Below are 42404 nucleotides of genomic sequence, written 5' to 3'. Positions count from 1 at the left end.
GCTGGGTAGCTACGTGCGGACGGGATAAGTGCTGAAAGCATCTAAGCATGAAGCCCCCCTCAAGATGAGATTTCCCATGGCGCAAGCTAGTAAGATCCCTGAAAGATGATCAGGTTGATAGGTCAGAGGTGGAAGCATGGTGACATGTGGAGCTGACTGATACTAATAGATCGAGGACTTAACCAACGCTTTTTAAAAAATGAAATACCTTCTTATTATCTAGTTTTGAAGGAATGAAAATTTCTTCTTGCATTTTCTCAAAAAGATGTTATAATAATATAGGTCTTGAAAAAATGTTAAAATTGTTTGGTGACGATAGCGAAGAGGTCACACCCGTTCCCATTCCGAACACGGCAGTTAAGCTCTTCAGCGCCGATGGTAGTTGGGGGTTTCCCCCTGTGAGAGTAGGACGTCGCCAAGCTTATATTGTTCCGCAGTAGCTCAGTGGTAGAGCATTCGGCTGTTAACCGAACGGTCGTAGGTTCGAGTCCTACCTGCGGAGCCATTATTGGAGAGCTGTCCGAGTGGCCGAAGGAGCACGATTGGAAATCGTGTAGACGGGTAACCCTGTCTCAAGGGTTCAAATCCCTTGCTCTCCGCCATTTATACCTGGCCCGTTGGTCAAGCGGTTAAGACACCGCCCTTTCACGGCGGTAACACGGGTTCGAATCCCGTACGGGTCACCATTTAGACAACATATTGGAGGATTAGCTCAGCTGGGAGAGCATCTGCCTTACAAGCAGAGGGTCGGCGGTTCGATCCCGTCATCCTCCACCATTTTCAATAAGATCAGGTTGTTTCTGCATAAAGGATTGATTACTCAGCCCATTGAAACGCTTAACACGAAAACTTGATTTATAATAGCAACATTATTACCGTCGCGGGGTGGAGCAGTCCGGTAGCTCGTCGGGCTCATAACCCGAAGGTCGCAGGTTCAAATCCTGTCCCCGCAATCTATGGTCCCGTGGTGTAGCGGTTAACATGCCTGCCTGTCACGCAGGAGATCGCGGGTTCGATTCCCGTCGGGACCGCCATTTTTATTGTTTGGCTCAGTAGCTCAGTCGGTAGAGCAAAGGACTGAAAATCCTTGTGTCGGCGGTTCGATTCCGTCCTGAGCCACCATAGTAGTGCCGGTGTAGCTCAACTGGTAGAGCAACTGACTTGTAATCAGTAGGTTGGGGGTTCAAGTCCTCTTGCCGGCACCATGTTTCATCTATATGCGGAGGGGTAGCGAAGTGGCTAAACGCGGCGGACTGTAAATCCGCTCCTTCGGGTTCGGCAGTTCGAATCTGCCCCCCTCCACCATTTTTATTACAGGGGTATAGTTTAAAGGTAGAACAGAGGTCTCCAAAACCTCCAGTGTGGGTTCGAGTCCTACTACCCCTGCCAATTTAAATTCTATAATGGCGATTGTGGCGAAGTGGTTAACGCACCTGATTGTGGTTCAGGCATTCGTGGGTTCGATTCCCATCAGTCGCCCCATTTTAAAAAATATGATATAATGATTACAACGTTAATGGGCTATAGCCAAGCGGTAAGGCAACGGATTTTGATTCCGTCATGCGAAGGTTCGATCCCTTCTAGCCCAGCCATATGCGAAAGTAGTTCAGTGGTAGAATACAACCTTGCCAAGGTTGGGGTCGCGGGTTCGAATCCCGTCTTTCGCTCCAAAAAACGTTGGCGGCATAGCCAAGCGGTAAGGCAGAGGTCTGCAAAACCTTTACCACCGGTTCGATTCCGGTTGCCGCCTCCAACATACATGCCGGTGTGGCGGAATTGGCAGACGCGCACGACTCAAAATCGTGTTCCTCTGGAGTGCCGGTTCGACCCCGGCCACCGGTATCACATTTTATTACCTTCAATTACACAGTGAATTAGGTAATAGCAACGTTTAAAAACGTCTCTACAGTTATTGTAGGGGCGTTTTTTTGTTGTCTTTTTTATCTATTTTCACACGACAAAATTAACTGAAATCGTGTTCATGAATCGTGTTCACTGTTGAAGGGAGGAACCAATTTGGCAAGGCGTAATAATGTTTTGAATGAAGTTGAATTAGCTGTTATTGAAAAGAAAGTTAAATCCTATGTAGAAACATTTAAAGATGCTATACAATTGTTCATCCAAGACTGTGAACTTCGGAATTTAAGACCTCATACAATTCAATATTACTTGAATGAAATACAAGCATGTTTAAATCAGCTTAGAGATCAGGAAATAGACATAACTGTTTTAAAACCCTCTAACCTAACTGAAGAACATATAAAAAACAATGTAATCCTCTATATGCGTAACTTCAAGGGTAGCAGAGTGGTGACTATCAATACAAGATTGCGTGCTTTACGTGCCTTTTATAATTTTCTTTATAAACAAAAGCATATTTCAAATAATCCAATGGGTAATATCAAGTTGCTTAAAGATAGAAAAACAGTTATTGCTACATTTACTAAAGATCAGTTAAATAGGTTGTTTAAACAGCCGGACCTTAGAACTTTTACAGGTGTCCGTGATTACACAATCATGATGTTAATGCTTGAAACTGGTATAAGAGTGAATGAGTTAGCAGGGTTATCTTTAAAGGATATTCGCTGGGAAGACTATATGGTTGTTATTAGAAATGCTAAAAGTTATCGGGAAAGATTAGTTCCCATTCAAAAAGAAATGAAGCAACAAATAAAAAAATACATAGCTATTCGTGGTTCTGTAGAGAGTGAAGCGTTGTTTGTTACTGTTGATGGTGAAAGATTGTCTAAAAGAGGGATACAACAAAGGATTACTAAATATGGTGAGATGGCTAATCTTAAAGATGTTAGGTGTAGCTGTCATACATTTAGGCATACATTCGCTAAATTAAGTGTTCAACAAGGTGCTAATATATTTGAAATTCAAACTATTTTAGGACATACCAGCATGGAAATTGTGAAAACATATGTAAATCTATTTGGTAATGATGTTAGAGACAGGCATAAAGAATTTTCGCCAATAAAAGTGTTAGATAAACGAATCTAATTATATTTGAAAACAAAAAGAAAGCCACCTATTCGCAGTAGGTGACCCATAACTCATTTACAAAACTGAATAACTGAACAGCTATCAGTCTGTTAATTACCTTCATCTTATCGAAAAAAATTCGTTAATGCAAGGCGTATTAAGTATTGTCTTTTTTAAGGCATCCTGTTAGTCGTCCTCTTGCTGGAATGCCTACTAATAGCAAGTAAATCTAACCTTGAAAGGTACTGGTTGTAGCCAATGCAGAAAAAACAACCGTAATCACATTAACAGCTTTCCTTGTTTGCTGGTGGTTACTAGGTGAGAACGACCATTAACGGTTCGGTTGGTTGCTTGGTGCATTACGGTGCAGGTAGCAACAGACAAACGATAACATTCGGCACGTTGGACAAGCATAGCGTGTAAAAAGTCTGTTGAGTATGAAAGTACAACATTCAAACAAGGTGATACGGTGGAACCCTCAACAACTCGGTTCAATTCAGTATTAATGGATGGCTGCTTTATAGTACTTAATTTTTTTAAGTGCTATAAAGGTAATCATTCTTTTGTCCAATGTTTCCTAGACAATCTTGTTAATTCAGAGGAAACCAAAACCAAAAGTCAAAACAATCAGTATAAAAATTAAAAATAAAAATAAATTGTTAACTAAACAAAAAGAACATATTAAATTATTTGTTTTTTTGTCCTAATTTATTTGATATGTGCAAGTAAATAAATATACCACATGAATAAAGGAGGACAAGAAAATGACAATTGTAAAAAGTAGTGGGATACCATGTAAAGGGAACGTAAATGGTGATTTCGAGATGTTGCCTTCATCCCTATTTAACTATATAGAGTTGGGACTAATCACTCAAAATGATTATGTGATCTATTCAAAATTGCTTAAATTATACAATACTGACTATGGTTATGCTTACCCTACTATTCAGCAGTTAATGGTTTTCACAGGCATAAAAAGTAATGGCACCATAATCTCAGGTCTTAAAAGATTAGTCGAAGCTGGGTTGTTAGCTAAAACAAGTGGAACTAGAGGTAATAATATATACGTTGTTTTATTACCATTAGAAAAAGAAGAATTATATATTGCCGTTCCTGAAAAAGTTAAGATATTAGAGGGGAAAATATCCAAACTTATGGCAATAGCTGAATCCGACAAGGAACGGTTACAGAAATTTCTATTAAGTAAACAGGAAGAAGAAAGTGAAATTCAAGCTAAAGAAGTTGGCCCAAAATTACTTTAATCCATCTGGGATTAACCTATCCCCAAACACCCTGGTATTACTGAAAGTCACAAGTTTATTAATCACATTTCTTATAATCACAAGTGATAGGTGGTTTTAAATTTTTATTTCAATGGTGGAATCGATGAACTCCTATAGTTTGGCAATCGAACGTTATACATACTTACTATAAAGACTTATATAATCATACTTAATATATATTCTCATAAAGAAACTATCAAAGTGAAAGCCTTAAAGAGACAACTAATGAAAAGATATTTGTAATCACGTACAATTATTAAACCTTGGTAGCAAGTGTGGAATACTTTTGGTATGTTATTCATTAGACAACAGGATAAAATATCGGAGGGAATTATTTTGATGAATAAGAAAAATGTTAGTATAGCATTAGATGAAGGTGAATTTAAAATCTTAGATGAACTCAATAAGGAATTAAATAAGAGGTCATATAGAGGTTTTAAAGTTAATAGAACAGATACTCTGTTTTATGCTATAAAGTTTACTAGTGAAAACATTGATATATTAGAATTAGTTAAGACATTAGATGTGAGGTTAGAAGAAGTAAAGCAAGAGAATGAGACACTTAGAAACTTGTTGATTGAGTTTCAAAATAAGATCAATAATGTTGTAAGTTAAATTGGCGTTTTGATAAGACTACCTTCAATCTATTACATAAATAGTTGCAGTTCCCTTTATAATCTAGTGCTGATAACTTTACAATAGCATGAAATTACAGCTTTCGTTAATGACAAATGACAGAACGAATAACTTCGCACCCTTCAGGGTGCTTTTTACTTAGTGTACAGCAGGACTATTGTCCTTTTATGTCGAATTTTTATCAGGAGTAAAGGGGAATGACATTATGGAGTGGATTTACAAATACTTTAGCTTAACTGCAGTTATTGCAGGAGTAGGCTTTTTAGTGAAGCACCTTATTCAGAGGAAAATAGATTCCTATTTCAATAAGAGATTAGAAGATCACAAGCAAGAACTGACTATTATGTCTGAAAAGGCTAAGTATGACATAAGTAAAAAGCTATTCGATTTTGAAGCGTATGCAACAAAGAAACACACCGTTTACCCTGAGTTATATCAGCGAGTGTTTGAGTTTTGGAATGAGATAATTGTATTTACTCAGAAATTAGACATGCTTATTGAAGCCGATAAAAATCAACATGACAAAATATCCATCCTAGATAGATTAGGTGAAGATGGAATGAACGAGGCCTTGGAACTTTTCCAAAAATCCAAGAAAACATTTGATTATTTTACAATGAATGAATTATTTTTATCGAGAGAAGTCTCAATATCCTGTGCTAAAACATTGAAATCAATAAGGAAAGTAAATACGAAACTGCAATCACAGCTTTTTGAAGATTGTTACAATCCTTTCCTCACCAAGGGGGGAATTACCGAGATATGGGACGAGGTGTTCTCATTCAAAGAGGTCATATACAAAGAGTTATCGTATAGTCACTTTGAAAATACTGAAGAAAAAGTACAGTAATCATCTTAAGCATCCAAAACGGGTGCTTTTTCACTTTATAGGCAGCAGGTGAATAATCCCTTTCTGTCGAATTTAGAAGGTTAAAAGGGGATGGTTGAATGAGAGTAAAAGCTGAAAATGAGGCTTTAAGCGAAAAGTTAAGATTAAGCAAAGATAGATATAAATTTATGAACGCAACAATACTTTAAGGCATCCATTAAGTGTGCTTGATTATTTTAAGGGTAGCAGGACTATCGCCCCTCTCTGCCGAATTAAAGGATAAGAAACAGGAGGAGGAAACCAAGTGGATAGTAAAGAGGTATTTAAGGTGATACAAGACAATGCCAAGGGACTGGAACGGATGAGAAACAGTAGTGGGATATTTAAAGAACTTGACCCGAATAAAGTACTCGAATCACTTAAAATGTCAGAATTAGCAACCCCCCCTAAAGTCGATACAAGCTACACGCAGTCTCTTCTGGATGGCATCCAACAAAGTAAGGCAGAGGCACAACAAAGAGAGGCAGAGGAACAGCAAAGAGAAGCAGAGTATAAAGAATCTGTCTTAAGTTCCTTACAGGGAATTGAGAAGAATACTGCCCTACTAACGGAAATGACCTCCCTCCTTCAAACAAGTAACGAGAAACAGGCTGAAACCTTTGAACTGATGGTTGAAATACTGGAAATCATGAAGAGTAAAGATCAGGAAGAGGCAAATACCAAATTCATGGATGTCATGGGGAAAATCAAGGGATTCACGGATAATGCAAGTACAGTACAGTCTCTAATAGGTATGGCAAGCACAGTATATAATGCATTACCGTTTTAACACCCAATTTCAGGGTGTATTTTTATACCCTCCGCACAGCAAGGCAAGAGGGGCTGAAGGGTTGGTACATAAGGATTGTTGAACTTTGAGGCATGTGCGGATCTGTGTAAATATCGCTTTCTTACGTGGTTTGAACAGCCAACCTGAAATACTTTTTTACGCACACTTCCACTGCAAGCAATAAAAAAGGCTAACACTGGTCAGAGTGTCGCCTTCTTCTTTGCCCTAATTAGAGTACTTTTGGATATGCCAGTCTTGTTCTCAACCTCTTTATAGCTATGAGTGCCTAACAGCCCTAAAGCGTGTTCTATCTGTTTTTTGCTGTACTTGTTTGGTCTTCCTTCTCTAAAGTCTTCACGCTGTTTAGCGATAGCCTTACCTTCCTGTGTACGTTCTACAATCATATCCCTTTCAAACTCTGCGAAAGAACTCAGTATGTTAAAGATCAGCTTTCCGTTCGGTGTGTTTTCCACTAGTCCCATATTCAAAATGTGAACTCTAACACCCTTTTTAAATAATTCCTTTACCGTTTCTATAGCGTATCCTGCCGACCTAGCAAAACGGTCTAATTTAGTAACAACCAGCGTGTCACCTTCTTTAAGTAAAGAAAGAAGTTCCTGAAACTTGGGACGGTCAGATTTAGTTCCTGTGAAAGTTTCCTGATAGATTGTTTCGCAACCTTCTTCTTTTAATTTATTTACTTGTTCCTCTAATGAGTTCCCATTTGAAGCTTGTCCTTTTGTACTTACCCTTGCGTATCCGTATTTCATATGTATTATCCCCTTTTCGGCGTCTTGCTTATGACACTAAGTTATGACACCATCTGATACCTTGATAATACTGCATCTCCAAATCGGTGTCAATACTTTTAAGTTATGGGTAAATATCAAGGAGAAGAAGGAATAGTAACTTTGAAAATTGAATATTAAACTCTGTAAGATGTATTTAACTTTAAATAATTAGAAATTATAATTTTATTGATATTAAGGGGGAATCATTGTGAGTAAAAGTTATGTATGGAATCCTACAGAAGAATTTAACAATCTTGGTACTGAGGAAGGTTTAGAATTTCTTAAAAAGTTAGTAACATACTTTGCAGAGGAAATAGACTTCTTAAGTTCTTACAATCAAAATATAACAAATGTTGATGAAATTAGGCTGGAAAAATTAAAGTCGTTAGCTTATGCCTTAAAAGTTAATTACAAGTTTAAAGAAAACCAGAATTTATTTTCAGATGGAAATAGTGAACTCGAAGAAAAAGGATTGCTATTACAATCTTGGATAAGCTTAGGGGCAATATTAGAAAGTACGATGTTATTATTCTTATCAATTTATAATCATTCGTATGATAATAATCCTATGCTAGACCGTAAAAATAAAAAGATTAACATTGAAGACTTAAAATTAGTTAAACTAATAGAATACTTTTTTGATACACATGAGGGTATCTTTAAAGGAGGGACTATTGATGAAAATGAAGTCCATATTATACGCCTAGAAAGAAATTTAGTACATCTGTTTAATAATAAAGAGGTTAAATCATGGACGGATTTTAATTACTGTCTAAAAATTATCATAGAGTTATTATTTGAACTTATTTCTAGGCTACCTGATGTTGAAGATGAAAATGGTTCAGTTAGTAGTGGTAATGATGATTTAAGGAGATACATTTATAAAACCAAAAATCAGTTGTTTAGTTTTGGTAAATAAAGAACAATGTAGATACCTATTTGGCTAGGAAGTGATTATTAACGTACGTTTATCCCGTAAATGGCGGTATCATATATCAACACATATGAGAGTGCCAACAAGCAACGTAGTAATAAGACTTGAAGCACTATAAAAAGTGAATTGAAAAAGTGAGAATCGAATACACCTAGATATGCCCTTGTTTACGGAACGGCTGCCACGAGATCCTCCCATCATTTAACACGGCGAAGGGGTGCCCCGGGGGATTGATAGGTGCAGTACCATCGGTCTCTTGCGTAAAAAATATAGCTACCGTTTTTGAAACTATTAGATGGAAATAAGTGGGTGTCTGTGAGGGCGATTCTATGCAACTTAACTTTTGCTTGCTGGGTAATTGTACTGCCGATTTGATGTGACGAAGGGGTGGTTACTGAAACTGCAATTAGGTACTCAGGAAGCATCCCTAAAAAAAATTCCGGTCGGCTTTCATAACTTAAAAGTGGTATAATATGGCAAGTTTAATACATGGAAAAGGGGTACTATCAAATGTCCAAATACCGATTGTTCCACGTCCTTATCGTCATGGCGTTCATGGTATGTTTCATCTATAGTCTCGTGGTGAGAACTCCTCAGGGCGTTATTGTAACCTTTTTTGCCGCAATTATAGGGATCGGGTTGATTTTGCTGAATACCTCAATCAATAAACACCCCAAAAATTAAGCAGGAATTAAGGTGACTTACCCTAACCCTGCCTTTTTTATCTTGGGCTGGTTATTGTTTACTTACCGCTTTTTGGTACACCTATTAAATATCTTTCAACAGTCCATTCTAGGGGTGAATTATTTTCCCTATCATGAATAACACAGTAATGTTCAAATACTTCATTCAGACCATAGCCACATTTTTGTAAATATAGTCCAATTGCTTGTCTAGCCTCTTTTAATCCACCATAAGGATTTTTTCCAAACCGTTCGAATATTGGTTCACGTTTACCATTTTTACATTCATAAACAAAATAATCGCCTGAATCTCTAGTAGCTTTTTCAATTGAAAAATAATAACTTTCCATTCGATAACCCCCACTATTTTTAATTCATCTATAATTATAAATCTTTTTAGAGGGGAACTTGGGAAGGTTTCATTAAAATATTAGGACAAAAAAAGAATGGGGCTTTAAATTAACCCCATTCTCTTACATTCCTGTATTTTCTGTTTTCTAGTTACACCAGCTAAAACGGTACATTGTTTGTCTAGGTAAAGTTTATCTGGTTCGGATTTTATTGCCTTGTAATGGTCATCTGCAACCACTTTCTGCCAGTACACTGAACCATCTATGAAAGTACATTTACAGTTCCTTAGTGTCGGTTTCTTGTAAAAGTACATGACATTGTTGCTACCTTCGCTAACTAAGGGCATTACCATTATGTTTGTGTAGCGTTCTTTCGTATATGGTTCCATTTAATTCTCCCCTTTAAAATCGTATTTAACTTTGACGCAAAAGCTTTCTATAGAGGGATTCTTATGAATTTAATAGTGGTTCAGGTGCAATTACCTTACCCCCTCATTTCCCTTCAATTTAACCCCTCAGAAAGCCCTCTATATCAACATTCTTACTTTTAACTTTGACGCAATTTCCGCATACTGTCCCTCTGTTGCTTTAATTGCTTTCGACATGTATCTGAACACGTTAAAACGTTCTTTGAATCTGTTTTGAATATTTCATTACACTGCTTGCAAGTACGTTCATATTCACCGATTGATTTCTCTATATAGCTGATTCCGTGTTGCTGCTTGTACTCTTGTTCTAGTTCCTTATCAGCCGGCAAAACAGACTGTTCGAAATAATCACATGAGACACTCTTTCCGCATCTTTTGAAATAGTCACATGAACCACCAAATACACAACCACCGTCAATGAAGCTGGCACATGTATTCTTTGCTAATGATTTAACCTTTTTGTGAGTCGCGTTATCTAGTAAACTCATTTCCTGTCACTCCCTTTAAAATTAAAAAGACCCGTCAGCATTAAGCCAACAGGTCATTGGAAATATTGAATTAAAAACTGAGAGTTACTTCCATATTTGGATTAGTACCGCCTACAATTAGTTTGTAACGGACATGATCTTTAAACGTAGCGAACAGTACGCCATGATGTGCATCAGGAATAGGGAAAGTACCAATCTCGTTAAAAGTAACACCGTCATTAGATTCCTCAAACTTAATAGAAAGACTAGCGTCACCCTCTAACCCTTCCACGTCTACACGCACGTTACATTGCCTATCAAGTGAATTGATTGTCTCACCAGTTTTAGTGGCTGTTACGCCAACCTCTTTATACTCGTTTCTAATATCACGCATTCCATAGAATAAGTCGTTTAACATTTTTCATCCATCCTTTTCAATTTTATTAGTAAGGTAGTCCAGCCCTTGCACGGCTGACTTTATATCTAACCTCTTTTTCCATTTGTTCTTCCCGAATCCGTTCTTGTAATTCTTTAGCGTCCTTTTCTCGTTGGATACGTTCAGCCAATGCTTTTCCGACTTCATCATCATCAACATAGCTACTTTTCTTCTGTTCATAAATTGACATACCTCCATTCATTGGAATGATATTTTCGTCACGTCTTAACTGGTCAATAGCCGTACCTAGTGCCATTCTGACTGTTAATGGTAACGACTTAAGCTTTTCATGGGCCTCAGTGTCACCGTGTGCCAACGCTTTGATAAATTCTGGATTAAATTCTGACATAGTAAAAAACCACCTTTTTATTTTTGTTTTTGTTTCTTTGCCTTTGATGAATAACCTAGCATCACTAATTCAGAAATATGTTGTAATTCCATGCTACTAATTGGAAGCCTTTGTATAGCAAGCCATATTTTCTTTTCGTAATGTCTTGATAGGTCAATTCGTCCTGTCTCTAAATCTGATAATCTAGCCTGTGGAATCCCCATATAAAACGAAAATTCAGCTTGACTAAGACCACGACAAGAACGAATAAGAGGTAACATTTCAGGTTTCACTCTTAGTTCCTCCAATAATTTCACCACCCCATTAAATTGGAATAAATTATGCTTTTGAAATCCAAAATAAAAAAGCGTCAGGCACTAAGCCCAACACTTTAATCAAAGGATCCATTGTCTATTAACCGTTCGCAAGCTTTACTTGCCCACCTTTATGTTCGGGAAATGGGTAGCTGGTACAGGGTGAAAATGAAAGTAATTAGAAAAATAGAAAGGAAAGCAAGGAAAAAAGTTGTACAAATGCTTTTACTTCAGGTCACCCAATCTATTTATCCACTCGACTGATGTTCAATAGCTGAACCATGACCTCATTTGCTATTTCATTATCTTCTAACAGCATACCTATTCGTAAAATGGAACGTCTTGTAAAAATTTCATTATTATATCCATCTCCAACTAATTCTTCAAGGTGTCTACTAACAATCTTTTCAATTACCTTTTCATCTACTTCATAAAACGATGCCACTCGTTGTATTCCAGTAGCCTCATCATTAGACAATAATAATATGGTTTCAACTCGTTCCAATACTTCATTACGTCTCCTTAGTTTTTCAAGAAATTCTTCACGTAATTTCCCGTCCTCCAGTAAAATTTCAGGGTTTGACATGCCAAGTTTTAAGAAATGAATTAAGTCCTTCATTGTTGTACCTCCAAGTATTTTTTGGGCGTTTGTTCGCCCTTATATTTAGGTACTTGCAGGTGAGGACGATTTTGGGACATTAACTTTCAAATAAACTAACGGTGCAGGTTAGTTTAACAAGAAGTAGTAAAATTGAGTTGATAAAAAATTGAAATTACTCAATCAACACTGTTTATGAATGGTATAATTGGAAAAAAGAGGTGTGAGTATGAGGAAATTATTATGGATTTTCGGTTTGCTTGTTATCATTATGGCGTTAGGAGGATGTTCAAGTTCTTCTAAAACTTCGGGTTCTTCCGAGGTAAAAGCAAAAGTTGTTGGCTATCAAATGGTACAGAAGAACGGTGTATTAAGTGATAGAAAAGCTATATCAGAGAAAGATGATGTGAAAAAGATTGAAAACATTACGGCAGATGTAAAATGGGATAAAACAGCATCAGTTAATAAAGATAGCAAAGAAGATGCTGTATTTTGGTTTATAGACCAGGATAACAAGGAAGGGCAAAAATATAGGGTGTGGTTCGACGAAAGTGGTTCTACAGACGTGCAGGATGAAAAGSAGGTATGGGGCGTTTTGGAAGGGAAAGACGGTGAAACATTATCCTCTATTTTCAAACTTCAACTTAATGAACAGAAATAAAGAATAGAAAAATATTAAGCTAACGGGTGCTTTAGTTGATTAAAAATATCGTCAATAAAATAACATAGGTACATTCAGGTTAATCCCTGAATTAATGACTTTGAAGAAAACCAGTCATACCAAGGGTTTCAGCGTTTGTAAAAAGATTCCTGTAAAAAGTGCCTGTAAATGGGGTGCTGTTGAAGCCCTAGTTATATGAAGAAGCTTAAAGATAATTAAACTTAAACTAACAGTAACTAAGAGATAAAACACTGTGGAAGAAAACCACTTCCACCATAGAGTAAACAAGAACAAATAACTTAAACTAAACCACTATGATAGCAAACAAGAATGAAGTTAATCAGTTAAAGAAATGCACTGAATGAAGCGAATAGCGTAATGAAGTGGCGTAAGCAAGTTCCTGATCTTAATCTTTTGATGGATTAGCAACCTTACATAATAAATTCAATCTCAAGTTCCCCTGTCCTTAATCGGATGGGGGCTATTTTTTATGTCCTCAATTCCAGGCCCAATGAATAGTATCCGGTTTGGTGGGAACATTACTTAGTGAAAAGTAGCTACCTGCCCCTGAGTCCAACCTTAAAAAAGTTGTCAGGGGTTATTTTTCGTTGTGGCTGCCTTTCTTTCCCCACGTAAATAGAGAACTGTAGGGTAACTTCAATAGATTGGTTTTAACACTTGGCATGCACCTGTCACAGTAATACGAAACATTAGTTTTTCCCTTTTCAAACAGTGGGGTTAGATTGCTAAGATCATCCCAAACCGCACAGAACTCACACATTTTTCTTTCTGTCATTGTGATTCTCCATTCAATATATTCTCCTAAGCTACCGCCCTATCGTTATAATCCCGATGAATGGAAAGTTTGTAGTTGTTATTTCAGAAGAGAAAACAAATGAAATATTAAAAATTAAAAGAAAAAGGTGTTAATTGCAGTAGCACCTCTTTTTATTACCTCTAATATGTATAATAAATCCCTTCTCCGTTTTCTATTTTTTTGATAATCTCTTCCTCAATTTTAGATGCATTTTTATCATAGTTTTCCCTATATTGTTCGAAAGCCTTAACAGTTTTGATGCTATTAAGATCACTATTAACTTTAGTATAAAATGCAAGATTACGTTCTATGGTATTATCGTGTACCTCTTCTGATATTTCCCCCCTTAAGTATTGTTGTTCTAACTCTAAAATATTAGATCGTTTACTAATTTCATTACTAACTTCTTCCATAGTAATAAGATATTCAGCACGCTTTTGATCCAATAACTTCTTAGACATATCTGGATTTTCACTTTCCCTCGGGTATCCATCATTTATTAAATCAATATTATACTTATCATTTATCAATTCCCAATTTTGAATGCACTCTTGTAAACTAGGAGAAAGCTTTGAGTATAGATCAATATTTTGTGAAATAAAAGATAAGAAGGGTTCTTTTATTTTGATTATCTTTTTGTTGTCAGAGTTATTCTTGTCTGTTTCACTCGGTTGTTCTTCTTGTTTATTAGAAGTTCCCGTTTCTTCTATTACCCTTACAATTTTATCAAAAAAACCGAACATAGCATTAGTGTTGTTAACCTCCTGTTTCTCTTGTTGATATTTTGCTACATATATATCCAAAAGGGCTGCAACCTTTTCCTTATCTTCTTCTTTTTTTACCAACTCTGAGGTATACAAAGATACACTGAAGCCTATATAAGTAGTTAATAAACCAGTTAAGCAAGACCATAGTATTGTAGTTGCATCAAATTCTTTATTTACTTCTTTTAGTTTTGATTTATGTTTAACCGTATATATAAACCCAGCAATAAATATGATGATTATGATAAGTGAGATTACTATTGTAGTTGGAATTATTCCCTCGGTTTTAATATAGAACCAATTAAACCCTTTAATAAGTGATATGACTATTACTGTGCTTATAGGGAATAAAGCAACAAAGAAAAGAAATTCCATTATTGTCATAGATTTTATTTTGTTAGTAAGTTTTTTTAATCCCTTTTTTAGTGGGTTTGGTGTTCTGGTTCTGGGTGGTAACATTGGTTCCATAATACTTTCTCCTTTATGAAAATTCATTTTCACCAAACAAAGTAAGGATAGGGAATCTAAAATATATCCATCCATAACCTGACGATTTTTTAATGATTCACAAAAAACACGAATAAAACAACGGCAAAAAAAGGTGTTACTACTTCTTCTAATACGGATACTAGTGAATCCTCTTCCCATATTCTAACGTCAGAATAACATATATATTTCTCCACCGGTTTGAAAATAATAAATATTTTCTGCTTAATAGGAAATTCAAAAATCACACTTTTCATTAAATGAATTAACCCAATATAGGAAAATTATAGTATAATTTCGAAAGAAGATTAAAAGAAATATTGGAGAATTAACGTATGATTTTATTGAATGCAGTAAAAACAAATGATGCCCTTATTAAAGAGTTACAAGATAAGGTTATTTCCATACAAGACCATGAAATATCTTTTCTAAATGATGTTATCGCTAACATTGGGTGGGTAATAGGGATAGTATTTGGTATAATCAGTCTCATTTTCGGTGGAGTAGGGTGGATGATAAACCGTTCTAATCAAGAGGCACAGAAAAAGATGGAAATGGCTGAAGGTATCATTAAAGAAGCGAAAAGTAGTATGGATGCATTTCAAGAATACAGGGGGGAATTAGCTGAATATCGCAAAGATACAGAAAAAGAATTTAGAGAATTGGCCACTTTAGTTAATTCAGAAGATATAACTATATTAAAAGAAAATGTAAAAATATTATCTATAGTACATGAAGCTAATAAACGTCTAGAAAAAGTTGAAATGACTTTAGAAGCAGCTAAGAAACACTGGGATAGACTAGAAGATAATGAAAGGATTAAATTAGAATCTCTGCAACTTTTTTTGGATTATGAGACCTGCCTTCGTGTAATGCGGGCACATCAGCGAAAAGCTTTGAGTTTGACTGAATCTAGTCAAGGGGATATTCTTTTAGTCGATTGCGAAAAACTCGAGATAGAATCCAGAGATATTTATGATAAAATACGTAAATTAAAATTGAAATTACTAATCCCGTCAATAGATTTATCAGGAAAGGAACTAAGTAGTAAATTGCAAAAAATAAAATTAGATATTGAAAACAAGAATCATAATTGACTTAATAAATACGACCAAAAGTTGAAGTGTACATGAGTACATTGCATCGAAAGTGATGGTCAAAGGAAAGCAAGCAATAGACAGTCAAAACTAGAAGCAACAAAAAGCTACGAAAGAACAAGAAGAAAAAGAGAAAGCACAACAGGCAGAACAGGATAAAAAGGAAGCAAATCAAGCTAAAGAGGAAAAAGCATGTCTTAACATTAAAGGTAATACATTAAGTTCGGGAGAAAAAATCTATCATGTACCAGGTGGACAATTCTATGACAAGACTAATGCAGAACAAACTTTTTGTACTGAAGGAGAGGCAAAGTTTGCTTGCTATAGAGAATCTAAAAGGTGAAATTGTTTAAAGGGGTGTAACTGTTAATTACAGTAGTACCCTTTGTGTCTATACAAAAGTAGGGGATCTTCCAAAATAGCTACATCCTAGATATTTACAAATTATTTGATATGGGAAAAGATACATTGCTATTGAAGAAAAAACTGTATATAATCATGATAATAAGATAATCGTGTGAAGAGATAAAATTATAAAATTCACAATTACCTGTAGAATTACTTAAAATCACTGTAAATAAAGGTATTATAAAATAAAGATACTGGAACTTTCCGACTCAAAATCGTGTTCCTCTGGAGTGCCGGTTCGACCCCGGCCACCGGTATCACCAATAGCGAAGGATTGCTATTACAAAAAGCTTCACACTTAATTGTGTGAAGCTTTTTTGTGTTCATGACACTACAAGATCAAATAATTTTCCATCACTCAAGAATGAAGGAAAAGTGAAACGAAGGAGCAAACAAACATCATGGGAGTGATTAAGGGTATTAGGATATCATGTGATACGCTGTGACAGACGCCTATTGAAGCTACAAAACGATACATGAATTCTCTATTAAGGAGCACGTTTGTTACTACGATTAAAAATAAAAACGAATGGTCAAAGAGTATTAACTCTGCCATTCGTTTCGTTAACTTTGATAAATGATTTAGAATTCAATATTCATAGCATTCAAGTCTGCTTCGGTATAGCCAGAAGCGGAGAGTGCGATTTCAATTTTTTCAGCAGCCTTATAATCAAATAATTTGAATTTAGACATTAATGCGAAAGCATTTTGATTTTCGATCGCCAAGGCAACAGCCTCCACGTCTTGCAGTAACTTCAGGTCTTCAATGTAGAATTGAGCGGTTCTCATAGCTAAATACTCATTCGTTGTAGTCGAACTGTAGAAAAGCCTTGTTAAAGTGGCGATTGCGTTAGGAACGAAAATCTTATTCATAATTACCCCTCCACTATTCATAATATTCTGTCACCTGAGTCACTACTAGTATGAGTCACTCTAAAAATGTTGTCAATCTTTATCTTTTGAGCATTTTTACTCACCAGTTGAAAGTAGGTATATATTGAAATTGAGTAATAAAATATCTGAGACTTTTCCAAAGGCAAAAATCATTGCACAGGGCGCACGAACTCGATCGTTAGGTCTCAGGCTCGATCATAACCAATTGGATTATATACTTCATCCATTTACTTTATTCAACAAATGGGCCATTTTTTTCAGAAATTCTTTCAATGATGAATTCGTTTCTGTGTTCGAAAATTTTAAACGGTTTATGAAATAGCAGATTCTTATAAACTGTACAGAAGGCGGGCTTCCACATTCCGCAGCTCTCCAGATGAAACACTATCAGCCACAATTATTTGCATGGTTCTCGTAGCTGTCATTCGTTTGTCTGGATGCTTCAGTTGTAGCTGCTGTTGTATCGCTCGGAAAAGTTCATTATTTTCTGGACGGTTGGCGTTATAGATTTCTTGTAAACTTTTTGATTTTCCCATGACCTTTCCTACTTTCCATCAAGTGTGAGATACATATGAAAGCTTCTTATGCGATAATATTCGTATGTTCTATATTTCCGTTTTATCGCTTCTAATTCCTTCTTTTTTCAATTAAATCTTTAAAGAACAGAGAAGGTTGCCCCTGTTTTTTTACAAGGCGTTAGCCCACCTGTCTTACAGCTTGACCTTTGTTATATATGTTGTTGTTGTTTTTCTTTATTTTTTAAAAAAGAACCTGTGCATTAAACAGGAGAGAGGTATAGGAAGACCTTATAAAGGGTAATTAAAATCAGTAAATAATAAATGGAGGAGCATTTAAAAATTTCATTAAAGAATTATTATTTAAGAAATCCAAGACCAGGAAAGTAGCCGTCTCGCAGTATTTTTAATAATATCGATGGAATATGGCAATAAATAAAAAAACACTATCTAAGAACACTTCACAAAACAAATTTTCTAAGGGGCGGAAAATTGTGAACAATATGGGATGTCAATGCAGGTCCAATCAAGAATTACAGCAACTGGTTGATGAGGCAAAAAAATATACGAGTAACGGAACAGTGGCAAACTATATACCGGCTCTTGAAAAGGCGAATCCTCAGGATTTGTCTGTTGCTATTTATTATCCTGACGGGAAAGGATATTGTGCGGGGAATGTAAGCGGTAAAATGACCCTTCAAAGCATATCAAAAGTTTTGACACTTGCTCTTGTATTAATGGAAAAAGGGGAGGATCATGTTTTTTCCTATGTAGGAAAGGAACCCACTGGGGATCCTTTTAATTCGATTGCCAAGCTAGAGACAAACAAGCCATCCAAGCCGTTAAACCCCATGATTAATGCAGGAGCATTGACTGTGACCCACATGATAGAGGGTGCCAGTGTAACCGAGCGATTTCAGCGAATTTTACATTTTATCCGGGAGTTGACGCAAAATCCGAATATCGGCTTTAATGAAGATGTTGCCCGGTCAGAATATAATACAGCAGACTTGAATAGGGCGTTAAGTTATTTTTTAAAACAGCATCAAGTAATAAATGAGGATGTGGAGGATTTAATCGAATTGTATTCGAAGCAGTGTGCCATTGAAATGGACAGTCAGGATTTAGCGAGGATAGGCTGTGTGCTGGCCATGAATGGGAAAGATTTACTGACGGGAAAGCAAATCATCCCAGGGGACATTGCCCGTATTTGCAAGACATTCATGGTTACCTGCGGCATGTATAACGCATCAGGTGAATTTGCCATTAATGTTGGCATACCGGCTAAAAGCGGTGTGTCAGGGGGAATCATGGGAGCCGTCCCCGGAAAATGCGGGATTGGAATTTATGGTGCAGCGCTGGATGAGAAGGGGAACAGCGTTGCCGGGATAAAAATCTTGGAAATGATGGCGAAAAAGTATTCCTTAAGTATGTTTAATTTGTAAACATGGAAACCAGTACCGAGTCAGTCGGATGTTAATTGAGTTCAGTGTAAAGCCTTAAGGAAACAAATTTTACTTTCAAGGCAAAAAAAAGACCTCTGCACATAAGGGCAAGGTCTTAGGACTATTTCATAACAAGTTGGAGAAAAGAGATACTTTTTTATATAAAGCATTTACCTCTTTATTTCGATGTTCCCCGATTTCATTTTTTAGCTGGCCTTCCATATCGGTCATTAGATCAGCTAACTTCAATGCCTTTTGTCTGTCGGAAATATTGCTGCGAATGATAGATTCATATTTTGCATTGTATTCAGTCAGTGACATTTCTTCCGTCCTCCCATAGTGTAAAGTCATATAAGCTGCCCTCTGTTCCTTCATCAGCAACCCCAATGTACTTAAGTGTAATTACAGGGTGTGAATGGTTAAGGATCATTTGTAATTCAGCGAGGTTCTTACTTCGTTTATAGTGCCAGTACCCGAATGTTTTCCGCATGGTATGTGTACCGACGCCCTCGATGTCCACCATGTCAGCTGCTTTATTAAGCTGTCTGTAAGCTTGTATCATACTTATTGGCTTATCTCCCTTGCGTGAGGGGAATAGCCATTCACCATCAATGGTGGCTATATAGGTGGCCAATTCATTACATATGGTATTAAGCTGTATCATTCTTGGCTTTTTTGTTTTCCCTTCCTTGATGATGACCTCCATCTTGCCTTCAATGTCCTTTTTCTTCAGCGATAATAGATCAGTCACCCGTAAGCCGGTATTGATGCCTAACAAGAACAATATGTAGTCTCTCTCGCTGCAATGTCTTTTCAATGACCATTTCATATCATCTAATTTTTCCGATGATCTGATTGGTTGAACGTCTATTAAATGTTCTTTTGGCAAAAGTGATCACCCTTAATTCACGCCAATGGAATCAGTATTTTGAATGTATACTTTTAAGAGTAACACTGAAAAAGGAGGGAAGTCAATTTGAGGGGTATATTGATATTTTTTGCACTGTCCATTTTATAAAAGGTTCGGAGTATTTTTAGTTGTTTATTGAATAATGGCAATAAAAACTTCTGGAACTTGATATAATGAAAATAGTAATATTTTTCTAAACTAGTGTTATTGATGGATATTTAATAGATGAATTAATTCATTCTGAATGAAATATGCTTTAGCAGGATTGGGGAAACCACCATGAAGAGAGTTTTGGCTATATTGAAAAAATTACACCCTATAATGTCAAGGTTGATTACCATGGCAATTATGGTTTTGGTTTTTTACTGCATGTTCATGTTCGCAGACCTGGATAATGAAAGGTCAGACAGCGAGCGTCATAACGAGCGGTCGGTGAATTTTGAAGAGATGAGCGATCAAGAAACTGAAGAAAAGCCAGCAGGTTCTATGGTGAACTATTGTAAAGATAGCGCTAATGAGAATCGCTCCTCCAGTTGGTTTGGTATGGAAGTAAACGAAATGGAACCTAGCGAATACACGGTCGAATGCATTGAACACTTAGAATAGCAGCAGAGTTCCTATGGATCGAATTCAGGATTCACACCATGGACATCAGGTACGTTACATCCAAGCGTCTGGCTAGCTTATTGGAATGAAGCGGAATGCACGGGAGTAATGGTCTACACTGAAATGATTGGTGATGAACCGGGTACACAGCGGGGGAGGCCTATATTAGCCTGTTTGGATCTTAACCAAACAGGTTTTTAGTATGAAAGGAAATCCAATGGAAAAAATGGAATAGGATATAATGAAGCATGAAGGAAAATTTTTCACCCCCATATCTTTTTCTCTTTCTGAAACGTTTAGAGGATAGAGGGTGTTGAAGGAGTGAGAAAAATGATAAATAAATTGAGGGAAGATATTTCTGAAGAAAAGGATAACGGTACAATTTTGCGTGAAGTTTATCCTGAATTGATCCGGTTTTGCCGATTTCTGACCCAAAATAATTGGGATGGGGATGATTTGGCTCAGGAAACGATATTGAAGGCAATGCAGGGCTATGGGAAAAAAACGGTGATAACCACAGCTTTATTGAAGACGATAGCCCGACATTCCTGGATTGATACGATACGAAAAAGGAAAAAAGAATCTTTAGACGATCTGTTGGATACCGAACAACTGGGGGCAGTTGGGGGAAATGTCTTTGAAACGGTTGAATATATAATAAAATCCCTTACCCCGAAACAAGCGGTAGTGTTCATATTAAAGGAAGGATTCCTCTACCGGTCAAAAGAAATCTCAGATTACTTGAACACCACGGAAACAGCTGTAAAGGCAATCTTGAACCGTGTGAAGAAGCGTTTTGAGAATGACGTTGAAGATCGTAGGTTGTCTTGCGTGGAAGTTTGGCAGGATGAGGAGGAGCAGCGTCTCATGTCCCTGATGACACAGGCTTTAAAAGCCCAAAATCCTGATATCCTCATTAAAAGCATCCCATCTTTCAAATCCCTGAACAGTGAGTCGATGATTCCTAAACTGATGAATCGTTCGAATCTTTCCAAATCAAGCTTCACTCCTTCAAACACACTCTCAATGGCTGCATAGCCAATATTATTGTTAGGAGGAAGAAGAGATATGACCACCATTCCATATGTAATTGAGCAATCCAGCAAGGGTGAGCGCTCGTACGATATTTATTCCAGACTTCTAAAAGACCGTATCATCATGATTGGGGAAGAAATCACCGATCATTTAGCCAATAGTGTGGTTGCCCAATTGTTATTCTTGGCAGCAGATGCACCTGATAAAGAAATTACCATCTTCATAAACAGTCCCGGGGGATCGACCAGTGCAGGTTTCGCCATTTATGATACGATGCAATATATTAAGCCTGATATCCGGACTGTATGTACGGGGATGGCCGCATCATTCGGTGCCATGCTTTTATTGGCGGGTACGAAAGGGAAAAGGTGCGCTTTGCCAAATAGTGAAATCATGCTTCATCAACCGCTTGGTGGGGCGAGGGGGCAAGCAACGGAAATCGAAATTTCTGCCCGAAGGATTTTGAAGCTAAAGGATCATATCAATCAAATCATCTCCGAAAGGACCGGTCAGCCTATCGAAAAGGTGGCGAAGGACACAGATCGCGATTACTTCTTAAGTGCAAATGAGGCGAAGGATTACGGTATAATCGATGAAATAATCGTTCAGGATAATTAATTCTGATAAAGACGCCGGCTGTACGAAAACGAAAAGAAACTGCCGATATTAGATTGGCAGTTTTTTTTTATCTTTTTACATTACTCCATCTATTTATCCACAAAACCCCATACCTTGTTTCAATACTATTCCAAATCCACTACCTCAGCTTCACAATGCCCGGCACCCGGTATTATCAATTTGTCTTTGTATACTGTTGCTGCATTATATATGTCATCCAGTATGCAATGAGTGACGAATGAATCTTCTTGAAAAAATGGAATGGTATCTTGGGTAATTATCGATATCTGGGTTTGGATGTCTTCCTTTTCTGGATAGTCCATCCATTTAATATGTTAAAATAAATAGTATCTGACATTATCAATCTTGGAGGAAGTTTTTATGAAGAAACCGCAAAAGGTTTTACTTATTAGTGGAATCTCTGCTGTTGCATTATTCGGGGTGGGGGTTGCTTCCTTTAAAATCATGGAGAACTCCAATGAGTACGAAAAAGCTCAACTCGTAATGGAAGCCAGGGAAGCCAAAGAACAAATTGAAAGAGAAAGAGAAGATGAAAAAATCGAAGCCAAAAGGGAAGCGAAAGCTAAAGTTGCGGAACTTGAAGCGAAAACGGCGATATATGATGGGATTGAATTTGAAACGGGACTTGATGAGGGCTCAACCGAAACGGAAGTCATGGACGTCATGCATAAAATGACTCATCAAAAGGTTCGCTCGCAAGATAAATGGGGAGCTATACCGATGTCCCCTAAGATTATAGAAGAAGTTTATAAAATAGTGGATTCAAGTGATTTTCAGCATAGAGAAAGATTGCTGTCCATCGCTGCCCGGTGGCGAGCCTTTGATTTTAGCACGATCGTTCAGGACCATAACTTCTTTTGGGAAGATAAAGAAGGCACCGTTGGAAAAGCCCATGGAACATTAAGTCGGGCAGAAGAGGTTGAATTCATTGAAGTTAATTTTAAATGAGGGGACAAAGTACTGAAAATGCAAGGGCGAGTCGGCTAGTCCTGTCAATAAAGAAAACACTCAAACTTCCTGCAATGAGGCCGTTTGAATGTTTTCATTCGCTTATGGGGCAGTCAAGTAATGGAAGCTTACCTTCGATACAGGAGTTTTATTTCTTAACAATTAGTCTGCTGGACTCGTTCTCCTTGTTTACGGGAACGTCTTTTCCTACTGTGACCCTGCGAACGACGCGGTGCTGGTTCCCGTAATCGGAAATAGCGTAATGCTGCGTGGCTAGGTTATCCCAAATGGCCACGTCGCCTTCACTCCATTGCCAACGCACGGTATTTTCTAAGCGCGTGACGTATGAATCGAAGATGCTTAATAATCTTTCGGATTCACTTGTTGTATAGCCCTCCACTCTACCAGCAAAGCCACCTAATAACAAATGCCTTTTTCCGGTTTCGGCGTGTACGTGAACGACTGGGTGCCTTGTTTTATAAATGGTCGATTCGAATATATCACGATATTTCTTTTTAACCTCATCATCAATGTTTTCGGCTGGTTTGAATTGAGCATAATCATATTCATTTGTATGGATTGCCCATAGTCCGTCCGCTAATTTCTTCAATCCATCCGGCAGGTCCTCATATGCTTCATTCGTATTGGCCCAAACTGTATCTCCGCCAACATCAGGGATGGTCACCCCTCTTAAAACTGAGTATTTAGGTACCTCTGGAACGAAAGTGACATCAGTGTGCCAATGGTTTGCTTTAGCACCTCGTTCGGAGTCAAGCTCGAAAATATAGTTAGTATTATCTTTGACCGGTACTGTAGGATGTGCATAAGGTTCACCCAATAGTTTGGCAAATGCTTCTTGGCTGGCATCGTCCAAATGATTTTGACCTTTGAAGAATATGACTTTATGATCGTTTAACGCTTGTTTGATTTCATTGAAAATAGTTAAATCCAAGTCTCCGCTTAATTGCACTCCTTGAATTTCCGCTCCAATCCTTCCTGCTACCGGTACCACTTTCAATTGTTGTGTTTTAGTTTCCGTCATAATCAATCTCCTCCTGTAAGGTTAGTTTTTATTTTTTAAAGGCTTTCTCAATGTATTCATTGTTGATGTGATTTTTAAAATTAAATGATTTCTTGATATAACCCACACCAGCTAAAGTATCGATGGATTCTTGTTGTGCTTTGATGGCATCTTCGGTAAAGAAGATATTTGGTTCTTCGGCCGTTATTATTGTCTTGACCGTACCGACTGGCAATTTAGTTTCTTTGGAATAAATTTCAGATGCTTCATCTGGATTTTCAATTTGCCAGTCGGCTGCTTTTTTATAAACCTTTAAATAGGCCTCGACAATTTCAGGATGCTCTTCGGCAAAGCCCTTACGTGCAATGATTGCACCAGGAGCTAATATTTTTCCTTTTACTTTAAGTGCGACAGCATTCCCTTTTTCAATATTATTAAGGTAATAAGGGTTCCATATTGCCCAGGCGTCCAATTTTTTTGTTTCAAAAGCCGCTTGAGCATCATCTGGTTGCAAATTGATGAGTTTAATGTCATCAGTCGTTAAGCCATGGGCTTTCAATGCCTTGATTAAATACACATGACCCGTTGTCCCCGAGGCAACACCGACCGTTTTTCCTTTTAAGTCTTCAATCTTCTTTATGTTACCTTCCGCTTGAGCCAGGATCCGGACAGATGACTCACCCCGTCCTGTTTGTGCAATCACTTCGAATGGCAGATTCTTATCAATGCCGGCAATCAGTGCACCATCCCCTAAAAAAGACAGGTCAACCCGATTGGAAGCAAGGGATTCCAAAAGCGGGGGACCACTCTGGAATTCACTCCATTCGATTTGGGCATCCAGTTTAGAAAACTCTTCGTTGAACAATCCCTTTTCCTTTGCAATGACCAATGGTCCCATCTTGCCATTTAAGGCAATATGAACTTTCAGTGGATCACTTTTCCCGGAAGCTTTGCCGGCATCGGAATTACAGCCTGCCAATACGGCGATGCTAATGATGGCAAGTAGTACTGCGATTAGATGTTTACGATATTCCTTCATGAATTCCCTCCTTTTTTACAGCTATACACATCTGGATAGGCAGACTAATGACAAAAAAGAGATTCAACGAAGAGTTTGATTGGTTACTCTTCATTGAATCTCCGGTAGTCCAGTTGATTCACATGACCTTTATTTAATTGGCTCCAGTGTGAAGCGGATTTGTGTATGAATGCATCTTAACAGCTGTTAGAATTATCTGTCAATTATTTTTTACGATTAATCCGATAAAATAAATTGGTATTAGGTGTTGATTATAAATAATCGATAAGTTAATATAAAATGAAATATTGAATCGACTAGTTAACTAGAGATTCAGCAAAGGGACAATTTGTGCCTTATTGCTGGATCTCTATTTTTTTTATTTGAGAAAGGGTGAGGGGATTGGTTGCGACATTAGAAATTAATCAAGTAAGCAAAACATTTAAGAATGAGAATGAAAGTGTCCATGTTTTGGATCATTTAAATCTGACCGTCAACAATGGTGAGTTCGTAACCATCATTGGTCCGAGCGGCTGCGGGAAAAGCACATTATTAAAGTTGATCGCAGGACTTGATTCAGACTTTGATGGCACGATCATGGCAGGGGATCTTAAGGTTAGCGCCCCATCTAAAGACCGTGGTTTCATTTTTCAGGAGCACCGATTATTTCCATGGCTAAACGTGGAGAAGAATATTGCAGGTAACCTTACATTAAAGAAACCGGACATTCGAAAAAGGGTGGATGATTTGATATCACTTGTTAAACTAAAAGGTTTTGAGAAGGCGTATCCACGCCAATTATCCGGAGGAATGTCGCAGCGTGTTGCCATTGCTAGGGCCTTATTGCGTAATCCTGAGGTTTTATTGCTGGATGAGCCATTCGGTGCATTGGATGCATTCACGCGAACGCATCTTCAAGAGGCTTTACTGGAAATATGGGAGAGGAATAAGACAACGATGGTGCTTGTCACCCATGATATTGATGAATCCATCTTTTTATCGAGGAAGGTGGTCGTCATGGATGCAAAGCCTGGACGGATTAAAGCTATCGTTCCGATTGATTTGCCATACCCAAGAACCCGAACAAGCAAAGCGTTCCAGGAATTCAGGTCCGTCATATTAACACAACTTGAACATCATCCAGCAGAGGTGGAAGATTGGAGCATTTAAATGAATTTTTGAAAAAGGAAGGATGAAAATTATGTCTACACAGACCGTTGCACAAAACAAGCACCTTGTCATAAGGGAAACGACAAAACAATCCAAACTTGCCAAATCGGCATTGCGGGGTTCGGTACTTCCCGTTGTCGTGTTGATTGCATGGCAAGCATTAGGTTCGGTTGGCATCCTGCCTGCCCAATTGTTCTCATCCCCTTTATTGATCGTCATGACGTTCATTGATCTCGTCCAGTCGGGGGAAATGGGCATGCATTTACAGATCAGTTTAACGCGGGCTTTTCTTGGCTTTGCCTTAGGTGGGTTTTTAGGCTTATTGTTTGGTGTCATCGTTGGGATGCAAAAAAAATCCGAAGAGTATCTTAACCCAAGCATTCAAATGTTACGAACGGTTCCTTTACTCGCGATCACGCCTTTATTCATTATGTGGTTCGGGTTTGGTGAACTATCAAAAGTGCTGCTTATTGCTTTAGGTGCTTTTTTTCCTCTATATCTACAAACTTTTTTGGGTCTTCGGAATGTGGATAAAAAACTCTACGATGTTGCCCTAATCTTGGAGTTTAGCCGTCGGGAACAAATAACGAAGCTCATGATTCCGGCAGCATTGCCTAACATATTACTTGGTATCCGTTTAGCCTTAAGTGCGGCTTGGATGTGCCTGGTCGTCGCTGAATTGCTTGGTGCGGATAGAGGGGTCGGCTTCATGATCCAGGATGCCCGTTCATTCATGCAAACGGACGTCGTATTCGTAGGCATCATCATATTTGCCCTCGCTGGTAAAATCTCAGACTCGTTTGTCCGCCTTTTAGAAAATCATTTGCTGAAATGGCAAGATAGCTTTAAAGCGTAATTGAAAAAGGATGACCGCCCGGTGATGGGTGGTCATCCTTTTTCTTATTAGGTATGTATGTTTAATCTATTTTTTTATATAAGGGCAAATAAATGGTGAACGATGTTCCTTTGTTCACTTCGCTCTGTACCACGATTTTCCCTTTGTATTTTTGAACGATGGAATAACAAACGGTCAGGCCGATACCGGTTCCCCTATCTTTAAGCGAGTAAAATGGGGTGCCAAGTATTTCAAGCTGCTCTTTTGATAAACCTATTCCTGTATCCGTTATTCGTATTTTTGCCATAGTGCGTTCCTGCTCTGTTTCCACCTTGATGAATCCGGGTTTGTTCATTGACTCAATTCCATTTTTCATGATATTGACCAGTATCTGTTTAAGCTCGATGGGATTCATGTTAATGTGCAGGTCGTCACGGAAATCGAGAAGAAAGCCGATGTTGCGATTATTGGCAAAACTGGTCAATAGGTCGGAAATCTTTTGGATTTCATCATTTAAAGGAATGACCTGTACATTATCCGTTTGCGGTTTAGCTAAAGACAAATAGTCATTGATAATCACTTGTGTATATTCAAGTTCCGTAAGCATGGTCTGTACATAAAATTTTTCCGTTTCATTCAGTTCCTTCTCTTGATCTAATAGCTGGGCAAACCCTTTAACGACTGTAATCGGATTGCGTATCTCATGTGCAATGGTGGCAGCTAGCTGTCCGACTGAGTTCAATTGCTTGGCCTGCTGTATTTCCTTATGAAATGCATTATTGGATTCCATCCTATTATTGGTTCCTATGAATACGAATACCAATATGATTTGTATAGCGATGAAATTAAGCGTGTTGCCGAAACTATCCAAAGCGACATATTCATAAGTGTGTTGAAGATCCGTTTTTGAAATGATCAAGATGGAAGCGGGACCTAATAAGATATTTAAAGTGGCCACAATATAAAACCCGATCTTATCAAAGAGAAAAATGGGAAACAAGGGTGCTATAGCAAATAAGGCCAGCATGATGGCAGTATCCGGGAATATCCAAAACTTGCTATAAAAATAAACAGTAATTAAGAAAATGAATAGGGTTTTATAAAAATTGACTTCTGTTTTTAAGAAAAATAACAGAGAAATTATCATCCCCGATATTAAAATGACCTGTAATGTCATCTCGTAGGGATTATCTTTCCAACTTATAGGTGATACAGAAATCCCAACTAATAGTAAAAAGGATATCATTGCCATGAAAGCCTTCAGTATAAATCGGTGTTTGTTTTGATAATATTGATAATTTTTTAACATAATTCCCCTTAGTATTAATATTCTGTTTGCTTAATAGTAATATGATACTAGTTTTTTGTAAATCAGAAAAAGATAGATTTTGTCATCGATAACCTTTCTATCTATATTATGGAAAGGGGAAGGTGTGTCAACACTGGTGCGTCCCTTCCGATATATGGGATTTATCGTCTGGAAGTTTGGTTTATTATAGGTATGGAAGATTTAAATTGTTTGAATAAGAAGCATGACTTGCATAAAAGCGGAGTAAGGAGTTAAGAAATGCGGAGGGTTTGGAAATATTTAGTTATAATCATTTGGACGATCGTTTTTTTCTACCATTTCAATATGTACATGCCAAGAAACATTTTATATTTTTTAGAAAAAGAGGCTTTTAGGAGGCTTCTTATCATTAATCAAACAATAAAGTTTTCATTCAACTTTTTGGTTGGGTAGAACGTACTGCATGAATGCCCTGCTTTTGATAGGTTATTTTAACCATTTTAACTACTATATTATTTCTTTACATTATATTCGCTGTAGATTCACATTCCCCTTTTAAAATAATGGTAATAATAGGAGGGAGAGAGGGAAATGAAAACGAATCTAAAGAAATTCGGTTTTTGTATGATGAGTGCGGCCTTTATATTGCAGGCTACTTCAATGGGGGCCTCCGCTGCAAATGGAAATCATTCCAATTCATCTATTCATGAGAAGAAAATTGTGAATGTCGCACATAGGGGAGCTTCTGGTTATGCACCTGAACATACCATTCCCGCTTATCAAATGGGAGAACAAATGAAAGGCGACTACATAGAAATCGATCTTCAAATGACCAAGGATGGTAGATTGGTAGCAATGCATGATGAAAAAGTGGATCGTACAACGAATGGTACTGGACTTGTGAAGGATTTAACGCTGGCAGAAATCAAGAAACTGGACGCCGGTACTTGGTTCAATGAAAAATATCCACAATTGGCAAAAGAGGGATATGAAGGGTTAAAGGTCCCTACTCTTGAAGAAGTCTTTAAGAAGTTTGGAAAGAAGGCCAATTACTATATCGAAACAAAGTCCCCTGATGTGTATCCAGGGATGGAAGAAGAACTTCTGCAGGTTCTGGAAGAATATAAAATGGTGGATTCGAAGGGCCGTACAAACAATGTATTAATACAATCGTTCAGTAAAGAAAGCCTTATGAAGGTTCATGACTTGAATCCAAAGTTACCTCTTGTGCAACTTTTTTCATACAAGACCCAAGCAACCATTTCCGATGAAGAATTGGAATCCATAAAGGAATATGCAGTTGGCGTTGGCCCGAACTTCAGTAAAGTTGACGGACAATATGTGAAGATGGTTCGAAACCATGACCTCCAATTCCATCCATATACAGTAAATGAAAGAGCCGATATGAAAAAGGCGCTTGAGTGGGGTGCAACGGGGCTGTTTACGAATTATCCCGATGTGTTCAACGAGGTACTAAGTGAGTATAAACACAAAGATAATGGAAATAAAGTTACTAAATAAATGGTTTCAAATGTGAGTTCCGGTTTCCGGAGCTTTTTTTTGTATCCAGGTGCAGCATAATGGGTGATTAATTCTTGGGGAAATTAGATGTCCATAGGCTTAGTAGTCTTTCGGACGGGTATATAAAATAAATCAAGAAAATTTTAGGAGGTTGATTATGAAGGCTGTAACTTTTCAAGGAGCAAAAGATATACAGGTAAAACAAGTTGAAGATCCGAAACTTAAGGAAAAGGATGATATCATCGTCCGGGTTACTTCAACAGCTATATGCGGGTCCGACCTCCATATATATCAGGGTGCTTTGCCGACGCATAAAGATTATGTCATTGGCCATGAACCGATGGGCATCGTCGAAGAAGTGGGTCCGGAAGTGACAAAGGTGAAAAAAGGAGACAGGGTTGTCCTGCCTTTCAACATTTCTTGCGGGCACTGTTATTATTGTGAACATGATATGGAGAGTCAATGTGATAATTCCAACCCTAATGAAGCGGTGGATACAGGCGGGTACTTTGGTTTTACGGAACGATATGGGAACTATCCAGGAGGGCAGGCAGAATATTTAAGGGTACCATATGGAAACTTCATGCCGTTTGTCATCCCAGAGTCATGCGAACTAGAAGATGAGTCGCTTTTGTTCATGTCCGATGTTCTGCCAACCGCATATTGGAGTGTAGAGAACGCTGGCGTCAATAAAGATGATACGGTAGCGATATTGGGCTGTGGGCCGATTGGCTTGATGGCTCAGAAGTTCGCTTGGATGAAAGGAGCAAAAAGGGTCATTGCCATCGACAATCTACCTTATAGACTCAATAAGGCTAAACAGATGAATAAGGTAGAGGCGTATAACTTCGATGAATATAACGATATGGGCAGCTACATTAAGGAAATCACTTCTGGCGGTGCCGATGTGGTCATAGATTGTGTGGGAATGGATGGCAAGAAATCGCCGCTTGAGACGGTTGAGCAAAAGCTGAAACTTCAGGGTGGAACGTTAAGTGCGATCGAGATTGCCCTTAACGCCGTACGTAAATTCGGCACGATTCAACTGACTGGCGTATACGGTTCGAAATATAATATGTTCCCATTAGGCAATATATTTGAGCGGAACATTAACCTGAAAATGGGACAAGCACCAGTCATACACTACATGCCAAAGATTTTTGATGAAATCACGGCTGGAAAGTTCGACCCCACGGAAATCATATCCCATAAAGTCCCTCTCGAAAAAGCGAGTGAAGCTTATCAAATCTTTAACGATCATGAAGATGAATGCATTAAAGTGGTGTTAAAGCCGTAATCTGAAGCTCATAAAAAGTCCAATGCATGGAGTTGCATTGGACTTTTTGGTTATGTTCATAAATAGTTAATGGTGTATTATGGAAAAAAGTATAAAAGAGGTTTGAAATATGAATGATAGTTATGCCTTTGAACCGAAGAAATCAGGTTTACACTGATTTTTTTACTATAATGGGTGGATTTGTTTCAGGGGAATCCGGAAATGTGACGACTGACCCTTCAAATGATGAAGGAGAATATGCCAAGTGAACTTGAATAAGGGTTTTTGGTAATGAAATGGAGTATTTATATTATATAATGATAGTGACAAAAGGAGGATGTTCAGATGGTATATAACTCGGCAGCAGAACTTTGTGAAGGGTTTGGTTATCCGCCCGTTCACGTTAAATTGACGATAGAGATCATCGATAAAAGATTGGGACCTGTAAAGGCAGAAGCGGAGATTGCCATCAAGCCTGTTAAGGCAAAGGGATATCTGGAAGTATTGGTGGAAGAATTGGAATCGGAGCATATCTTTGCCGATGAAAATGGCAGTATCTATGGCAGCTTCGGCATCGATCAAAGCATCCAGATATATGATGAAGTCCTGACTACCATTCCGTTCGAAGAGATAATGGGAAATGAAAATTGGAAAGAGACAGTTGAGGAATCCATCACGGCGGATAAACTAAAGGGACAACTGGGGAAATCCCTAAATGATTATCAATTCAGTGATTTGAGCGGGAAATATAAATTCAGGAAAAGATGTACGATAACAGAACTCCAATTCATAGATTAAACGAAAGGAGAAGGCGATATGCTTTCTCTTTTTTACATATGGCCATAATATTTTTCCTTATGATAATCAAATTCTTGCAGTGACACAATCTGTGAGAATTTTTAACCATACACAAGGGGCGCTCAGTAGGTTTTTAATGGTTTCAACTTGCATTTATTATATTGCTTTACATAGGTTAATATATTGTTAAGGGCTTTTATAAGAAATAGAAACGAATATTTTAAAAGATAAAAAGGAGAATATATGAAAATTGGTTTGGTACGGCATTTTAAGGTGGCACATGAATTTCCTACTGGGAAATCTGTGACGGCGGATGATATGAAGCAATGGTTTGTGGACTATGATGCAGCGGATATTATTTATGGAACGACTTTATTTGGCGTGGAGGAATGGCAGGAATGTTATTGCAGTGATATGTCGAGAGCCGTCAAGACAGCGGAACACATCTTTCCAGGCACGGTTCATCAGATGGAGGAGCTGCGGGAAATACCTTCTCCCCCTCTGAGAGGAAGGATTAAGCTGCCGTTCATCCTTTGGGCCATCTGGATTCGCTGCTGCTCGGTGATCAACAAGCAGACAAGGGCGGAAATTAAGTTTGCTGAGCAAAGAATCAATAAAGTATTGGATGAAGTCTTTGCAAAGGGGGAAAGGAATGTTCTGATCGTGAGTCATGCCGCCCTCATGGTATATATGAGGAAAGAGCTGATCCGACGGGGGTTCACCGGTCCAAAGTTCAAGATTGCCAGTAATGGAAAATTGTATGTATTTGAAAGCGGAAAAGGGAAATGAATATATGGTTCCCACCGGAAAAGGTAAGCCATTTTGCGAAGAAAGAGACATGCATTTTCCGAATAGTTATTCTTTTTTTATTGGTTGTGGTTTATTATTGTAATAGTGTAATTTTTACGAATTCAATATTGGGGAAAGAGGGGTGGACATTTTGCTGAAGGCAGTTTTTTTTGATTTAGATGATACATTACTATGGGATCAGAAAAGTGTAAAAGAGGCTTTTGTGGCCACATGCGAAGTTGCCAAGGAGAAATATGGTCTGAATGTCGACGAGTTTGAAGAAGCGGTGCGGAAGGAAGCGCGTGATCTTTATTCTTCTTACGATACATATGCATTCACTCAAATGATCGGAATCAACCCATTTGAGGGACTATGGGGGAATTTTCAGGATGATCATGATGAATTCCGGAAGATGGCCGGGATTGTACCGGCTTATCGGAAAGAAGCGTGGACGAGGGGCTTGAAGGCATTAGGGATCGATGACCCGGAATTTGGGCTTGAACTGGCAGAACGTTTCCCGGCCGAAAGACGCAAAAAGCCATTTATCTATGAAGAAACATTCCGTGTTCTGGATGAATTAAAAGGGAAGTACAAATTGCTATTGCTTACGAACGGATCTCCTGAGCTGCAAAATACCAAACTTGAAATAACGCCTGAACTGGTTCCTTATTTCGACCAAATCGTGATTTCAGGCGCATTTGGACGAGGTAAACCGGATGCCTCCATTTTTGAGCATGCTTTGGAAATCATGGAGCTAGATAAGGATGAAGTATTGATGGTCGGCGATAATTTAATGACCGATATCCTTGGAGCATCACGGGTAGGCATAAAGTCGGTTTGGATAAATCGCCATGATAAGGAACGGAATGAAGTGATTCCAACCTACGAAATCACGCATTTAGAGGAGCTTTTCCCTATCCTTGGGAGCCTGGGGAATTAATTGGCGGTCCTCCTCCAAATAACAAATTTTAGATGATTGCAGAGAAAATACTAGGTCTTTTAAATTATTTACAGAATGAAAAGGGTGAGATATAGTTACCCTGTAATCAATTAAATTATTCAGACTAGGGGTGTCCAATAAAAGTTGGGCTGAGAGAGAAGCGCTTAAGCTTCTTAACCCTCAGGACCTGATCTGGTTCATACCAGCGTGGGGAAGTTAGAATCTACTTAACGATGACCTTTCAACTGGTCATTTCTGTAGTCATACTAACGTTAGCCGGGTCTTAAATATGAGACCTGGCTTTTTCGTGCGAAATGGATTGGATTTTGTCCTTTTTAAATGAACTTAAAAAGGAGAAATGAAATCATGAAGAGTAATTCAGTAAATGACATGAACGTTTCAATTATGTCCAGTTTTGCCGGGAGTAAAAAAGTGTATGTTGAGGGATCTAGACCCGATATTAAAGTACCTATGCGTGAAATTGAGCTAAGTCCGACGACAGGGGCATTCGGCGAAGAGGAGAATCCGCCTTTACGTGTATATGATACAAGCGGCTTCTATACGGATTCAGAATATCCGATTGATATTCATAAAGGCCTTGCCCCGATTAGACGCAGCTGGGTTCTGGAACGGGAAGATGTTGAAGAGTATGAAGGGCGTGAAATAAGGCCGGAAGATAACGGATATAGAAAAGTGGAGTCACAATCCAATGCCGAAGTTTTTCCGGGATTGAAAAGAAAACCATTGCGTGCGGTGAAAGGGAAAAACGTAACCCAGCTCCATTATGCCCGCAAAGGGATCATTACTCCAGAAATGGAGTTCATTTCGATCAGGGAAAATGTAGCCCCTGAGTTTGTAAGGGAAGAGGTAGCTAGCGGGCGGGCAATCATTCCGGCAAATATTAACCATCCTGAAAGTGAGCCCATGATCATCGGACGTAATTTTCACGTGAAAATAAATGCAAATATTGGAAATTCAGCTGTCAGTTCATCGATCGAAGCTGAAGTGGAGAAAATGACTTGGGCTACACGATGGGGTGCAGACAACATAATGGATCTTTCCACAGGAAAGAATATTCACACGACGCGGGAATGGATTATCAGGAATTCACCTGTGCCGGTTGGGACGGTTCCGATATATCAAGCATTGGAAAAAGTGAATGGGGTCGCGGAAGATCTAAATTGGGAAGTATTCCGGGATACTTTAATCGAGCAGGCTGAGCAAGGTGTCGATTACTTCACCATACACGCTGGTGTGCTTTTGCGATACATCCCAATGACAGCAAAGCGAGTTACGGGTATTGTTTCCCGGGGAGGCTCCATCATGGCACAATGGTGCTTGGCCCACCACCAAGAAAGCTTTCTCTATACACACTTTGAAGAGATTTGTGAAATCATGAAGACGTATGATGTTTCTTTCTCATTAGGTGACGGTCTCCGTCCGGGATCCATTGCAGATGCAAACGATGAGGCACAATTTGCGGAATTGGAAACACTTGGGGAATTGACGAAGATTGCTTGGAAGCACGATGTTCAAGTCATGGTGGAGGGACCCGGTCACGTACCGATGCATTTGATTAAAGAAAATATGGATAAACAGCTGGAAGTCTGTCAAGAAGCACCATTCTATACCCTGGGACCATTGACGACGGACATAGCTCCTGGATACGACCATATCACTTCTGCGATTGGTGCTGCCATGATTGGATGGTTTGGAACGGCCATGCTTTGCTATGTGACACCGAAAGAGCATTTGGGACTTCCGAATAAAGAGGATGTTCGGGTAGGGGTCATTACTTATAAAATTGCAGCACACGCAGCTGATCTTGCAAAAGGCCATCCGCAGGCAAGAAAACGGGATGATGCCCTTTCGAAGGCTAGATTCGAATTTCGTTGGAGAGATCAGTTCAATCTTTCCCTTGATCCTGAAAGGGCGGTTGAATATCACGATGAAACTCTTCCGGCAGAAGGTGCCAAAACAGCCCATTTCTGTTCAATGTGCGGACCGAAATTCTGCAGTATGAGAATCTCTCAGGACATCCGTGATTTGGCGAAGGAAAAGGGTCTGGGCTTTGAGTCGGTAATCGATGAAGGGCTTAAAGAAAAAGCGAATGAATTTAGGAAAACGGATGGAAAAATCTATCAATGATTCCGACGAGAGGGAGAATTCGATGAATCGGGTAATCCAGATAAAAGTTGAAATGAAACAGTTGGAAACTCAATTGGAGCAGCTGAAAAGGGAGCTGAATATTTTTCGGGAGAATTGCAACCATGAATTTGTGAAAAATGATTATAGTCAACAATGTACAAAGTGCTACTTGATCGAAAGTCTTCAATGGTAATGATTCCTTAATCGTCCTTATGGAATGAATCCCTTAATCATGTTGATTCGATTACAAAACATGATTAAGGGGATCATTAAGGATCATTACTATTTACATACTTGTTTTATTGATATGAAGAGGAGGAGGGACAAGCCATCCTTTTTCCTTATTAATTTAAGGAAGTCAGCACCCAATGCAGCTTTGTTGGTATGGAATTGCGCAAACATCTGTGCAATATCTTCGCGGATGCATTGACCCATCAGTTGGCTGCAAGCAACTAATCCTGCATTAATATCGATTGATACTGAAGCGGAGATTTCAGGATCTTGAAGACGTGCCCCGACGGGAATATCCTCCAAATTAGCTTTAGGCCTTTCAGGTGGTGAGGGAGGCAGTCTAACGTTATTTTCTTTTAATAATGATTCAAGTTGGTCATGTTCCTGTTTTCCTTGATCGATCACTTCAACAAGTAATTTATGCAGGTCCTTGTCGCCAGTATGATTAAGCATGGTTTGATGACAGGCAATCAACCCTTTTGTAGTTGTTTAGAAATGCCCATGTTCCAAATACCTCTCCGTAATGCATAGGCTCATCTTTCGGATTTCCGCTTAAAATCCCCATAACCATCCTCCTTGAAATTCATTAACGCATTTAAGTTACCCTGAATTCATCCAAGCATGCTTCGTTGATGTTTGGGAAATGTTAGAGGGCTTTTAATGCTTACCCTTTTATTCCTTGCAGCCATTCTTGATAACATTCATCACACAGCATTTCATTTCTATCCGTGTCAGTAATTTGAAATGTTACTATATGGATTTTTTTTCTTCCATGACATCACTACAATAGAAGCATTGATGTGTCATTAGAAATCTTCCCATGTATATAAAGTGTTTATAGTTTAAAGCGCCACGGTTTTTTTATGCAGAAAAATGATGCAGCAGTTTATTGGTCTTCTTGGAAGAGTTTATATTGAATAATCCGGTTGGGGTTTAACATACTAAACGTGTTCGCTTGATTGATAAAATGAGGAGGGAAATACAATGCAAAACCAATATCAACAAGGTCAAGTACACCAGAATATGCAAACGGGTGCCATCCCCCCACAATTGAATCACGGTGGTCACGAAGTATTCGATGTACATGAAGTGCTGTCGGGAGCGATCGGTACTTTAAACACGTATACTCTTTTGCGTCAGCATGTCCAAGATCAGGAATTACTCGACATTCTTGATCGTCAATATCAGTTCATTCAAGATGAATATAATATTTCATTGGAGTGCTTCCAATCGGGCCAGGATCCTTCTAAACGGACTGAGAGCTACAAAATGAATCAAGGTAACGATTTTATATATGGATTGACACCAACTCAGCCAAAGAAACCTTTGCAATCCGTATCGGAAATTACGGATGAATGCATTTCAGGCTTGATGCTTGGAGCTGTTAAGTCTGCTGCATCCATGAAGGCGATGGCAGCGCTTGAAATAACGAATCCAGTGGTTCGCCGCGTATTTGCAGATTCCGTTCCGAACTGCATTGAAATGGCCTATGAGATTTCGATATATCAAAACAAACATCATTATTACCAAGTTCCGCAGCTTGCACAGCAGGATATGCAACAAATGATGAATTCGTATGCCCCCGCACAAGGAAATAACAACAACATGAGTCATTAAAAGCATTTTTTAACAGCAGAAAGAAGGGATAGGACTATTTGTCCTATCCTTCTTTCTTATTGTTTCATCTGATTTATATCTTGGATGCATTCCTGGACGAGGGTTACAGCCTGACTCATGGTGGCTCCTCCGCCAAATGCTGCGGTCACACCAATGGCTTCAAGAATTTCCTGCTCGGAACAGCCTTGATCAAGACATCCTTTTGTATGATAGATAATACAGTATTCATCTTGTGAATATAAGCTTATTCCTAGTGCGATAAGCTGTTTTTCTTTCTTGGACAATTGACCTTCTTTAAAGCACTCTTCCGTAAACGAATTGAATTTCTCAGCAAGATCTGGCATTTTATGCGTAAAGGCACCGATTCCAGCTTTATAATCACGAAGAGCATTTTCAGTAGAATTGTTAGTTTCAAATTCCATTTTTCATTCAGCTCCATCCTAAATTTTTTTCATCAAAAATTAGTATGAGCTAAATGTTGGACGATTAAACAGAAACATAGGAGTTTAACTAAGTAATAAGTAACCTTCCTCCCTACAAGGCAAGTGACCCCTTGGACCGGGTGGCTTTGAACCATTGATAGCAAAGGATGCATATAAGTGCGACGTCAATGGCATCGCCGGCATAGTACATGAACATTCCGCCATTTTCCGCTTGTTCCTTTGTGACTCCGCTTGGAGGATGGACAAAAATATACTTAGAAAGGATATCATGGCCGGCCAGTGAAATTGTAAATACGATAGCTCGAAACATGAAGCTGAACCTGTGGGGGGCAGGGTCCATATAAATCATAGACGCAGTGAATAGATAGCCYGCTATGAACACGTGAAAATGCACTAATGCATGCAGAAGGGCATTCTGATGCATCAACCCGTACAGACCAGTCGTATAAAGGATCCAAAGCCCTCCAATATTAAGCGCAGAGGCAGTGATTGGATTGCTTAAAAATCGCAGCGGCCAACTTTTCAACACCTTTGAAAGGCGTCTTGCTGATTGTACATCAAGTGATCGCAGTGCAAGCGTAATGGGTGCGGAAAGCACAAGCAGTATGGGTGCAATCATTCCAAGCAGTAAATGACCAACCATATGCGCCGTGAAGTCCATATGCGCGCGATTGGCTATTGGGCCTATGATTGCAGAGGCTGCACAGAGAGTGCCAAGAATCCAAAAGAAGGTACGGTATAATGGCCATTTTTTATAGCGGCGGTTCGAAATTATGCACGCTGCGATATAAATCACTAAACCTAGCATGAGTAGCATCAATAAAATCGGTTCAAAACCAGTTCCGTTATCATGAATATGTCCGTTACTGTGCATTGCTGGCGTCTTCTTTCATTTTAAGTAAGCTGCGTCTTGTTTGAATGACGAGGGTAATTCCGATCAAGATCATGATTGTGGCGGCAATGTTCCAAGTCAAGTCGTATGGGAAAATATCGACATTGTAACGGATTTGATGGAGGCGCATGAGCTTGTGCTGGATGATTCCGTCATATAACTGGAAAGAACCTGCCCCGAGCAAAACTCCCCCTATCCACCTTTTCAGCCATAATCCCTTTCGACGGCGAAGGTCAGCGAACATGAATAACGACCCGACCGTTGCGAACCAGCTTAGGGCATGAAATAAACCATCCGAGATAAGCCCGATACTGGTTGTGGATTTGTCATAGAAATGATGCCAATGTAATAGTTGATGAAAGATGGCTTCATCGATGAATGCAACCAATCCGATCCCGAATAGAAAACCGGACCATAGGTTACGAGCGGAATAAGTATAACGTAATTCTGAAATGGATTGATCTCTTTGATTTCGGGGCTTGAAATCCATTTTTCATCCTCCTTTTTCCTATATATGGTTCTTTCTACTTTACCCTGTATTTTAAAGTAATAGACAGGTAAATGGACCTTTTATATATCTTATTTATTGAGCGATTCATAGCACAAAGAAAATCCTTGGCTTATTAGTTCAGTCATCAATGTTAATGGTATGTAAATTTCTTCTAATTATTGTTCATTATAACTGAATTATGGTTTTAAGCATGTACAGGCGGGTAATAAAAAACCGTACATCATATAAAAAAGGAGGAGTTAATATGTTTCGCCATCAAAAAGAATTGCAATTTGAAGTTAAGGTAGATCGACCAGATCCGATGCTTGCCCGTCAAATTCAGGAAGTGTTAGGTGGACAGTTTGGGGAAATGACTGTCATGATGCAATACCTTTTTCAGGGATTTAACTGCCGTGGAGAAGAAAAATACAAAGATATGCTGATGGATATCGGTACAGAGGAAATTGGACATGTAGAGATGCTTTGTTCACTCATTAGTCAATTGCTTGATGGCGCTTCTCCGGAAGATCAAGCAGAAGCCGCAAAAGATCCTGCTACAGCAGCGATCATGGGTGGTATCAATCCCCAGCATTTGCTCGTAAGCGGTCTTGGCGGACTGCCAACCAACTCGAATGGGGTGCCTTGGAACGGATCTTATATCGTAGCCAGCGGAAATTTATTAGCAGACATGCGATCCAATCTGCATGCTGAAAGCCAAGGACGCCTTCAAGTGGCCCGTTTATATCATATGACAAAAGATGAAGGGGTACGTGCTACCTTCCGTAAAATGTTAGCCCGTGATCGTTACCACCAATATCAATGGATGGCGGCCATTGCAGAACTTGAAGAAAAAAATGGCGTGGTTGTTCCCGCATCATTCCCACCGGAAGCGGAAATGGAATCTCAACCGGAAGCGTACGAATTCTGGAACTTATCGGAAGGTAATGAATCGGCAGATGGCCTATGGGCAACAGGAAGCGCCCCAGATGGTACGGGAGATTTTGTTTATGTAGCTGAACCAGTCGCAAAAGGACAGATTCCTAACCCTAAGGTTCCGGCAGCACAATTGCATCATGACCTGGATAGAAGTCAATCGCTTAATAAAAGATAATATAAACTTTTCAAAAAAAGCTCGATGGCCCCGAAAGGGACATCGACTTTTTTTATTCTGCCTTGTTTGCCAAAACCTAATTATTTGCTTGTGGATATTTTTTGGAGTAGGATAGTTTCCATCTTCAAGACAAACCATTTTAAAAGGATGGTCACTAATTTAATGGTAAGGAGTGGGGCAAATGAAAGCAGTAGTGGTTAAAGAACCGGGTGGTGCAGAACAATTACTATTTAAAGATYTTTCAAAGCCAGTGCCCGGTAAAGGGGAAATATTAATAAAGGTTAAAGCGTCTGCGATAAATAGAACGGATATTGTTTCCCGGGAAGGGAAATCCGGTTATATGGCCAATCCAATATTGGGGATTGAAGTTTCCGGGGAAGTGGTGGAAACAGGGGAAGGAGCAAATATACAATCGGGGACGAGAGTGATGGGCCTTGTAAACGGCGGCGGTTATGCTCAATATGCCTTGATGCCGGCTGATCGTGCAATGAAGATACCGGATAACCTGTCATTTGAAGAAGCGGCAGCGATTCCTGAAGTATTCTTGACTGCGTACCAAACCTTGTTTTGGTTAGGTGAATTGACGGATCAAGAAACGGTATTGATTCATGCTGGCGGAAGCGGTGTAGGCACAGCAGCAATCCAACTGGCAAAAAAACTGACAAAAGCGAAAATCATCACTACAGCCGGCTCAAAGGAAAAATTGGATTTCTGTCACTCACTAGGAGCGGATATCTGTATCAACTATAAAGAACAATCTTTTGATGAGGAAGTACTGAAAGCTACAAATAATAAAGGAGTGGATGTTATCCTGGATTTCATCGGTGCTTCATACTGGGAGAAAAACCTTAAAAGCATTAAAACTGATGGACGATGGGTACTGATAGGCATTCTAGGCGGAACTGTAGTCGAGAAGGTGAACCTGATGGAACTTCTCTTAAAAAGAGTTCAATTAAAAGGCACTCTACTAACTCCTCGGAGTGATGAATATAAAAAAGAGTTAACGGAAGAATTCGTTAAAAAGGCAATGCTGTTGTTCCGCAAAAATGAAATCAAGGCAATCGTGGACCATGTCTTCCCTTTTGAAGAGGTACAAAGGGCGCATGAACATATGGAAGCCAATAAGAATGTAGGTAAAATCATCTTACAGGTAAATGAATGATTAAAGAAAAACTGCCTCGGTGCATGAATGGGGGAGGTTGCCCAGGATTAAGACATGATTGGGCGACGTCTTTTCAGGTGATAAGCAAAAGGTGGAGCTGATGGCAGATTGATTGAAGGATGAAATATGGACAAAGTATAATGAATATATACAAAGTCAAGATACGCTTCGCCGGTATCTGTCTAAGGGGGGAATCTTAATGAATGAACTGAATGCATTATTCAGGAAAAGAATAGGGCTCCAGGAAGATGTGAAACTGACATTTGAGAAATTAGACGAAATTCTCGATAAGACAGCGAAAACCATTCCTTTTGAAAACTTATCAATCATGGCATCCCATCTGAGTGATATCAATAAAGCGAATATCATGAACAAAGTCCTCCTGAGGAATGAGGGGGGATTATGCTATGAATTGAATTCAGCCCTTTATTTTTTCCTGTTGGAAAATGACTTTGATGTATCTTTGGTTCGTGGTGTCATCTATAAYCAGGGGTGGATGACCATAGGAAGGACACATGTCACCATTCTATTGAAC

The 42404-nt window shown here is 38.7% G+C and carries 46 protein-coding genes, 15 tRNA genes, 2 rRNA genes, 2 pseudogenes and 1 riboswitch; of the genes and pseudogenes, 44 read left to right on the top strand and 21 right to left on the bottom strand.

The genetic code is table 11. From position 1 onward, the window contains the following. The 22 genes from AC1DVB_RS13040 to AC1DVB_RS12935 form a co-directional block, all read left to right on the top strand. Positions 1 to 186: ribosomal RNA gene (locus tag AC1DVB_RS13040) — 23S ribosomal RNA — on the top strand; the annotation flags it as partial. 119 nt (positions 187 to 305) lie between these two features. After that, positions 306 to 421: ribosomal RNA gene (gene rrf, locus AC1DVB_RS13035) — 5S ribosomal RNA — on the top strand. A 9-nt stretch (positions 422 to 430) separates the two neighbouring features. After that, a tRNA-Asn gene (locus tag AC1DVB_RS13030) sits at positions 431 to 505 on the top strand. 5 nt (positions 506 to 510) lie between these two features. Continuing rightward, positions 511 to 602: transfer RNA gene (locus AC1DVB_RS13025), tRNA-Ser, on the top strand. Positions 603 to 611: 9 nt separating this feature from the next. Next, positions 612 to 686 (top strand) — tRNA-Glu (locus AC1DVB_RS13020). A gap of 15 nt (positions 687 to 701) precedes the next feature. Next, positions 702 to 777: transfer RNA gene (locus tag AC1DVB_RS13015), tRNA-Val, on the top strand. Positions 778 to 879: 102 nt separating this feature from the next. After that, positions 880 to 953: transfer RNA gene (locus tag AC1DVB_RS13010), tRNA-Met, on the top strand. A 5-nt stretch (positions 954 to 958) separates the two neighbouring features. Beyond that, positions 959 to 1034, top strand: a tRNA-Asp gene (locus tag AC1DVB_RS13005). A gap of 12 nt (positions 1035 to 1046) precedes the next feature. Continuing rightward, positions 1047 to 1122: transfer RNA gene (locus AC1DVB_RS13000), tRNA-Phe, on the top strand. Positions 1123 to 1129: 7 nt separating this feature from the next. Continuing rightward, a tRNA-Thr gene (locus tag AC1DVB_RS12995) sits at positions 1130 to 1205 on the top strand. A 16-nt stretch (positions 1206 to 1221) separates the two neighbouring features. Next, positions 1222 to 1305: transfer RNA gene (locus AC1DVB_RS12990), tRNA-Tyr, on the top strand. A 10-nt stretch (positions 1306 to 1315) separates the two neighbouring features. Further along, a tRNA-Trp gene (locus tag AC1DVB_RS12985) sits at positions 1316 to 1389 on the top strand. Positions 1390 to 1406: 17 nt separating this feature from the next. Next, positions 1407 to 1482 (top strand) — tRNA-His (locus tag AC1DVB_RS12980). 35 nt (positions 1483 to 1517) lie between these two features. Further along, positions 1518 to 1592, top strand: a tRNA-Gln gene (locus AC1DVB_RS12975). Between the two features lie 3 nt (positions 1593 to 1595). Beyond that, positions 1596 to 1670 (top strand) — tRNA-Gly (locus tag AC1DVB_RS12970). A 9-nt stretch (positions 1671 to 1679) separates the two neighbouring features. Next, positions 1680 to 1753 (top strand) — tRNA-Cys (locus AC1DVB_RS12965). 8 nt (positions 1754 to 1761) lie between these two features. Then, a tRNA-Leu gene (locus AC1DVB_RS12960) sits at positions 1762 to 1842 on the top strand. Positions 1843 to 2016: 174 nt separating this feature from the next. After that, the gene (locus AC1DVB_RS12955) at positions 2017 to 3006 is read left to right on the top strand and encodes a tyrosine-type recombinase/integrase (RefSeq protein ID WP_477589519.1); all 990 of its coding nucleotides are present in this window, start codon (positions 2017 to 2019) and stop codon (positions 3004 to 3006) included. Between the two features lie 746 nt (positions 3007 to 3752). Next, positions 3753 to 4250 carry a helix-turn-helix domain-containing protein gene (locus AC1DVB_RS12950; protein WP_477589517.1) on the top strand — a complete coding sequence of 166 codons (498 nt, stop codon included), beginning with the start codon at positions 3753 to 3755 and terminating at the stop codon, positions 4248 to 4250. A gap of 360 nt (positions 4251 to 4610) precedes the next feature. Then, complete coding sequence (locus tag AC1DVB_RS12945) at positions 4611 to 4886, top strand: hypothetical protein (RefSeq protein ID WP_430153101.1); 276 nt, start codon at positions 4611 to 4613, stop codon at positions 4884 to 4886. 226 nt (positions 4887 to 5112) lie between these two features. Further along, positions 5113 to 5757, top strand: coding sequence for a hypothetical protein (locus AC1DVB_RS12940; protein ID WP_430153100.1), 645 nt, complete (start codon positions 5113 to 5115; stop codon positions 5755 to 5757). A gap of 283 nt (positions 5758 to 6040) precedes the next feature. Next, a complete protein-coding gene (locus tag AC1DVB_RS12935; protein WP_430153099.1) occupies positions 6041 to 6565 on the top strand; it encodes a hypothetical protein in 525 nt (174 codons plus the stop codon). Positions 6566 to 6765: 200 nt separating this feature from the next. Here the strand turns inward: AC1DVB_RS12935 and AC1DVB_RS12930 are convergent, their stop codons facing one another. Further along, on the bottom strand, positions 6766 to 7335 hold the full coding sequence (locus AC1DVB_RS12930; RefSeq protein ID WP_430153098.1) for a recombinase family protein: 570 nt from the start codon (positions 7333 to 7335) through the stop codon (positions 6766 to 6768). 229 nt (positions 7336 to 7564) lie between these two features. Here AC1DVB_RS12930 and AC1DVB_RS12925 point away from each other — a divergent pair, with 229 nt between their 5' ends. After that, a complete protein-coding gene (locus AC1DVB_RS12925) occupies positions 7565 to 8275 on the top strand; it encodes a hypothetical protein (RefSeq protein ID WP_477589514.1) in 711 nt (236 codons plus the stop codon). 757 nt (positions 8276 to 9032) lie between these two features. On the opposite strand, the gene AC1DVB_RS12920 is transcribed toward AC1DVB_RS12925, so the two are convergent. The 7 genes from AC1DVB_RS12920 to AC1DVB_RS12890 form a co-directional block, all read right to left on the bottom strand. Further along, on the bottom strand, positions 9033 to 9323 hold the full coding sequence (locus AC1DVB_RS12920) for a hypothetical protein (RefSeq protein WP_430153095.1): 291 nt from the start codon (positions 9321 to 9323) through the stop codon (positions 9033 to 9035). 104 nt (positions 9324 to 9427) lie between these two features. Beyond that, a complete protein-coding gene (locus AC1DVB_RS12915; protein ID WP_430153094.1) occupies positions 9428 to 9712 on the bottom strand; it encodes a hypothetical protein in 285 nt (94 codons plus the stop codon). 158 nt (positions 9713 to 9870) lie between these two features. Next, positions 9871 to 10239: a cysteine-rich VLP protein gene (locus AC1DVB_RS12910; RefSeq protein ID WP_430153093.1), complete on the bottom strand. Its 369-nt coding sequence runs from the start codon at positions 10237 to 10239 to the stop codon at positions 9871 to 9873. 70 nt (positions 10240 to 10309) lie between these two features. Then, complete coding sequence (locus tag AC1DVB_RS12905; protein WP_477589511.1) at positions 10310 to 10636, bottom strand: hypothetical protein; 327 nt, start codon at positions 10634 to 10636, stop codon at positions 10310 to 10312. A gap of 25 nt (positions 10637 to 10661) precedes the next feature. Next, entirely contained in the window at positions 10662 to 11003 is a 342-nt protein-coding gene (locus tag AC1DVB_RS12900; protein ID WP_400449939.1) for a hypothetical protein, read from the bottom strand. Positions 11004 to 11020: 17 nt separating this feature from the next. Next, positions 11021 to 11275, bottom strand: coding sequence for a helix-turn-helix domain-containing protein (locus AC1DVB_RS12895; protein ID WP_477589509.1), 255 nt, complete (start codon positions 11273 to 11275; stop codon positions 11021 to 11023). A gap of 265 nt (positions 11276 to 11540) precedes the next feature. Then, the gene (locus AC1DVB_RS12890; protein WP_477589507.1) at positions 11541 to 11915 is read right to left on the bottom strand and encodes a hypothetical protein; all 375 of its coding nucleotides are present in this window, start codon (positions 11913 to 11915) and stop codon (positions 11541 to 11543) included. 208 nt (positions 11916 to 12123) lie between these two features. Between AC1DVB_RS12890 and AC1DVB_RS12885 the strand changes: the two genes are divergently transcribed. Next, positions 12124 to 12555, top strand: coding sequence for a hypothetical protein (locus AC1DVB_RS12885; protein ID WP_477589505.1), 432 nt, complete (start codon positions 12124 to 12126; stop codon positions 12553 to 12555). Positions 12556 to 13512: 957 nt separating this feature from the next. Here AC1DVB_RS12885 and AC1DVB_RS12880 read toward each other — a convergent pair. After that, positions 13513 to 14604 carry a hypothetical protein gene (locus AC1DVB_RS12880; protein WP_477589503.1) on the bottom strand — a complete coding sequence of 364 codons (1092 nt, stop codon included), beginning with the start codon at positions 14602 to 14604 and terminating at the stop codon, positions 13513 to 13515. Positions 14605 to 14957: 353 nt separating this feature from the next. Here AC1DVB_RS12880 and AC1DVB_RS12875 point away from each other — a divergent pair, with 353 nt between their 5' ends. Beyond that, the gene (locus AC1DVB_RS12875; protein WP_430153085.1) at positions 14958 to 15719 is read left to right on the top strand and encodes a hypothetical protein; all 762 of its coding nucleotides are present in this window, start codon (positions 14958 to 14960) and stop codon (positions 15717 to 15719) included. A gap of 202 nt (positions 15720 to 15921) precedes the next feature. After that, positions 15922 to 16062 (top strand): sunset domain-containing protein, encoded by a 141-nt coding sequence (locus AC1DVB_RS12870; protein ID WP_477589523.1) that lies wholly within the window; start codon positions 15922 to 15924, stop codon positions 16060 to 16062. Between the two features lie 647 nt (positions 16063 to 16709). Here AC1DVB_RS12870 and AC1DVB_RS12865 read toward each other — a convergent pair. Continuing rightward, the gene (locus AC1DVB_RS12865; RefSeq protein ID WP_034305321.1) at positions 16710 to 17000 is read right to left on the bottom strand and encodes a hypothetical protein; all 291 of its coding nucleotides are present in this window, start codon (positions 16998 to 17000) and stop codon (positions 16710 to 16712) included. 350 nt (positions 17001 to 17350) lie between these two features. Continuing rightward, complete coding sequence (locus AC1DVB_RS12860; protein ID WP_048684218.1) at positions 17351 to 17557, bottom strand: hypothetical protein; 207 nt, start codon at positions 17555 to 17557, stop codon at positions 17351 to 17353. Positions 17558 to 18039: 482 nt separating this feature from the next. Here AC1DVB_RS12860 and glsA point away from each other — a divergent pair, with 482 nt between their 5' ends. Next, positions 18040 to 18981: a glutaminase A gene (gene glsA, locus AC1DVB_RS12855; protein ID WP_477589521.1), complete on the top strand. Its 942-nt coding sequence runs from the start codon at positions 18040 to 18042 to the stop codon at positions 18979 to 18981. 126 nt (positions 18982 to 19107) lie between these two features. Here the strand turns inward: glsA and AC1DVB_RS12850 are convergent, their stop codons facing one another. Together AC1DVB_RS12850 and AC1DVB_RS12845 are read right to left on the bottom strand one after the other, a co-directional pair. Continuing rightward, positions 19108 to 19302, bottom strand: coding sequence for a hypothetical protein (locus tag AC1DVB_RS12850; protein ID WP_053533812.1), 195 nt, complete (start codon positions 19300 to 19302; stop codon positions 19108 to 19110). Further along, positions 19289 to 19810 (bottom strand): tyrosine-type recombinase/integrase, encoded by a 522-nt coding sequence (locus AC1DVB_RS12845; RefSeq protein WP_057275864.1) that lies wholly within the window; start codon positions 19808 to 19810, stop codon positions 19289 to 19291. Before AC1DVB_RS12845 ends, AC1DVB_RS12850 begins: the two co-directional genes overlap by 14 nt. Positions 19811 to 20170: 360 nt before the next feature. Between AC1DVB_RS12845 and AC1DVB_RS12840 the strand changes: the two genes are divergently transcribed. From AC1DVB_RS12840 to clpP, 3 genes are all read left to right on the top strand, one after another. Then, positions 20171 to 20497, top strand: a complete 327-nt coding sequence (locus tag AC1DVB_RS12840; protein WP_328097752.1) for a hypothetical protein — start codon at positions 20171 to 20173, stop codon at positions 20495 to 20497. Between the two features lie 330 nt (positions 20498 to 20827). Beyond that, complete coding sequence (locus AC1DVB_RS12835; protein WP_057275541.1) at positions 20828 to 21535, top strand: sigma factor; 708 nt, start codon at positions 20828 to 20830, stop codon at positions 21533 to 21535. A 30-nt stretch (positions 21536 to 21565) separates the two neighbouring features. Then, positions 21566 to 22150 carry an ATP-dependent Clp endopeptidase proteolytic subunit ClpP gene (gene clpP, locus AC1DVB_RS12830; RefSeq protein WP_034305312.1) on the top strand — a complete coding sequence of 195 codons (585 nt, stop codon included), beginning with the start codon at positions 21566 to 21568 and terminating at the stop codon, positions 22148 to 22150. A 125-nt stretch (positions 22151 to 22275) separates the two neighbouring features. Here the strand turns inward: clpP and AC1DVB_RS12825 are convergent. After that, a pseudogene (locus AC1DVB_RS12825) lies at positions 22276 to 22371 on the bottom strand (alpha/beta hydrolase); the annotation flags it as partial. 160 nt (positions 22372 to 22531) lie between these two features. On the opposite strand from AC1DVB_RS12825, the gene AC1DVB_RS12820 reads away from it, so the two are divergent. Beyond that, positions 22532 to 23119 carry a DUF6241 domain-containing protein gene (locus tag AC1DVB_RS12820; protein ID WP_477589500.1) on the top strand — a complete coding sequence of 196 codons (588 nt, stop codon included), beginning with the start codon at positions 22532 to 22534 and terminating at the stop codon, positions 23117 to 23119. A 148-nt stretch (positions 23120 to 23267) separates the two neighbouring features. Here the strand turns inward: AC1DVB_RS12820 and AC1DVB_RS12815 are convergent, their stop codons facing one another. Together AC1DVB_RS12815 and AC1DVB_RS12810 are read right to left on the bottom strand one after the other, a co-directional pair. After that, positions 23268 to 24161: a TauD/TfdA dioxygenase family protein gene (locus tag AC1DVB_RS12815; protein ID WP_328097753.1), complete on the bottom strand. Its 894-nt coding sequence runs from the start codon at positions 24159 to 24161 to the stop codon at positions 23268 to 23270. Between the two features lie 28 nt (positions 24162 to 24189). After that, entirely contained in the window at positions 24190 to 25179 is a 990-nt protein-coding gene (locus AC1DVB_RS12810) for an ABC transporter substrate-binding protein (RefSeq protein ID WP_328097754.1), read from the bottom strand. 381 nt (positions 25180 to 25560) lie between these two features. Between AC1DVB_RS12810 and AC1DVB_RS12805 the strand changes: the two genes are divergently transcribed. Both AC1DVB_RS12805 and AC1DVB_RS12800 read left to right on the top strand, forming a co-directional pair. Continuing rightward, complete coding sequence (locus AC1DVB_RS12805) at positions 25561 to 26328, top strand: ABC transporter ATP-binding protein (RefSeq protein ID WP_377331616.1); 768 nt, start codon at positions 25561 to 25563, stop codon at positions 26326 to 26328. Between the two features lie 22 nt (positions 26329 to 26350). Further along, positions 26351 to 27184, top strand: a complete 834-nt coding sequence (locus AC1DVB_RS12800) for an ABC transporter permease (protein ID WP_052137178.1) — start codon at positions 26351 to 26353, stop codon at positions 27182 to 27184. 61 nt (positions 27185 to 27245) lie between these two features. Here AC1DVB_RS12800 and AC1DVB_RS12795 read toward each other — a convergent pair whose 3' ends face one another. Next, on the bottom strand, positions 27246 to 28415 hold the full coding sequence (locus AC1DVB_RS12795; RefSeq protein ID WP_230134969.1) for a sensor histidine kinase: 1170 nt from the start codon (positions 28413 to 28415) through the stop codon (positions 27246 to 27248). A 627-nt stretch (positions 28416 to 29042) separates the two neighbouring features. On the opposite strand from AC1DVB_RS12795, the gene AC1DVB_RS12790 reads away from it, so the two are divergent. The 7 genes from AC1DVB_RS12790 to AC1DVB_RS12760 all read left to right on the top strand — a co-directional run bounded on the left by AC1DVB_RS12790 (position 29043) and on the right by AC1DVB_RS12760 (position 36116). Beyond that, entirely contained in the window at positions 29043 to 29972 is a 930-nt protein-coding gene (locus AC1DVB_RS12790) for a glycerophosphodiester phosphodiesterase (RefSeq protein ID WP_057275547.1), read from the top strand. 157 nt (positions 29973 to 30129) lie between these two features. Continuing rightward, entirely contained in the window at positions 30130 to 31269 is a 1140-nt protein-coding gene (locus tag AC1DVB_RS12785) for a zinc-dependent alcohol dehydrogenase (RefSeq protein ID WP_230135108.1), read from the top strand. Between the two features lie 324 nt (positions 31270 to 31593). Beyond that, positions 31594 to 32046, top strand: coding sequence for a hypothetical protein (locus AC1DVB_RS12780; protein WP_057275549.1), 453 nt, complete (start codon positions 31594 to 31596; stop codon positions 32044 to 32046). A gap of 243 nt (positions 32047 to 32289) precedes the next feature. Then, complete coding sequence (locus AC1DVB_RS12775; protein ID WP_057275550.1) at positions 32290 to 32835, top strand: histidine phosphatase family protein; 546 nt, start codon at positions 32290 to 32292, stop codon at positions 32833 to 32835. A 151-nt stretch (positions 32836 to 32986) separates the two neighbouring features. After that, complete coding sequence (locus AC1DVB_RS12770) at positions 32987 to 33775, top strand: HAD family hydrolase (protein ID WP_034306430.1); 789 nt, start codon at positions 32987 to 32989, stop codon at positions 33773 to 33775. A gap of 116 nt (positions 33776 to 33891) precedes the next feature. Then, positions 33892 to 34006, top strand: a riboswitch (TPP riboswitch). 135 nt (positions 34007 to 34141) lie between these two features. After that, entirely contained in the window at positions 34142 to 35923 is a 1782-nt protein-coding gene (thiC, locus tag AC1DVB_RS12765) for a phosphomethylpyrimidine synthase ThiC (protein ID WP_057275551.1), read from the top strand. 22 nt (positions 35924 to 35945) lie between these two features. After that, positions 35946 to 36116, top strand: a complete 171-nt coding sequence (locus AC1DVB_RS12760) for a hypothetical protein (protein WP_179891032.1) — start codon at positions 35946 to 35948, stop codon at positions 36114 to 36116. A gap of 93 nt (positions 36117 to 36209) precedes the next feature. On the opposite strand, the pseudogene AC1DVB_RS12755 reads toward AC1DVB_RS12760, so the two are convergent. After that, positions 36210 to 36719: pseudogene (locus AC1DVB_RS12755) on the bottom strand (DUF3231 family protein). A 419-nt stretch (positions 36720 to 37138) separates the two neighbouring features. On the opposite strand from AC1DVB_RS12755, the gene AC1DVB_RS12750 reads away from it, so the two are divergent. Beyond that, entirely contained in the window at positions 37139 to 37771 is a 633-nt protein-coding gene (locus tag AC1DVB_RS12750; protein ID WP_057275553.1) for a spore coat protein, read from the top strand. A 56-nt stretch (positions 37772 to 37827) separates the two neighbouring features. Here the strand turns inward: AC1DVB_RS12750 and AC1DVB_RS12745 are convergent, their stop codons facing one another. The 3 genes from AC1DVB_RS12745 to AC1DVB_RS12735 all read right to left on the bottom strand — a co-directional run bounded on the left by AC1DVB_RS12745 (position 37828) and on the right by AC1DVB_RS12735 (position 39596). Further along, positions 37828 to 38193: a carboxymuconolactone decarboxylase family protein gene (locus AC1DVB_RS12745; protein WP_057275554.1), complete on the bottom strand. Its 366-nt coding sequence runs from the start codon at positions 38191 to 38193 to the stop codon at positions 37828 to 37830. A 112-nt stretch (positions 38194 to 38305) separates the two neighbouring features. Further along, on the bottom strand, positions 38306 to 39031 hold the full coding sequence (locus AC1DVB_RS12740) for a cytochrome c oxidase assembly protein (RefSeq protein ID WP_372464626.1): 726 nt from the start codon (positions 39029 to 39031) through the stop codon (positions 38306 to 38308). A 46-nt stretch (positions 39032 to 39077) separates the two neighbouring features. Next, a complete protein-coding gene (locus AC1DVB_RS12735; protein ID WP_057275556.1) occupies positions 39078 to 39596 on the bottom strand; it encodes a DUF2243 domain-containing protein in 519 nt (172 codons plus the stop codon). Between the two features lie 265 nt (positions 39597 to 39861). On the opposite strand from AC1DVB_RS12735, the gene AC1DVB_RS12730 reads away from it, so the two are divergent. The 3 genes from AC1DVB_RS12730 to AC1DVB_RS12720 form a co-directional block, all read left to right on the top strand. Then, positions 39862 to 40707, top strand: coding sequence for a manganese catalase (locus AC1DVB_RS12730; protein WP_034305265.1), 846 nt, complete (start codon positions 39862 to 39864; stop codon positions 40705 to 40707). Between the two features lie 181 nt (positions 40708 to 40888). Beyond that, positions 40889 to 41869 (top strand): NAD(P)H-quinone oxidoreductase, encoded by a 981-nt coding sequence (locus AC1DVB_RS12725; RefSeq protein ID WP_477589493.1) that lies wholly within the window; start codon positions 40889 to 40891, stop codon positions 41867 to 41869. 199 nt (positions 41870 to 42068) lie between these two features. Then, positions 42069 to 42404, top strand: a 336-nt coding sequence (locus AC1DVB_RS12720; protein WP_477589491.1) for an arylamine N-acetyltransferase, incomplete at its 3' end; no start/stop codon positions are given.

The organism is Peribacillus sp. P4_D6, assembly GCF_056401795.1.
Note: the sequence above shows the minus strand (reverse complement) of the source record. Positions and strands in the feature narration are given on the sequence as shown.

Coding starts and splice junctions, on each gene's coding strand:
- AC1DVB_RS12950 (WP_477589517.1), top strand. CDS start 3,753: ATGACAATTGTAAAAAGTAGTGGGATACCATGTAAAGGGAACGTAAAT.
- AC1DVB_RS12945 (WP_430153101.1), top strand. CDS start 4,611: ATGAATAAGAAAAATGTTAGTATAGCATTAGATGAAGGTGAATTTAAA.
- AC1DVB_RS12940 (WP_430153100.1), top strand. CDS start 5,113: ATGGAGTGGATTTACAAATACTTTAGCTTAACTGCAGTTATTGCAGGA.
- AC1DVB_RS12930 (WP_430153098.1), bottom strand. CDS start 7,335: ATGAAATACGGATACGCAAGGGTAAGTACAAAAGGACAAGCTTCAAAT.
- AC1DVB_RS12920 (WP_430153095.1), bottom strand. CDS start 9,323: ATGGAAAGTTATTATTTTTCAATTGAAAAAGCTACTAGAGATTCAGGC.
- AC1DVB_RS12915 (WP_430153094.1), bottom strand. CDS start 9,712: ATGGAACCATATACGAAAGAACGCTACACAAACATAATGGTAATGCCC.
- AC1DVB_RS12910 (WP_430153093.1), bottom strand. CDS start 10,239: ATGAGTTTACTAGATAACGCGACTCACAAAAAGGTTAAATCATTAGCA.
- AC1DVB_RS12905 (WP_477589511.1), bottom strand. CDS start 10,636: ATGTTAAACGACTTATTCTATGGAATGCGTGATATTAGAAACGAGTAT.
- AC1DVB_RS12900 (WP_400449939.1), bottom strand. CDS start 11,003: ATGTCAGAATTTAATCCAGAATTTATCAAAGCGTTGGCACACGGTGAC.
- AC1DVB_RS12890 (WP_477589507.1), bottom strand. CDS start 11,915: ATGAAGGACTTAATTCATTTCTTAAAACTTGGCATGTCAAACCCTGAA.
- AC1DVB_RS12880 (WP_477589503.1), bottom strand. CDS start 14,604: ATGGAACCAATGTTACCACCCAGAACCAGAACACCAAACCCACTAAAA.
- AC1DVB_RS12875 (WP_430153085.1), top strand. CDS start 14,958: ATGATTTTATTGAATGCAGTAAAAACAAATGATGCCCTTATTAAAGAG.
- AC1DVB_RS12865 (WP_034305321.1), bottom strand. CDS start 17,000: ATGAATAAGATTTTCGTTCCTAACGCAATCGCCACTTTAACAAGGCTT.
- AC1DVB_RS12860 (WP_048684218.1), bottom strand. CDS start 17,557: ATGGGAAAATCAAAAAGTTTACAAGAAATCTATAACGCCAACCGTCCA.
- glsA (WP_477589521.1), top strand. CDS start 18,040: ATGGGATGTCAATGCAGGTCCAATCAAGAATTACAGCAACTGGTTGAT.
- AC1DVB_RS12850 (WP_053533812.1), bottom strand. CDS start 19,302: ATGTCACTGACTGAATACAATGCAAAATATGAATCTATCATTCGCAGC.
- AC1DVB_RS12845 (WP_057275864.1), bottom strand. CDS start 19,810: ATGAAATGGTCATTGAAAAGACATTGCAGCGAGAGAGACTACATATTG.
- AC1DVB_RS12840 (WP_328097752.1), top strand. CDS start 20,171: ATGAAGAGAGTTTTGGCTATATTGAAAAAATTACACCCTATAATGTCA.
- AC1DVB_RS12835 (WP_057275541.1), top strand. CDS start 20,828: ATGATAAATAAATTGAGGGAAGATATTTCTGAAGAAAAGGATAACGGT.
- clpP (WP_034305312.1), top strand. CDS start 21,566: ATGACCACCATTCCATATGTAATTGAGCAATCCAGCAAGGGTGAGCGC.
- AC1DVB_RS12820 (WP_477589500.1), top strand. CDS start 22,532: ATGAAGAAACCGCAAAAGGTTTTACTTATTAGTGGAATCTCTGCTGTT.
- AC1DVB_RS12815 (WP_328097753.1), bottom strand. CDS start 24,161: ATGACGGAAACTAAAACACAACAATTGAAAGTGGTACCGGTAGCAGGA.
- AC1DVB_RS12810 (WP_328097754.1), bottom strand. CDS start 25,179: ATGAAGGAATATCGTAAACATCTAATCGCAGTACTACTTGCCATCATT.
- AC1DVB_RS12800 (WP_052137178.1), top strand. CDS start 26,351: ATGAAAATTATGTCTACACAGACCGTTGCACAAAACAAGCACCTTGTC.
- AC1DVB_RS12795 (WP_230134969.1), bottom strand. CDS start 28,415: ATGGCAATGATATCCTTTTTACTATTAGTTGGGATTTCTGTATCACCT.
- AC1DVB_RS12790 (WP_057275547.1), top strand. CDS start 29,043: ATGAAAACGAATCTAAAGAAATTCGGTTTTTGTATGATGAGTGCGGCC.
- AC1DVB_RS12785 (WP_230135108.1), top strand. CDS start 30,130: ATGAAGGCTGTAACTTTTCAAGGAGCAAAAGATATACAGGTAAAACAA.
- AC1DVB_RS12780 (WP_057275549.1), top strand. CDS start 31,594: ATGGTATATAACTCGGCAGCAGAACTTTGTGAAGGGTTTGGTTATCCG.
- AC1DVB_RS12775 (WP_057275550.1), top strand. CDS start 32,290: ATGAAAATTGGTTTGGTACGGCATTTTAAGGTGGCACATGAATTTCCT.
- thiC (WP_057275551.1), top strand. CDS start 34,142: ATGAAGAGTAATTCAGTAAATGACATGAACGTTTCAATTATGTCCAGT.
- AC1DVB_RS12760 (WP_179891032.1), top strand. CDS start 35,946: ATGAATCGGGTAATCCAGATAAAAGTTGAAATGAAACAGTTGGAAACT.
- AC1DVB_RS12750 (WP_057275553.1), top strand. CDS start 37,139: ATGCAAAACCAATATCAACAAGGTCAAGTACACCAGAATATGCAAACG.
- AC1DVB_RS12745 (WP_057275554.1), bottom strand. CDS start 38,193: ATGGAATTTGAAACTAACAATTCTACTGAAAATGCTCTTCGTGATTAT.
- AC1DVB_RS12735 (WP_057275556.1), bottom strand. CDS start 39,596: ATGGATTTCAAGCCCCGAAATCAAAGAGATCAATCCATTTCAGAATTA.
- AC1DVB_RS12730 (WP_034305265.1), top strand. CDS start 39,862: ATGTTTCGCCATCAAAAAGAATTGCAATTTGAAGTTAAGGTAGATCGA.